General features: G+C 67.4%; 54 protein-coding genes and 1 tRNA gene (1 of these 55 cut by a window edge). 32 read left to right on the forward strand and 23 right to left on the reverse strand.

Going from position 1 to position 56,632, the window contains the following annotated elements:
- Positions 1-1,577 (reverse strand): asparagine synthase-related protein (locus LJE69_RS12145; protein ID WP_296925333.1); only part of this gene is annotated, 1,577 nt, incomplete at its 3' end.
- A gap of 410 nt (positions 1,578-1,987) precedes the next feature.
- On the opposite strand from LJE69_RS12145, the gene LJE69_RS12150 reads away from it, so the two are divergent.
- The 4 genes from LJE69_RS12150 to LJE69_RS12165 all read left to right on the forward strand — a co-directional run bounded on the left by LJE69_RS12150 (position 1,988) and on the right by LJE69_RS12165 (position 5,250).
- Complete coding sequence (locus LJE69_RS12150) at positions 1,988-2,569, forward strand: DUF3365 domain-containing protein (protein WP_296925335.1); 582 nt, start codon at positions 1,988-1,990, stop codon at positions 2,567-2,569.
- Positions 2,570-2,678: 109 nt separating this feature from the next.
- Entirely contained in the window at positions 2,679-3,206 is a 528-nt protein-coding gene (locus LJE69_RS12155; protein WP_296925337.1) for a hypothetical protein, read from the forward strand.
- 53 nt (positions 3,207-3,259) lie between these two features.
- Complete coding sequence (locus tag LJE69_RS12160; RefSeq protein ID WP_296925339.1) at positions 3,260-4,507, forward strand: NAD(P)/FAD-dependent oxidoreductase; 1,248 nt, start codon at positions 3,260-3,262, stop codon at positions 4,505-4,507.
- 206 nt (positions 4,508-4,713) lie between these two features.
- Entirely contained in the window at positions 4,714-5,250 is a 537-nt protein-coding gene (locus LJE69_RS12165) for a putative 2OG-Fe(II) oxygenase (protein WP_296925341.1), read from the forward strand.
- Between the two features lie 18 nt (positions 5,251-5,268).
- Here LJE69_RS12165 and LJE69_RS12170 read toward each other — a convergent pair whose 3' ends face one another.
- Positions 5,269-5,667, reverse strand: a complete 399-nt coding sequence (locus tag LJE69_RS12170) for a hypothetical protein (protein ID WP_296925343.1) — start codon at positions 5,665-5,667, stop codon at positions 5,269-5,271.
- A 340-nt stretch (positions 5,668-6,007) separates the two neighbouring features.
- Here LJE69_RS12170 and LJE69_RS12175 point away from each other — a divergent pair, with 340 nt between their 5' ends.
- Together LJE69_RS12175 and LJE69_RS12180 are read left to right on the forward strand one after the other, a co-directional pair.
- The gene (locus tag LJE69_RS12175; protein WP_296925345.1) at positions 6,008-6,664 is read left to right on the forward strand and encodes an ankyrin repeat domain-containing protein; all 657 of its coding nucleotides are present in this window, start codon (positions 6,008-6,010) and stop codon (positions 6,662-6,664) included.
- 117 nt (positions 6,665-6,781) lie between these two features.
- A complete protein-coding gene (locus tag LJE69_RS12180) occupies positions 6,782-8,629 on the forward strand; it encodes a sodium:proton antiporter (RefSeq protein WP_296925347.1) in 1,848 nt (615 codons plus the stop codon).
- Between the two features lie 382 nt (positions 8,630-9,011).
- On the opposite strand, the gene LJE69_RS12185 is transcribed toward LJE69_RS12180, so the two are convergent.
- Positions 9,012-9,926 carry a CPBP family intramembrane glutamic endopeptidase gene (locus LJE69_RS12185; RefSeq protein ID WP_296925349.1) on the reverse strand — a complete coding sequence of 305 codons (915 nt, stop codon included), beginning with the start codon at positions 9,924-9,926 and terminating at the stop codon, positions 9,012-9,014.
- A gap of 207 nt (positions 9,927-10,133) precedes the next feature.
- Here LJE69_RS12185 and LJE69_RS12190 point away from each other — a divergent pair, with 207 nt between their 5' ends.
- Together LJE69_RS12190 and LJE69_RS12195 are read left to right on the forward strand one after the other, a co-directional pair.
- Positions 10,134-11,024 carry a TOBE domain-containing protein gene (locus tag LJE69_RS12190; RefSeq protein WP_296925351.1) on the forward strand — a complete coding sequence of 297 codons (891 nt, stop codon included), beginning with the start codon at positions 10,134-10,136 and terminating at the stop codon, positions 11,022-11,024.
- Positions 11,025-11,433: 409 nt separating this feature from the next.
- Entirely contained in the window at positions 11,434-11,853 is a 420-nt protein-coding gene (locus tag LJE69_RS12195; RefSeq protein ID WP_296925353.1) for a hypothetical protein, read from the forward strand.
- On the opposite strand, the gene modD is transcribed toward LJE69_RS12195, so the two are convergent.
- The gene (gene modD / locus LJE69_RS12200; protein ID WP_296925355.1) at positions 11,844-12,692 is read right to left on the reverse strand and encodes a ModD protein; all 849 of its coding nucleotides are present in this window, start codon (positions 12,690-12,692) and stop codon (positions 11,844-11,846) included. The two genes, LJE69_RS12195 and modD, sit on opposite strands and share 10 nt — an antisense overlap.
- A gap of 980 nt (positions 12,693-13,672) precedes the next feature.
- Positions 13,673-14,101 carry a TOBE domain-containing protein gene (locus LJE69_RS12205; RefSeq protein WP_296925357.1) on the reverse strand — a complete coding sequence of 143 codons (429 nt, stop codon included), beginning with the start codon at positions 14,099-14,101 and terminating at the stop codon, positions 13,673-13,675.
- A 179-nt stretch (positions 14,102-14,280) separates the two neighbouring features.
- Here LJE69_RS12205 and LJE69_RS12210 point away from each other — a divergent pair, with 179 nt between their 5' ends.
- The 4 genes from LJE69_RS12210 to modC all read left to right on the forward strand — a co-directional run bounded on the left by LJE69_RS12210 (position 14,281) and on the right by modC (position 17,968).
- Positions 14,281-15,108 carry a TOBE domain-containing protein gene (locus LJE69_RS12210; protein ID WP_296925358.1) on the forward strand — a complete coding sequence of 276 codons (828 nt, stop codon included), beginning with the start codon at positions 14,281-14,283 and terminating at the stop codon, positions 15,106-15,108.
- A 75-nt stretch (positions 15,109-15,183) separates the two neighbouring features.
- A complete protein-coding gene (modA, locus tag LJE69_RS12215) occupies positions 15,184-15,939 on the forward strand; it encodes a molybdate ABC transporter substrate-binding protein (RefSeq protein ID WP_296925360.1) in 756 nt (251 codons plus the stop codon).
- A gap of 251 nt (positions 15,940-16,190) precedes the next feature.
- A complete protein-coding gene (gene modB / locus LJE69_RS12220; protein WP_296925362.1) occupies positions 16,191-16,868 on the forward strand; it encodes a molybdate ABC transporter permease subunit in 678 nt (225 codons plus the stop codon).
- On the forward strand, positions 16,865-17,968 hold the full coding sequence (modC, locus tag LJE69_RS12225) for a molybdenum ABC transporter ATP-binding protein (RefSeq protein ID WP_367114672.1): 1,104 nt from the start codon (positions 16,865-16,867) through the stop codon (positions 17,966-17,968). Before modB ends, modC begins: the two co-directional genes overlap by 4 nt.
- Positions 17,969-18,071: 103 nt before the next feature.
- Here modC and LJE69_RS12230 read toward each other — a convergent pair.
- Positions 18,072-18,148, reverse strand: a tRNA-Pro gene (locus LJE69_RS12230).
- A gap of 166 nt (positions 18,149-18,314) precedes the next feature.
- Positions 18,315-19,283 (reverse strand): polyprenyl synthetase family protein, encoded by a 969-nt coding sequence (locus LJE69_RS12235; protein WP_296925366.1) that lies wholly within the window; start codon positions 19,281-19,283, stop codon positions 18,315-18,317.
- Positions 19,284-19,690: 407 nt separating this feature from the next.
- Here LJE69_RS12235 and LJE69_RS12240 point away from each other — a divergent pair, with 407 nt between their 5' ends.
- From LJE69_RS12240 to LJE69_RS12255, 4 genes are all read left to right on the forward strand, one after another.
- On the forward strand, positions 19,691-20,818 hold the full coding sequence (locus LJE69_RS12240; RefSeq protein ID WP_296925368.1) for a histidine kinase dimerization/phospho-acceptor domain-containing protein: 1,128 nt from the start codon (positions 19,691-19,693) through the stop codon (positions 20,816-20,818).
- 148 nt (positions 20,819-20,966) lie between these two features.
- Entirely contained in the window at positions 20,967-21,629 is a 663-nt protein-coding gene (locus LJE69_RS12245) for an LON peptidase substrate-binding domain-containing protein (protein ID WP_296925370.1), read from the forward strand.
- A 337-nt stretch (positions 21,630-21,966) separates the two neighbouring features.
- A complete protein-coding gene (locus LJE69_RS12250; RefSeq protein ID WP_296925372.1) occupies positions 21,967-22,293 on the forward strand; it encodes an iron-sulfur cluster assembly accessory protein in 327 nt (108 codons plus the stop codon).
- A gap of 75 nt (positions 22,294-22,368) precedes the next feature.
- A complete protein-coding gene (locus LJE69_RS12255) occupies positions 22,369-22,788 on the forward strand; it encodes a SufE family protein (protein ID WP_296925373.1) in 420 nt (139 codons plus the stop codon).
- Between the two features lie 167 nt (positions 22,789-22,955).
- Here LJE69_RS12255 and LJE69_RS12260 read toward each other — a convergent pair whose 3' ends face one another.
- Positions 22,956-23,630, reverse strand: a complete 675-nt coding sequence (locus LJE69_RS12260; protein WP_296925375.1) for a Fe2+-dependent dioxygenase — start codon at positions 23,628-23,630, stop codon at positions 22,956-22,958.
- Positions 23,631-23,765: 135 nt separating this feature from the next.
- On the opposite strand from LJE69_RS12260, the gene LJE69_RS12265 reads away from it, so the two are divergent.
- The 5 genes from LJE69_RS12265 (at position 23,766) to mepA (ending at position 28,969) form a co-directional block, all read left to right on the forward strand.
- Complete coding sequence (locus LJE69_RS12265) at positions 23,766-24,413, forward strand: hypothetical protein (RefSeq protein WP_296925377.1); 648 nt, start codon at positions 23,766-23,768, stop codon at positions 24,411-24,413.
- A gap of 22 nt (positions 24,414-24,435) precedes the next feature.
- Entirely contained in the window at positions 24,436-24,861 is a 426-nt protein-coding gene (locus LJE69_RS12270; RefSeq protein WP_296925379.1) for a hypothetical protein, read from the forward strand.
- A 40-nt stretch (positions 24,862-24,901) separates the two neighbouring features.
- A complete protein-coding gene (locus LJE69_RS12275) occupies positions 24,902-26,716 on the forward strand; it encodes an SLC13 family permease (RefSeq protein WP_296925380.1) in 1,815 nt (604 codons plus the stop codon).
- A 341-nt stretch (positions 26,717-27,057) separates the two neighbouring features.
- Complete coding sequence (locus LJE69_RS12280; RefSeq protein WP_296925382.1) at positions 27,058-27,696, forward strand: hypothetical protein; 639 nt, start codon at positions 27,058-27,060, stop codon at positions 27,694-27,696.
- Positions 27,697-28,132: 436 nt separating this feature from the next.
- Positions 28,133-28,969, forward strand: a complete 837-nt coding sequence (mepA, locus tag LJE69_RS12285; protein ID WP_296925384.1) for a penicillin-insensitive murein endopeptidase — start codon at positions 28,133-28,135, stop codon at positions 28,967-28,969.
- 372 nt (positions 28,970-29,341) lie between these two features.
- Here mepA and LJE69_RS12290 read toward each other — a convergent pair whose 3' ends face one another.
- The 9 genes from LJE69_RS12290 to LJE69_RS12330 all read right to left on the reverse strand — a co-directional run bounded on the left by LJE69_RS12290 (position 29,342) and on the right by LJE69_RS12330 (position 37,436).
- Positions 29,342-29,782 (reverse strand): DUF29 domain-containing protein, encoded by a 441-nt coding sequence (locus LJE69_RS12290; RefSeq protein WP_296925386.1) that lies wholly within the window; start codon positions 29,780-29,782, stop codon positions 29,342-29,344.
- Between the two features lie 118 nt (positions 29,783-29,900).
- On the reverse strand, positions 29,901-30,308 hold the full coding sequence (locus LJE69_RS12295) for a hypothetical protein (protein WP_296925388.1): 408 nt from the start codon (positions 30,306-30,308) through the stop codon (positions 29,901-29,903).
- Positions 30,309-30,412: 104 nt separating this feature from the next.
- A complete protein-coding gene (locus tag LJE69_RS12300; RefSeq protein WP_296925390.1) occupies positions 30,413-31,027 on the reverse strand; it encodes a 2OG-Fe(II) oxygenase in 615 nt (204 codons plus the stop codon).
- Between the two features lie 154 nt (positions 31,028-31,181).
- Complete coding sequence (locus LJE69_RS12305) at positions 31,182-31,988, reverse strand: NRDE family protein (RefSeq protein ID WP_296925392.1); 807 nt, start codon at positions 31,986-31,988, stop codon at positions 31,182-31,184.
- A gap of 77 nt (positions 31,989-32,065) precedes the next feature.
- Positions 32,066-33,022 carry a protein translocase subunit SecF gene (gene secF / locus LJE69_RS12310; RefSeq protein WP_296925394.1) on the reverse strand — a complete coding sequence of 319 codons (957 nt, stop codon included), beginning with the start codon at positions 33,020-33,022 and terminating at the stop codon, positions 32,066-32,068.
- Between the two features lie 12 nt (positions 33,023-33,034).
- The gene (secD, locus tag LJE69_RS12315) at positions 33,035-34,891 is read right to left on the reverse strand and encodes a protein translocase subunit SecD (RefSeq protein WP_296925396.1); all 1,857 of its coding nucleotides are present in this window, start codon (positions 34,889-34,891) and stop codon (positions 33,035-33,037) included.
- Positions 34,892-35,096: 205 nt separating this feature from the next.
- A complete protein-coding gene (gene yajC, locus LJE69_RS12320) occupies positions 35,097-35,426 on the reverse strand; it encodes a preprotein translocase subunit YajC (protein ID WP_296925397.1) in 330 nt (109 codons plus the stop codon).
- A gap of 128 nt (positions 35,427-35,554) precedes the next feature.
- The gene (gene tgt, locus LJE69_RS12325; protein WP_296925399.1) at positions 35,555-36,664 is read right to left on the reverse strand and encodes a tRNA guanosine(34) transglycosylase Tgt; all 1,110 of its coding nucleotides are present in this window, start codon (positions 36,662-36,664) and stop codon (positions 35,555-35,557) included.
- Complete coding sequence (locus LJE69_RS12330) at positions 36,654-37,436, reverse strand: HAD family hydrolase (protein ID WP_296925401.1); 783 nt, start codon at positions 37,434-37,436, stop codon at positions 36,654-36,656. The genes tgt and LJE69_RS12330 overlap by 11 nt, the downstream gene beginning before the upstream one ends.
- A 137-nt stretch (positions 37,437-37,573) precedes the next feature.
- Here LJE69_RS12330 and msrA point away from each other — a divergent pair, with 137 nt between their 5' ends.
- A complete protein-coding gene (msrA, locus tag LJE69_RS12335) occupies positions 37,574-38,218 on the forward strand; it encodes a peptide-methionine (S)-S-oxide reductase MsrA (protein ID WP_296925403.1) in 645 nt (214 codons plus the stop codon).
- Positions 38,219-38,609: 391 nt separating this feature from the next.
- On the opposite strand, the gene queA is transcribed toward msrA, so the two are convergent.
- On the reverse strand, positions 38,610-39,635 hold the full coding sequence (gene queA / locus LJE69_RS12340) for a tRNA preQ1(34) S-adenosylmethionine ribosyltransferase-isomerase QueA (RefSeq protein ID WP_296925405.1): 1,026 nt from the start codon (positions 39,633-39,635) through the stop codon (positions 38,610-38,612).
- Between the two features lie 607 nt (positions 39,636-40,242).
- On the opposite strand from queA, the gene LJE69_RS12345 reads away from it, so the two are divergent.
- The 5 genes from LJE69_RS12345 to LJE69_RS12365 all read left to right on the forward strand — a co-directional run bounded on the left by LJE69_RS12345 (position 40,243) and on the right by LJE69_RS12365 (position 45,637).
- Complete coding sequence (locus LJE69_RS12345) at positions 40,243-41,478, forward strand: glycosyltransferase family 2 protein (RefSeq protein WP_296925407.1); 1,236 nt, start codon at positions 40,243-40,245, stop codon at positions 41,476-41,478.
- A gap of 30 nt (positions 41,479-41,508) precedes the next feature.
- On the forward strand, positions 41,509-42,288 hold the full coding sequence (locus LJE69_RS12350) for a polysaccharide deacetylase family protein (RefSeq protein WP_296925409.1): 780 nt from the start codon (positions 41,509-41,511) through the stop codon (positions 42,286-42,288).
- Between the two features lie 97 nt (positions 42,289-42,385).
- Entirely contained in the window at positions 42,386-42,742 is a 357-nt protein-coding gene (locus tag LJE69_RS12355; RefSeq protein WP_296925410.1) for a hypothetical protein, read from the forward strand.
- Positions 42,743-44,740: 1,998 nt separating this feature from the next.
- On the forward strand, positions 44,741-45,205 hold the full coding sequence (locus LJE69_RS12360) for a hypothetical protein (protein ID WP_296925412.1): 465 nt from the start codon (positions 44,741-44,743) through the stop codon (positions 45,203-45,205).
- Positions 45,206-45,463: 258 nt separating this feature from the next.
- Positions 45,464-45,637: a hypothetical protein gene (locus LJE69_RS12365; RefSeq protein WP_296925414.1), complete on the forward strand. Its 174-nt coding sequence runs from the start codon at positions 45,464-45,466 to the stop codon at positions 45,635-45,637.
- 271 nt (positions 45,638-45,908) lie between these two features.
- On the opposite strand, the gene LJE69_RS12370 is transcribed toward LJE69_RS12365, so the two are convergent.
- Positions 45,909-46,508: a hypothetical protein gene (locus LJE69_RS12370; RefSeq protein WP_296925415.1), complete on the reverse strand. Its 600-nt coding sequence runs from the start codon at positions 46,506-46,508 to the stop codon at positions 45,909-45,911.
- 693 nt (positions 46,509-47,201) lie between these two features.
- Positions 47,202-47,600 (reverse strand): peptide-methionine (R)-S-oxide reductase MsrB, encoded by a 399-nt coding sequence (gene msrB, locus LJE69_RS12375; protein ID WP_296925464.1) that lies wholly within the window; start codon positions 47,598-47,600, stop codon positions 47,202-47,204.
- Between the two features lie 169 nt (positions 47,601-47,769).
- Here msrB and LJE69_RS12380 point away from each other — a divergent pair, with 169 nt between their 5' ends.
- The 3 genes from LJE69_RS12380 to asd all read left to right on the forward strand — a co-directional run bounded on the left by LJE69_RS12380 (position 47,770) and on the right by asd (position 50,603).
- A complete protein-coding gene (locus tag LJE69_RS12380; RefSeq protein ID WP_296925417.1) occupies positions 47,770-48,963 on the forward strand; it encodes an alanine--glyoxylate aminotransferase family protein in 1,194 nt (397 codons plus the stop codon).
- Between the two features lie 73 nt (positions 48,964-49,036).
- Positions 49,037-49,669 carry a hypothetical protein gene (locus LJE69_RS12385; protein ID WP_296925419.1) on the forward strand — a complete coding sequence of 211 codons (633 nt, stop codon included), beginning with the start codon at positions 49,037-49,039 and terminating at the stop codon, positions 49,667-49,669.
- Positions 49,653-50,603, forward strand: a complete 951-nt coding sequence (asd, locus tag LJE69_RS12390) for an archaetidylserine decarboxylase (RefSeq protein ID WP_296925421.1) — start codon at positions 49,653-49,655, stop codon at positions 50,601-50,603. The genes LJE69_RS12385 and asd overlap by 17 nt, the downstream gene beginning before the upstream one ends.
- Positions 50,604-50,785: 182 nt before the next feature.
- On the opposite strand, the gene LJE69_RS12395 is transcribed toward asd, so the two are convergent.
- Complete coding sequence (locus LJE69_RS12395) at positions 50,786-51,451, reverse strand: hypothetical protein (RefSeq protein WP_296925423.1); 666 nt, start codon at positions 51,449-51,451, stop codon at positions 50,786-50,788.
- 427 nt (positions 51,452-51,878) lie between these two features.
- Positions 51,879-52,304 (reverse strand): hypothetical protein, encoded by a 426-nt coding sequence (locus tag LJE69_RS12400; RefSeq protein ID WP_296925425.1) that lies wholly within the window; start codon positions 52,302-52,304, stop codon positions 51,879-51,881.
- 181 nt (positions 52,305-52,485) lie between these two features.
- Between LJE69_RS12400 and LJE69_RS12405 the strand changes: the two genes are divergently transcribed.
- Entirely contained in the window at positions 52,486-54,309 is a 1,824-nt protein-coding gene (locus LJE69_RS12405) for a DegV family protein (protein WP_296925427.1), read from the forward strand.
- 94 nt (positions 54,310-54,403) lie between these two features.
- Complete coding sequence (locus tag LJE69_RS12410) at positions 54,404-55,603, forward strand: AI-2E family transporter (protein ID WP_296925429.1); 1,200 nt, start codon at positions 54,404-54,406, stop codon at positions 55,601-55,603.
- A 231-nt stretch (positions 55,604-55,834) separates the two neighbouring features.
- Here the strand turns inward: LJE69_RS12410 and LJE69_RS12415 are convergent, their stop codons facing one another.
- Positions 55,835-56,632: the 3' portion of an ABC transporter permease gene (locus LJE69_RS12415; protein ID WP_296925431.1), read on the reverse strand. 318 nt of this gene lie beyond the right edge of the window; 798 of the gene's 1,116 nt are visible here — the last part of the coding sequence; its start codon lies off the right edge, out of view; its stop codon occupies positions 55,835-55,837.

Below are 56,632 nucleotides of genomic sequence, written 5' to 3' on the forward strand. Positions count from 1 at the left end.
CGCTTGGCAATGATCTCGGCCGGCAGGAAGTCCTTGAGCGCCTGCTTGAAGAACCAGCGCAACTGCGTGCGCTTGAGCTGCATGCCGGGCGGCACGGACGCGGCGAACGCCAACATCCGATCGTCCAGCAGCGGGTAGCGCACATCGATGCCGGCGAGTTGGCAGGCCTGGTTGACCTTACGCAGGTCGTTGTCGGCGAGGGTGAGCTTGAGATCGAGGTGCATCATCCGGTTGATGGCGGAAGCGCCACGCGTGCGGCCATAGACCTCGCGCAGGTTCGCAAGCGGCGCCGCGGTGTCGACGCGGGCCAGGAAATCCGGCTCGAAGATGTCCGCGAGCGGCGAGCGGTGCAGAAAATTGTAGGTCTCGAAGCGGTCCGGCAGCGGCACCTTCGCCTGCTCGATATAGCTGCGGGCCTTGCGCAACGGCGGCACGGCGGCGAGGCCGGGAAGCGCGACGGCACCCTCCAGCAGCGCCCGCAGCGCTCCGGGCACGTTGGCGTATTGCTCGAACAGCCATTGGTTGGCATAACGCTCGTTGCCGCCGAAGATCTCGTCGCCGCCGTCGCCGGCGAGCATGACGTCGATGCCGTCCGACTTGGCGAAGCGCGCGCACAGGTAGGCCGGCACGATGGAGGCGTTGCCGAAGGGCTCGTCGCAGAAGGCGGCCACCCGCGGCACGGCCTCCACCACGTCCTGCGCGGTGACGTAATACTCGCGCGGCCGGGTGTCGAAATGCCCCGCGGCGATGCGCGCGTATTCCATCTCGTCGAAGCCCGCGGCGTCGAAGCCGATGGAGTAGGTCGGCACCGGCGCCTCCTGCAACCGCCGCCAGGTGCCGGCGACGCTGGAGCTGTCGGTGCCGCCGCTGAGGAAACAGCCGACGCTGCCGTCGCCCGCGCCCGCGTCCCCGACCACCTCCGGCAGGAGCCGGCGAAACTCGCCACGCAGGTCCGCGAAGCGCGCGCGGCCCTCCCGGTACGGCATGTGCCAGTAGAAGCGCTCGGCGGCTGGGGCCTCGACGCCGTCGAAGCGCAGCACCTGCGCCGGCAGCAGTTTGCTGACGCCGGTGTAGATGGTCCCGGGGCTGGGGACCATGTGGAAGTAGACGTACTCGAACAGCGCCTGGTCATTGACCTCGAGTGCCGGCCCCGGCAGCGCGCGCAGCGCCCCAAGCCGGGTCGCGAAGCCGATGCAGCCGCCACGGCGCACCACATAGAGCCCGCGCGCACCCGCCCGGTCCACCGCCAGCAGCAGGCGACGGCGCCTCAGGTCCAGCAGCGCCAGCGCGAAGGGGCCATGCAGCGCATCGAGCAGTTGCTCGCCGTCGCGGCGGTAGCGCTCGGCCAGCTCGGCGCCGGTGCTGCCGGCACTGTCCGACAGCATCAGCACGCAGTCGTCGTCCTGGTGGCAGATTCCGCCGGCAGCGCCGTTGATGCCGCCGTGGACGTCCGCCGCCTGCACCCGCCCCGCCCTGCCGACGGCCCCGGCGCCGTCCGCCTGGAGCATCGCCTCCAGCACCGCATCGCCCGCCGCCGGCTCCGGCAGCGCGCCGAACCATCCGCAAATCCCCTTCATGTCTTCCCCCAGCTTGAACGCGCCGCGAGTATACGCGAGCCATCCGTGCCGGCGGCCACGGAGAGCTGCAATGCACTAGCGCAACAGCGCGCAAGTCGCGAGACCTTCTCAGATCGTTGTCGTTGTCGTTGTCGTAATCGTGCTCTCAACCGTGCGGCCAGTCGATTACGACTCCGATTCCGACCACGACAACGCGGGAGCCCGGTCTCGGAATTTCCGCAGCGAAGCCCTGCCACGTCGGGCATCTCCGAGAGTTGCGGTTTGTTATGGCCCGCGGGCGGCCACCAGGCCATAGTCCGGCCTTGTCCGCGGTTGCATCGCGCGCAATGCAGTGCAAACCTGCCGCGCGCGCCTGCGACCGCGCCTGCTGCCTCATGCCCTCTCAACCACGCTTTCGGGAGACCGACACCATGCACAAGCACATCCTCGCCGGCTCCGTGCTGGCCCTGGCCGCGGCGCTCGCCGCCTCCAGCCTCAGCTTCGCCGAGACCACTGCGGACGACGCCGTTCAGGCCCGCGCGCTGATCAAGCAGTTCACCACCACGCTGCAGGGCGAGCTGAAGGCCGGGCTGCAGCAGGGCGGCCCGGTGGCGGCGGTCGAGGTCTGCAAGAAGGTCGCACCGGGCATCGCCGCCGACTTGTCCGAGCAATCCGGCTGGGACGTGGGCCGCACCAGCCTCAAGCCCCGCAACAAGGCGCTGAACACGCCGGACGCGTGGGAGCGGCAGGTGCTGGAGCAGTTCGAGTCCCGCAAGGCGCACGGCGAATCGCCCATGGGCATGAGCTACGCGTCCGTCGAGCAGACCGACGACGGCAAGGTCTATCGCTACATGCAGGCCATTCCGACGCAGGAGGTCTGCCTCGCCTGTCACGGCAAGGACATCGCCCCGGACTTGGCCGCGGCACTGGACAAAGCCTATCCTGATGACCAGGCGCGCGGCTTCGAGCTCGGCGACATCCGCGGCGCCTTCACGCTGTCGAAGCCCAGGTAGTCAGTCCGACGACGGCAATGCGGCGGCCACCCGATGGCGGCATTGGGCGGCTGCATTGGGCGGCTCGACGGCGTTATATCAACAGCGCCGCGCGGGGGACGTCCAGGACATGCCGGAGGATCGCTACAACATCGTCTTCGCCGGAAAGCTGCTGAGCGGAACCGACCCCGCCAGGACACGGGAGAAGCTGGGCAGCACCTTCCGGCTCGATGACGCCCAGCTCGACAACCTCTTCAGCGGCCGGCCCGTGGTGGTGAAGCGCGACGTGGACCTGATCACGGCGACGCGCTTCCAGCAGGCCTTCCTCGCCGCCGGGGCACGGACCGAGATCGAGACGGTGACAGCACCGGTGAAGCTGTCGGCGTCCGCGGACGCGGCGCAAGCGCCGAGCAGGGCTACCGAGACTTCAACCCGCGCCGACGGTCCCCTTGCACTGGCGCCCGTCGGTGCCCCGCTCGACGAGATCGACGACCGGGGTCCGCCACGCCATCCCGATACCAGCGCATTGAGCCTGGTCCCCGGCGACGGCTGGGATCTCGCGGACTGCGCCCCGCCCCCGGTGCCGATCCCCGAGCTCGACCTGACCGACCTGACCCTGGCGCCCCTCGACGGCCGCCGACCGGACGATGGACAATAGCCGGCTGTGTATCAGCAGCCAGCCACGCCAAGCGTCCTTTCATGAGCGAGCCCATGAGCGAGCAGTCCCCCACTCACATCGTCATCGGCGGCGGTATCAGCGGCCTCAGTGCCGCCCACTACGCCGCCCGCCATGCGCCCCACGGCGCTGCCAAGAACGGCCACGACACCCTCGTGCTCGAGGCCGACGACCGCCCCGGCGGCTGCATGCACACGCGTGCCTTCGCGAACCTCAACGGCTTCTGGGTGGAGGCCGGCAGCCACAGCTGCTTTAACAGCTACGGCAACCTGCTCGGCATCATGGAAACGCTCGGCATCCTGGACCGCGCAACGCCCAAGGCCAAGCTCAGTTACAAGCTCTGGCGCGGCGGCAAGCGCACGTCCATCCTCTCCGCGCTACACCTGTTCGAGCTGGTGGGGTCGCTGCCGAAGCTCTTCGGCGGCGACAAAGCCGGCGCCAGCGTGCGCGAGTACTACGGCCGCGGCCTCGGCCAGAAGAACTATCGGGACCTGTTCGGCCCGGCGTTCCGCTCGGTCATCTGCCAGCCGGCGGACGACTTCCCGGCCGAGGCCCTGTTCCGCAAGAAGCCCCGGCGCAAGGACGTGCTGCGCAGCTTCACCATGCCCGGCGGTCTGAACGACATTCCCGTGTCCATCGCCGAGACGCCCGGCGTCACCCTGGCCACCGGCAAGCCGGTGACGGCCGTCGAGCGCGCCGGTGAAGGCTTCGCGGTCACCTGCACCGACGGCAGCCGATATACCTGCGAGTGGCTGACGCTCGCCGTGCCGCCGGACGTGGCCGCCCGGCTCCTCGCCGACGTGGCGCCAGCTGCCGCCGCCATCGTCGGCCGCATCGGCATGGCCGAGATCGACACCCAGCTCCTGGTGCTCGACAAGGCCCATCTCGGCATCGACCCGCTGGCCGGCTTCATCAGCGTGGATGGCGCCTTTCTGTCCGCCGTGACGCGGGACTTTCTGGACGACCCGCGGCTGCGCGGCTTCGCGTTCCACTTCCCGGGCGATCTGCTGGACGAGGACGCGCGCATCGAGGCCGCCTGCCGGGCATTGGATGCCGAGCCCGGGCAGGTGCTCGCGTCGGCCAGCGTCCGCAACCGACTGCCGGCGCTGCGCAAGGGCCATGCGGAGCAGGTGGCGGCGCTGGACCATGCGCTGGCCGACGGGCGGCTCGGCCTCACCGGCAACTGGTTCCTGGGCGTGTCCATCGAGGACTGCGTCACCCGCAGCCGCAGCGAGCACGAGCGGCGCTTCGGCGCCCTGCCGGAGCCGGCCGCGGCCGCCTGAGCCAGCCCGTGGCACGTCGCGGCGGGGACGCCGCTCCCACAGCCGCGCCGCGCCCACCCGTGGGAGCGCCATCCCCGGCGCGATTCAGCGCCCGACCGTGATTCATCGCGGTGGGGACGCCGCTGCCACAGCCGCGCCGCGCCCGCCCGTGGGAGCGCCGCCCCCGGCGCGATTCGACGCCAGCCACGCACAGACAGCAGACATCGATGCCAAGCCTCCCTGCTCCGCACGACATCCCCCGCATCACCGCGCTTCGATACCCGCGGGCGAAAACCCTGAACGATCCGCTGGCGTTGGCCTTCGCCGGACTCGATGACACGGACTTCACGCACCGATCGCATTACATCGACGGCCGCTTCGAGAACCTCTATCTGGACCGCGAGCGCCTGCCCGGGCTGGACGACCTGCTGCGCTTCGCAACCGCTGCGGCCGCAGCGCGCCTGGGGCTGGAGTGCCCGCCCCTGCGCTGCGGCTTCTGGCTCAACGCCATGCCGCCCGGCAGCAGCACCAGCAGGCACAGCCACGAGGAGAACGACGAACTGCTGGCCGGTGTCTACTACGTGGCCGTGCCGGAGGCGAGCGGCGACGTCGTCTTCGCCGACGACCCCTTCGCGATCCGCGTCACGCCACGGCCGGGCCAGCTGCTGCTGTTCCCGCCGGCGCTGCCGCACTGGGTGGAGCCGCACCGCGGCGAGGGGCTCAGGCTGTCGGTGGCCCTCAACTTTGGACCGAAAAACGCCTGAGACCAGCGACAATCGGCGCTAATCCCGGACGATGATGCGCTCCACCTCCGACACCCTGATCTGCCGGCCATCGAGGGTGCGGACGCTGTGGTCACCGACGTCGGTGCGCCGCGCCTCGAAGCGCTCGATGCTGCCGGTGATGGGATTCGCGACCTCCACGGTCACGACGTCGTGGCCACGCGTCCAGCGCTGCCAGAGCGCCAGGCCGCTGCCCGCCAGCATGACCACCACCACGAGTGCGGCGGCGATCTGGATCAGGCTGCGGCGCGAGCGCGGGCCAGCCGCGCGACCGGCCGCCTGCGCCCGCCGCCCGGCCCCGTCGGACCTGAGCCCGGACCTGATCTCGGCCGCGCGCTCGCGGATCGCATAGAAGGCCAGCACGATGATGGCCACGGTGAGGAGAAGCTTACCGAGCATGGATGTGGGTTGACCGGGGTTGTCGCCGGTCGATGCCGCCGCTAGGGTGCGAAAGTGGCGCTGTTGCCAGAACCTGTGAGTGGGTGCCGCGTTGAGACTGTGAAAGTATTGCTCGCAACTCCAGAAAAGAGCGGATCGTAGGTCGGGTTAGCGATAGCGTAACCCGACTATCAACGGCGCACCGTCGCCCGTCGTCAGGTTACGCTGCGCTCTCCCCTTATCAATAGCTGACTACACCGAATACTTTGACGGTCTCGTTGCGACGCGAGCGACCGCTCGGCACGCGGGCGATGTCGCCGCCCGCCCGCAGTCACCCTGCTTGGAGTCTCCCGTGCAACTGATGCGCAACATCCGATGCCTCGGCACCATACTCGGCTGCCTCCTGCTGCTGCAAGGCTGCGACGAGCCGCCGAAGCCAAGCGGCAATTTCCATCACGCCGTGGAGACCGCGGACCTGGTGCAGATCAAGCGCCACCTGTACTGGGGGACGGACGCGAACACGCCGGGGCCGGGTGGCGAACTGCCGCTCGGCATCACCGCGCGCCATGGCGATGTCGCCGTCGCCAAAGAGCTCATCAAGCACGGTGCGAACCCGAACCGCGCCGGCCCGGACGGCCGCACGCCGCTGACGGTGGCGCTCGAGCACGGCAAGGTGCCCATGGCGGAGCTGCTGCTGCGCAATGGCGCCGACGATGACCCGCAGGCGCTGCTGCGCGAGCTGGTGCAGGAGTCGCTGCTCGACCGCGACACGCTGGCGCTGCTGCTGAGCCAGGGCGCGACGCTCGATACCGCGGGCGCGGACGGCCGGACTCCGCTGGCGATCGCCGTCGACACCGACAACATCAACATCGCCAAGCTGCTGCTGGAGCGGGGCGCACCGCTCGCGCCGGGCCAGCCGCCCAAGGACGCCGGCAGCGCCGCGCCCGTGCCCACCGCGGCCGACATCGAGGACCCGCTGATGGCGCAGTTATTGCGGCGTTACGGGGTTATTGAATAAGGGAAGGCGCGGAGCAAGAGGTACGGAGTACTTGGTGCCTAAGCCCCGGTGCGGGCTCGTTGGCACTTGGCTTCATGGCAGTAACCTCCTGAAGACCTGAGACCCCACGGAGCGCCCATGCACCACCTGACCGAGATCCTCGCCCTACTGATGGTGCTCGGCATCGGCGCGCAGTGGCTCGCGTGGCGCTTCCAGGTGCCGGCCATCGTGCTGCTGAGTGCCTTTGGCCTGCTGATCGGCCCGGTACTGGGCATCCTGCGGCCGAGCGAGGCCCTGGGGGATGCCTACCAGCCGATCATCAAGCTCGCCGTGGCCGCCATCCTGTTCGAGGGCGGGCTGTCGCTCAGGTTCGCTGAGCTGAAGCAGTCCGCCACGGTATTGCGCCGGCTCACCACCGTCGCCGTGGCGCTGTCGCTGACCCTGACCGCGTGGGCCGCGCATCGCATCGTCGGCATGGACTGGGCGGTAGCACTGGTGTTCGGCGCCATCACGGTGGTGACCGGGCCGACGGTGATCCTGCCGCTGCTGCGCCAGGCGCGCCTGAAGCGCCGCCCCGCGACCTTCCTGAAGTGGGAAGGCATCGTCAACGATCCCACCGGTGCGGTGCTGACGGTGGTGATGTTCGACTACTTCGTCGGCGCCGACGCGGGGCACCTGGGCGAGACCTTCGCGCACCTCGGCGCCGGCGTCGGCGTGGCGCTGCTGCTGGGCGGCGTCGGTGGCTGGGCGCTGGGACGCGCCTTCCTCGCCGGACTGGTGCCGGAGTACCTCAAGGGCGCCGTGGCGCTGGCGGCCGCGCTCGGCGCCTATGCGCTCTCCAACCAGGTGCTGGAGGAGGCCGGCCTCATCGCCGCGACGGTGATGGGCGTGGTCCTCGGCAACATGAGCCTGCCGAGCATCGCCGAGATCCGCCGCTTCAAGGAGTACATCGCGGTATTGCTGGTCTCCGGCATCTTTCTGCTGCTGACGGCAGACCTCGACCCGCACATCCTGGCCGCACTGGACTGGCGCAGCGCGGCGCTGATCGCCGCGGTGGTTCTCGTGGTGCGGCCGGTGGTGGTATGGACCGCCACCATCGGCGCCGGCATGAGCTGGCAGGAGCGCGCGCTGGTGGGCTGGATCGCGCCGCGCGGCGTGGTCGCCGCGGCCGTGGCCGGCGTGTTCGGCCCGCTGCTGGCCGAGCACGGCATGGACGGTGCCGAGCTGCTGCTGCCGCTGGTGTTCGTGCTGATCCTGGTGACCGTGGTGCTGCACGGCTTCAGTCTTCGCTGGCTGGCGCGCGGGCTGCACCTCAGCGCCCAGCGCCAGGGCGGTCTCATCCTCGCCGGCGCCGGCGCCTGGAGCAGCGGACTCGCGAAGAAGCTGCACGAGTTGGAGGTGCCGGTGATCGTCGCCGACAGCGCCTGGCACCGGCTGCGCGCCGCGCGCCAGGCCGGCGTGCCGGTGTACTTCGGCGAACTATTGTCCGAGCACGCCGAGCACTCGCTGGAGCTGGGCGCCTTCAGCAGCCTGCTGGCCACCACCAACAACGACGCCTACAACGCCCTGGTATGCGCCCGCTTCGCGCCGGAGCTCGGCCGGCAGAACATCTTCCAGCTCGCCACAGGCGAGGTGGCCGAGCCGCGCAAGCCCTCGCCCGAGCTGCGCGGCCGCACCGCCATGAGCGACGAGATCCTGTACGAGGACCTGCAACGGCGCTGGTACCAGGGCTGGAGCTTCCGCTGTAGCACCCTCACCGAGACCTTCGACGTGGAGATGCTCAAGACCGCGCTGCCGGACGACGCCGTGCCGGTGCTGGTGATCGGCCCAAAGCAGGAGGTGCGCATGCTGGAGGCCGGCAAGGGGCTGCGCGCCGAGCCGGGCGAAGACGTGATCTGGTTCGGGCCCAAGGCCGCCGAGGCCGAGCCGAGGGACCCCGCCGACAATGGCACCACGGCGGCGGAGAAGCCGAGGCCGTTGGTTTAGGAACAGCGGAGTGCGAGTGCGGAGTGCGGAGTGCGCCCGCGCCGGCGGCCCGCCCCTGTGGGAGCGGCCTCCCCGCCGCGATGGGCCGCTCGTCGCGCCGGGGACGGCGCTCCCACAGCGGGTGCCCGAGTCGTGATGGGAGCCGGCGGGGCTCGCCGCGGCGAATCGACCTAGCCCGCGCTGCCGCCCAGCCCCGACGCCGGCGCCTGCCCAGAGCGTGCAGGAAAAAACCCGCGTAGGTCGAGCTGAGGAATGAAGCCCGACACGGCGCTCAATACAGCCGCCTGATCGTCATAGCCGCCTGCTCGTCGGGCCTCCTGCGTCGGCCCGACCTGCAGAGGCCACGTGACACCGAGGCTCCACAGTCTTTCCGTCCCTCTTCTCAGACCCTCGGCCGCCCTTCATCCAACGCGGTGCCAACGATCCTGGGCGCCGACCGCCGTCCGGCGACGCCCCAGAAGCCCAGCGCCAGCACGCCAATCCAGGCCGCGGCAAGCAGGCCGATGACGCCGTCGTAGCGGCCGGCGAGGAAGCCGAGGGCGGCGGCGGGGTCGGAGTCCGTCAGCCGGCGGGTCATCTGGATCACGAACACCCAGCCCGCGTGCAAGCCCACGCCCCACGCGATGTGCCCGGCGCGCTCGCGCACCAGCGCCAGAAACACCCCCACCAGGAACAGCGCGAGCATGGAATCCAGATGGCGCCAGTCCGCCACGCCGGTGAACACGCCCGCGAACATGGCCCGGGTGCCGGCCCAGTCGAAGGGGACGCCCGGCGGTAGGTCGTGCGGCTTCAAGAAGTGCAGCAGCGCGTATAGGGCCGCTGACCAGACCACGGCGGCGCGCAGCCCGTTGCGCCGGCGGATGGCACCGTAGAGGGCACCGCGGAAGAAGGTCTCCTCCAGCAGGCCGATCAGTAGCCCACCCACCAGCGCACCGACGGCCTTCTCCAGCACGAGCCACACCAGGCCATGCTGCGGCAGGTCGGGCACGCGTATCTCAAGCGCCAGCAGCGCCCAGATGAGCGCCGTGAGAATCAGCACCCCAAGCGCCCAGCCCGCGGCCACGTCCAGCAGAAACCGCCGCCGCGGGAGGCCGAAGCCGAGCGCAGCGGCGTTGTCCAGCCGCAAGAGCTTCAGGAACGGCCACAGCCCGAGCAGGATATAGAGCTGCGCCAGCCGCCCCATGACGCGCCGCGGCGGCTCGTCGATGAGGCCCATGTCCAGGAGCGGATGGGCAGTGAGCGCCGCCAGCACCAGGCAGCAGAAGAGATATGCGAAGAAGATTGCTGTTGTGCGCATGGGGCTGAGGCGGAACGAGGGCAGAGTGGCGCGCAGCGAAACACGCCCGACCGGCCAGCGCAAGCACATTGGCCCCATCGCTCCAGCCCTGGCACGGAGGCTCATGCTCGCGCGTCGGTGACGCGTTGCTGGAGCCGATGCGGCGGATCTGCGATGCTGTCGCACGGCCGACCGCGGCCACCGCGCCCCCACCCGATTACCAGAACCATGCCGAAGCAGCAGAAGCCGCCCGGACCAGCCCTCCGAGCGGGCGACCACAAGGCAGCCAGTCCGTCCAGCGGGGCGGGGGCGCAGCCCGCCAAGCCCCCGCTCAACGTCGCGGGCCAGGTCTGGCTCAACGTCGACGAGGTGGCCTTCCTCGGCGAGGAGCGCATCGCGCTGCTGGAGCAGATCGACGCGCGCGGCTCCATCACCCAGGCGGCGAAGGCCGCCGGGGTCAGCTACAAAGCCGCCTGGGACGCCGTGGACGCCATCAACAACGTCGCGCCGGCCCCGGTGGTGACCACGGCCACGGGCGGGCGCGGCGGCGGCGGCGCCCGGCTCACCGACGAGGGCCGGCGGCTCATCGCCGCCTACCGCACCATCGCCGCGGAGTATCAGCGCTTCCTCGCCGGCGTCAACGCCGCCCTCGGCGACTCCGGCGCGGCGCTGGACGTGCTGCGGCGGCTGGCGCTGCGCACCAGCGCGCGCAACCACTTTATGGGCCGCGTCGCCGCGGTCACCGCGCGCCCCGTGGACGCGGAGGTGCAGATCGCACTCCCCGGCGGGCAGCGCATTGTCGCCGGCATCACCAACGAGAGCGTCGAGTGCCTGGGTCTCAAGCCCGGGCGCGACGTCTGGGCGCTGGTCAAGGCCGTGGCCATCGCCATCGCCCCGGCGCCGCAGGAGCCGGCACCCGGCACCAACACGCTCTGCGGCACGGTGCAGCGCATCACCCGCAGCGACGGCCCGGCCGAGGTGGTGATCGCCCTCGAGGGCGGCGTAACGGTGTGCGGCGTCATCGACGCGAGCCAACTCGAGCCGCTCGGTATCGAGGAGCAGGGACCGGCCTGCGCCGTCTTCTCCACCACGAGCGTCATCGTCGGCGTCGACGACTGAGTCGGTTTGACGACGTAGCGGCGCGCTTTGTCACCTTTCCGCCCGCGCATCCCGCGCCCCCTTTCCCAACCGCATCGGGTCGCCGCCGGCGCTGCGCGCCACCGCACAGGCCGCACGCAGCCCGCGCCGGCCGGCGCTTGCGCATAGGCCAGCGGCCCTTGGCGGGGCCGTGCGCCGGCATGCGCACAGGCCCCGCGGTCCTAAGCCCAACAAGGCACCAATTCTGCTTATCAAATAACGGTGCACCTCAAAATGGTGGCACAGATCTCTGACCACAAATTTTCTGACTGAGCGATCCGATGCGAAATACATCAATGTATACAGCGCTCATCCATCCATCGGCCGGCATCAGGCCGATAGGGCGGCAAGCCGCCGTCGCGCCTTACCACGGCGGGCGAGGGAGGATCGCATGGTGACGAGCCCATCCTGCATCTATGGGGAGTCAAAGCGTGACGGCACCGGTCAACGAGACTGCTCGCCGCGCTGGCGCGAGCGGCTGCCGCCCTTGTGGCACGGCCGGGTGGTGGAGCCGCGCCGGTTTCGCGTTCACCGCGAGCACGAAATGCCGGCGCGGCAGGCGTTCGGGTACGACGACGCCGGCAGGCGCTGCTTCCACGCCTACGACTATCGCCTGATCGAGCCGCGCCTGGACGACGACGCCGGCCTCTGCGCCGCCCTGGTCTACGCCGAGTCGCTGCGCGCCTGGCGCCTGCACGACGGCCGCTGGCTGGTGAGCCTGCGGCAATGGCCCGACGGCGACGAGGGCGAGCTCATCGAGATCATGACGCTGATGAATCACATGCCGGGTCAAGGCATCGGTCAGGGGTAGAATCGCACCTGCACGTCCCGCGGCGGCGCCAGGTGCGGCGCCGTCGTTACCAGCAGCCGGGCGCCGGCGCGGGCATAGTCCTCGGCGTTCTTGGCATTGACACCGCCAGCGGCGCCGACGACGGCACCGGAGCCGCACGCGGCAAGCGCAGCGGCGGTCTCGGCCACCTGCCCCGGCGTGAACTTCTCCAGTTGCAGCACATCCGCGTCGGCCCAAGTCAGCGCTTCCTCGGGGTTTGCCACCTCGACGACAACGCACTTCTCCGGGCACAGCCGGCGCAGTCGCGCAAGGCTTGCAGCCGGCGGCTCGCCGCCCAAGAACTGGCGGTGCTCGGCGAAGACCAGCAGCGTTTCGGACAGGCCGTTGCGGTGCATCACGGCGCCACCGGCCTTGAATGCCTTCACCGCCAGCTTGCGGTTGCCGGGCACGTTCTTGCGCGTACCGGCGACCATGGCGTCCGGGTGTCCGCGACGGGCAGCGGCGACGATGGCCGCGGCGCTGCTGGCGATACCGCCGCACCACTCCATCAGCGTCTGCGCCGTCTTCCAGCCGCGGTGCAGGGCGCCGGCGCTGCCACGCGCCTCGAGCAGCAGGGTCTCCGGCGCCGCGTCCGCGCCGGAGGCGACCGTCGGCGCGGCCTCGGCGCCGCAGAGCTGGAACAGCCGCACCGCCTCCTCGACGCCGCAGACGGTCATCGGGTCGCGGGCGAAGAAGCGGATCGTGCCGGGCGCGGCCGCGATGCCGAGCGACTCCGTGGTGAGGTCGCCGAAGGGCACGTCCTCGGCGAGGAGGGCATGCAGCTCGTGGTCGCCGAGAACGGGTGGAGGGGTTGCGATCATGGATACCTCTTGACTCGCATTGAGCTCCGCGCAGCATGGACAGGCGCGGACACGGGGGTAACGACGGTGCGCAAGCAAATGCCGCGCCGAGTCGTCCCGGGCGACACTGATTGTTGACGGCGCCGAAGATCGCTCAGCGGCGCCAAATGGTTGTCGTGGAGTCACGTTTTTCGTTGTCGTTGCAGTTGTCGTCGTCGCTATCGCTATCGCTATCGTTGTCGTTGTCGTTGCTGTAATCGGCTACCCCACCACGACCACGACCACGATCGCTGTTCGGCTTGCGAAAGCGATGATCATCACCCGTCGGTCTGAGGCGAAGCCTCGGCAGAGATCCGGCAAGTATTCGGTGTACGCCGGCTTATCGCAGCGTAACCCGACGATGAACCTCGGTAACCCATTGATTGTCGGGTTACGCTCTCGCTAACCCGACGATGCTAGTCCGGCGACGTGAGGGCTCCGCTACCGGTCGTTGCCCGTGTCGCCCTGGAGAACGACACGCGCTGGCGGCGGGCGGAGACTGTCGACCGGAGTGTCGCCCTCCAGGGCGACACAACCGCCGCTAGCGCCGACATCTCGAGCAGTCTCGGTAAGGCGACGATTGTCGCGAAGTCTACGCAACGTGATTACTTTTGTATATTACGCGACACGCTGTACGCTCCACTTCCATGCGCTTCGAGACGGTCAGGGAAGGCTGATGGCGGGTCAAGGGTTGCAGCGGGCGGCGCGCTCGCGGCGCAAGCGCGTTCGCGGCGATGTCGAGGCGGTCATCCGGGCCCAATGCTCCAGAGGCCGCGAGCCGTCTCATGCCAGCCATGCGCCTTTGGCGCCGAACGCGCGCGGGGTTGGAGCAACCGATTGCAGGATTGGCCGATTGCAGGATTGGCCGAAGCGTTGGCCGAGCGCCGACCACATCGCACCATTTCGGTGCAGCAACCACCGCGCTCGGCCAGCTTCGCTATAGACTAGTGCATATTGCGTGTTCAGGCGGGAACGCCGAGAATAACCAACGGCGCCTTGATCACGGCCGTAGCCGCAACACCTTCCTTGAGGCCCAGTTCATCGCTCGCCTTGTGCGTGATGGTGGCATGCACCTCGTCGCCGGAGGGCAGCGCGATGGTGACCTCGGCATTGATGGGGCCGATATCGAGGGCCTTGACGGTGCCCGGGAGACTGTTGCGGGCCGACAGACGCACGCCGGAAGCGTCGGTCATGACCAGCACGGACGATGCCTTGAACAGCGCGACAGCCTCCGCGCCAGGCTTTAGATTCAAAGACTTGACGCTCGCGTTCGTGACGACGGCAACGATTTCCTGACCGCCCGGCAGCGCCAACGTCACCTCGGCGTTGATGGCGCCCGGGGTGACGGAGACGACCTTGCCGTGGAATTGGTTGCGCGCGCTGATCTTCATGCAAATGGCCTCGTTGTCATTGGTTGGTATGGCGCCGCAGCGGACGGAGCCGGCGCGACGAGCACCGAGGCTAAGGTAACCCGCTCGGCAGATACAAGCTTAGCGCCGGAGGGGGTTGGCCCCTGGTTTGCAGTGCCTTGCGGGCCATGTCGTTATATCGTTCGAAATATAGAGCCTCCATGACAACTCCACGCGCGCGCTCCCCCCGCCTGGTCGGCCGACTCTCGCTGGCCACCGAGCTCGGCGATCTGCTGGGCGACACGCGCATCCGGCTGCTGGAGGCCATCGGCCGCCACGGCTCCATCGCCCGGGCAGCCAAGGCCGTGCCCATGTCCTACAGGGCGGCCTGGGATGCGCTGGATGCGATGAACAACCTGACCGCACAACCGCTGGTGGAGAGCTCGATCGGCGGGCGCGACGGTGGCGGCACCCGGCTGACGGCGCACGGCCGCAGGCTGGTGGCCCTCTACCGGGCCGTCGAGCACGAGTACCAGGAGGCGCTCGATCGCCTGGGCGCACAACTGGATCTGGTGAGCGACGGCGACGAGCACGCCTTCCGGGCACTGCTCAGTCGCATGTCGCTGCACACCAGCGCCCGCAACCGCTTTGCCGGCACGCTCGTCCAGCTCAGCACCGACCAGGTTGGCGCGCACGCGACGGTGCGGCTCGGCGCCGACACACAGGTCACCGCGCTGCTGACGCGCGAGAGCGCCGAGGCGTTCGCGCTCAAGCCGGGCGCCGAGGTGCAGGCCCTGGTCAAGGCCACGGCCGTGATGCTGGGCACGGGCCGGGGGCTGCGCACGTCGGCGGCAAACCAGCTCTGGGGCGAGGTCAGCCGTATCCGGGAAGGCCCACTGGAGGCCGACGTGACGCTGCGGCTGCCCGGGGACTTGCGCCTCGCCGCCCTGATCACCCGCGCCGAACTGGAGCAGCTCGACCTGCGGCCCGGCCGCGAGGCATGCGCCGTATTTCAAGCGTCCAGCGTCATTCTGGCGAGCTGCGCGTAGCGGCCCGCATCAGCAACCGGGCGGCCGCGTCGAGTCGGCCGCCTTCAACTCACTCCGACAAGGAGCAACCGACCCATGAAACAATTCGTACCCGTGTCCGCCGTCCTGGCCCTCGCGCTCGCCGCCGGGACCGCCGCCGCCGATGAAGCGCAGATCGCCGTCGCCGCCAACTTCACGGCGCCCATGAAGACCATCATCCAGATGTTCGAGGAAGACACCGAGCACACCGTCAAGGCATCCTACGGCTCCACCGGCAAGCTCTACGCCCAGATCGAGAACGGCGCGCCGTTCGAGGCGCTGCTCGCCGCCGACCAGAAGCGCCCGGAGCTGCTGGAAAAAGAAGGCGTCGCCGTGCCCGGCACGCGCTTCACCTATGCCGTCGGCACCCTGGTGCTGTGGTCCGCCGAGCCCGACGTCGTCGAGGACGGCGAAGCGCTGCTGAAATCGGGCGACTTCAACAAGCTCGCCATCGCCAACCCCAAGCTCGCACCCTACGGCGAGGCGGCGATGCAGACCATGGACGCCCTCGGCGTCAAGGCGGCCCTGGAGCCGAAGCTGGTGAGGGGTGAGAACATTGCCCAGACCTACCAGTTCGTCGACACCGGCAATGCCGAAGTGGGCTTCGTCGCCCTGTCGCAGGTGATGCAGGATGGCCAGATTACCAAGGGCTCCGGCTGGATCGTGCCCGGCGACCTGCACGAGCCCATCCGCCAGGATGCCGTGATTCTCGACAAAGGCAAAGACAGCGCCGCGGTGACGGCCCTGTTCGCATATCTGAAGGGAGAGAAGGCGCAGGCCGTGATTCACGACTTCGGCTACGAGACGGAATGATACGGAGGACTGGCGCAGCAGTGCACTGAGTGCTCAAAGTGCAGGAGCGGAAAGAGTGCATGAAGTGCAAGAGTGCACGCACGGCCCTGCACTCCTGCACTCCTGCACGCCTGCACTCCTGCACTCCTGCACTCCTGCACGCCTGCACTCCTGCACGCCTGCACTCCTGCACGCCTGTAACCTTGATCGCGGCGGAGACGCCGCTCCCACATCGGCCCCGGCACTCTGCACTCTGCACTCTGAACTTCGAAATGCCCCTATCCGAAACCGACCTCGAAGCCATCGTCCTGACTCTGGAACTGGCGACGGTCACGACCCTGATCCTGTTCCTCGTCGGCACACCCATCGCCTGGTGGCTGTCGCGCACCCGCTCGCGCTGGAAGGGACCCATCGGCGCCGTGGTGGCGCTGCCGCTGGTGCTGCCGCCGTCGGTGCTGGGCTTCTATCTCCTGGTGACACTGGGGCCGAACGGCCCCGTGGGCTGGCTCACCCAAACCCTCGGCATCGGCCTCCTGCCCTTCACCTTCTGGGGGCTGGTGGTGGGCTCGGTGCTCTATTCCCTTCCCTTCATGGTGCAGCCGGTGCAGAACGCCTTCGAGGCCATCGGCGAGCGGCCGCTGGAGGCGGCCGCGACCCTGCGCGCGTCGCCACTGGACCGCTTCTTCACCGTGGCGCTGCCGCTGTCGCTGCCGGGCTTCGTCACCGCCGGTATCCTCACCTTCGCGCACACCGTTGGCGAGTTCGGTGTAGTGCTGATGATCGGCGGCAACATCCCGGGCGTGACTCGGGTCGCGTCGGTGCAGATCTACGACTATGTGGAGGCGCTGGAGTACGGCGAGGCGCACCGCCTGGCAGCGGTGCTACTGGTGTTCTCGTTCCTGGTGCTGCTGGCGCTCTACTCCTGGCGGCCGGACCACACACGGAAATGACCATGGCCAAGCCCGGCATCCAAGCCCGCGTCCGCGTCCAGTGGCCCGGCTTCGCGCTGGACGTGGACGAGCGCCTGCCCGGCCTGGGCGTTACGGCGCTGTTCGGCCACTCCGGCTCCGGCAAGACCACGCTGCTGCGCTGCATCGCCGGGCTGGAGCACGCGGCCGCGGGCGAGATCCGGTTCAACGGCGAGACCTGGCAGGACGCCAGCACCTGGGTGCCCACGCACCGCCGCCCCATCGGCTACGTGTTCCAGGAAGCGAGCCTGTTCCCCCACCTGACGGTGCTGAGCAACCTGCGCTATGGACAGAAACGCAGCCAGGCCAAGGGCCAAGGCCAAGATGCAAGGGAAGCCAGGTTCAGCCTGGAGCACGCCATCGAGCTGCTTGGCATCGGCCACCTGCTAAAGCGCCGACCGGCGTCGCTCTCCGGCGGCGAGCGCCAGCGCGTCGGCATCGCCCGCGCGCTGGCGGTGAGCCCGCGGCTGCTGCTTATGGACGAGCCGCTGGCGGCGCTGGACCTGGCGCGCAAGCAGGAGATCCTGCCGTACCTGGAGCGTCTGCACGACGATCTGGAAATCCCGGTGCTCTACGTGAGCCACGCCCCGGACGAGGTCGCGCGGCTCGCCGACCACTTGGTGGTAATGGACGCGGGCCGGGTGCTGGCGAGCGGCCCGCTGAACCAGATCCTGTCGCGGCTGGACCTGCCGATTCGCCTGGGCGAGGACGCGGGCGTGGTGCTCGACGGCCGGGTGGCCGAGCGCGACGAGCGCTGGCACCTGCTGCGGGTCGCCTGCTGCAGCGCGAGCCTCTGGGTGCGCGACAGCGGTGCCGCCATTGGCGACCACGCGCGCATCCGCATCCTGGCGCGCGACGTCAGCATCGCCCACGAACCCAAGACCGGCACCAGCATCCTCAACACCCTGCCCGCCCGCGTGCTATCGCTCGGCAACGACGCCCATCCGGCGCTGTCGCTGGTGAAGCTGGACGTGGCCGGCTCCCCGGTGCTCGCCCGCGTCACCCACCGCTCCGCCGAGCAGTTGGGCCTCGCGCCCGGCATGACCGTCTGGATTCAGATCAAGGCTGTGGCTTTGTTGTGAGCTCAGCGGATCCCGGCACCGAGCCTGCCGCTCCCATATAACGCCACGACAAACGAAAAGGGCCAGCCCGAAGGTCGAGCTGGCCCTTTGCGTTGGCTTGAATTGGTCGGGGTGAAAGGATTCGAACCTTCGACCCCTGCCTCCCGAAGACAGTGCTCTACCAGGCTGAGCTACACCCCGATTGTGTCGTGCGATTGTCTAGCGCGCGTGCCGGCCGCCATGGAGCCGAACGCGTTTTCTTGCCGCTCCGCGGCGTCTTCAGTTCCGTTGTGATCGAAGGCGGCCGGGAACCGCTTTCAATCTTATCGCCTGCACCCGCTCCAGAGTGAAGAGGGGCGGCGTCCGGTCAGTAACGCCTAGCCACCGCGAAGTCCGCCGTGGCCAGCAGTGCGCGCTTCGCGTCCGAGTCCGGCAGGACGTCGAGGGCCTCGTGGGCGAGCTGCGCATGCCGCTTGGCAAGCTGCGCAGTGTATGACAAAGCGTCGGTTTCGACAATGGCTGAAACGACATCGCCGATGCGCTCGCGCCCGCCTTCCTCGATGACTTTGCGCAGCATGTTCCGCTGCGCCTCGCTGCCGACGGCCATGGCGCGGATCAGCGGCAGGGTTGGCTTGCCCTCTTCGAGGTCGTCGCCGATGTGCTTGCCGATGGTCTCGCTGTCTGAGTCGTAGTCCAGCGCGTCGTCCACCAGTTGGAAGGCGACGCCCAAGTGCATGCCGTAGGCGGCGAGCCGGTCCTCCACGTCCTGCGGGGCCTCCGACAGCACGGCGCCAAGCCGGGTGCCGGCCTCGAACAGGGTCGCGGTCTTGCGCTCGATGACCTCCATGTAGCGCGCCTCGTCGGTGTCCGGGTCGTGGGTGTTCAGCAGTTGCAGCACCTCGCCCTCGGCGATGCGGTTGGTGGCGTGCGAGAGCACGTCCATGACCCGCATGATGCCGACGTCCACCATCATCTCGAAGGCGCGCGAGTACAGGAAATCGCCCACCAGCACACTCGCCTCGTTGCCCCAGACGGCGTTGGCGGTGTCGCGATTGCGGCGCAGCTCGGAGCCGTCGACCACATCGTCGTGCAACAGCGTCGCGGTGTGGATGAACTCGATGATGGCGGCCATGTCGATGTGGCGCGCGCCGCCGTAGCCGCAGGCGCGCGCCGCCAGCAGCACCAGCAGCGGGCGCAGCCGCTTGCCGCCACTACCCACGATGTAGTGGCCGATCTGGTTTATAAGCACCACGTTGGACTGCAGGCGCTGAAGGATCAGCTCGTCGACTGCCTGGAGATCGTCGGTAACAGGTGCCCGAATTGCGGAGAGATCCATGGGCGACTTTGTGCGGTAAAGAGCCGGCGATGGTATGTGCCGGGCGCCGACACAGTCAAGTTGATGGCGCAATGGGGGGTGCCCGCATGCACCGGGCGGCCGCCCGCTGAGGCGACTTGGCAAGGCCCGGCCCGGGGAGCATGCCAGCGGTGCGGCGCCAGCCGGGCGCCGGCTTTGGCTTGCCGGCCGGGGGCTTAGCCCGTCGGGCGAGGCCATCGCCATCGCCGGCGTGCCGTCTGGTTCGCAGCCCGCGACTCGGTACGGGCCGGCCCGGGCCGTTGTCCAACCTGCATCACAGTCTCCGCACGACCGCTTCCGCTAGCTTGTGATCGAAGACTGGCCGCGCACCTTCTGCGCCTGCCGCCGACCCGCAGGGCCGGCCTCGCTTCAACGACGGAATCTCCCCCGTGACCGACTCGCTGCTGCGCCTGCTGCTTCTCCTGCCTGTCGTGGCGGGTGTGCCGCTGCTCGCATGGTCGGGCGTGCTGGGGTCCGCCTTCGGTGTGATCTGGGGCACCGCCGCAATGGCCGGCGCGGTCTACCTGGCCGGATCGTGGCTGCTGCGCCCGCGGCGGGCACTGGCCCGCCGCGCCCGGCAACTCGCGCCGGGCGGATCGCATGGGGGCGACGACTGGGCACAGCTCGACGCCTGCCTGGACGCGCTGGGCCGTCAGCGCGAGCAGGACCGCACCCGCATCCGCGAGCTGGAGGCACGTCTGCACCGCGCGCAGGCGGCCGCCGACAGCGCCGACACGGCCAAGCGCGCCTTCCTGGCCAACGTCGGCCACGAGATCCGCACCCCCATGAACGTGGTCGTCGGCATGACGCGTCTGGCACTCAAGCAGGCCGTCACCGCGCAGCAGCGCGATCACCTGCTGCGCGCCGACCGGGCCGCGCATGGAGTACTGAATCAGATCAACAACCTCCTGGACGTCGCGAAGCTGGAAGCGGGCGAGCTGCGGCTGGAACGGTCCGCCTTCGCGCCGGGCGAAATGCTGTCCCAGCTCGTCGCCGGCTATGCGGAGCAGGCGCGGCGCAAGTGCCTCGCGCTGCGCGCCGAGCTGGACCCGCACGTGCCGGCGGCGGTCGTGGGCGACCCGGCCCGCCTGCAACAGGTGCTCGCTGGCCCGACGGACAACGCGCTCAAGTTCACCGACTCGGGCGAGATCGTGCTGGCCTGCAATCTCAGCGAACGAGCGGGCGGCCAGGCGCGGCTCGGCTTCGAGGTGCGCGACACCGCCGCGGACGACGCGCGCTCGGCGCCGCCGGATGAGCAACTGGACGCCCTGGCGGCACAGCGGAAGCTCGGCGTGCTGGGCGCACAGGTGCGCGCCATGGCGGTGCTGCTGGCGGATGTCGACGCCGCCGCCATCAACGCCTTCGAGCCGCTGCGCGGGCGCTTGGCTGGCGTGGTGCCGGGCGAGACCATCGACGCGCTGCAAAATGCCATCAACGGCTTCGACTTCAGCACCGCCGGCGAGCTCCTCCAGGATGTGGCCGAAGCGCTCGGAGTGGTGCTGGCCGAGGGCCACTGAGCAAGCTCCCACGACCCGGACGAGGCAATGCCCCCCTGGCAGCGATGCCCATCGGCCCCCAATGTCTGAATCTCGACGCGATGTCGCGGTCCCACAGGACATTCGACCTCCGCACCCGGGACGACACCGCCAACGCGAGGACTCAGCCGTGAAAAGCCCTTTTCTGCAAGCCTTCGCCGATCTGCCGCAAGCGCTGCCCATCTTCCCGCTCAGCGGCGCCGTGGTGTTGCCGGGCGTGCAGTTGCCGCTCAACATCTTCGAGCCGCGCTATCTGAACATGGTGGCCGCGGCCCTGGCACGGGACCATCTGATCGGCATGGTGCAACCGCGCGCCGATGCCCAGGAACCAGACCCGCCGGCGGTGTACCGCATCGGCTGCGCCGGGCGCATCACCTCCTACAGCGAGACCAACGACGGCCGCATCGTGCTGGTGTTGACCGGACTCTGCCGCTTCGAGATCGCCGAGGAGCTGCCGGAGCTTGACGGCTACCGGCGCGTACGCCCGGACTGGAGCCGCTTCGCCGCCGACTATGACCTCGAAGCCGGCGCCATCAGTAACCGCGAGCGCTTCATGGGCTCGCTGCGCGCCTTCTGCGACCACCGCCGGGTGGAGGTGCCATGGGACGACATCGGCAAAATGGAAGACTTCGATCTGGTCAACCTGCTCTGCGCCCACCTGCCGCTCGGCGCCGATGACAAGCAGGCCCTGCTGGAGACCGACGGCATCGACGCCCGCGCCGACCTGATGCGGGGGCTGATGGAAATGTCACTGTTCGGCGGCCACGCCTCTGGCGGTGAGCAGCGGCACTAGTACCGCGTTTGCGCCAATTTTGCAGGGCACCAACTCGGGTGGGGCCGGAGCCGAGGAACCTGATCGAAGTCTCTGCTCGTGGTCGTGGTCGGATACTCGACAACGACAACGAGGCTAGGACAAACGCTGCACTGGTCCAACCACACCGACATGCGGCTAAGCACTGGTGGCCGAGGCGAAGTCGAAATCGGCACCGGGATCGGTATCGATTTCGATGCCAAGGCGTCGGTGGGCAGTGGCAGCAGAAATCGGGTGCAGGCGTACTCGGACTTGAAATCCTGACGGGTAAGGTTTACTACCTTGTGCGATCGATTCTTACCGACACCGGAGCAGCACCATGGCAGTCACCCTCACCGATGCCGCCGCGCGGCACATCAGCAACATGATCGAGAAGCGCGGGCACGGCCTTGGGCTTCGCATTGGCACCAAGAAGAGCGGGTGCACCGGCTTCGCCTATGTCGTCGACTACGCCGACGAGGTCGCGGCAGGCGATCAGGTCTTCGAGAGTCACGGCGTGAAGGTGGTCGTTGACGACCAGAGCCTGCCGCGCCTGGACGGCATGGAGGTCGACTTCGTCAAGACCAGCCTGCTTAACGAGGGCTTCGAGTTCCGCAACCCGAACATAAAGGACCAGTGTGGCTGCGGCGAGTCCTTCAGCGTCTGAGCACCAGGCATTGCACCGAGCCTCAGACCAAGCCCAAGCCGAAAGCCACCGCCGACAAGCCCCCCCCCCGCGCCTATGACCACCGACCCCGAGATCCAGGACATCGTCGAGACCTTCGAGCTGCTCGGCGATTGGGACCAGCGCTACGAATATCTGGTTGAGCTCGGCGAGCAGCTGCCGCCCATGGACCCCGCGCTCAAAGTGGATGCCAACCGCGTCATGGAATGCATGAGCACCGTGCACGTCATGCCCGAGCCGCTGAACGGTGGCCCGCGGCTCAGATTCCAGGGCGACTGCGACACCGCCATCATCAAGGGCGTCGTGGCGCTGCTGGTGCAGGTGTTCTCCGGCAAGACGCCGGCGGAGATCGAGGCCACCGACGTGGACGACCTGTTCACGGGCCTCCAACTCGAAGAGCACCTGAGCCCGAATCGCCACGTCGGCGTCTACGCCATCGTCAACAAGATGAAGGGCCAGGCGAAACAGAGGGGCTAGGATCGTAGGTCCGGTTAGCGATAGCGTAACCCGACCTACACGGAATGCTTTCACAGTCTCCGCGCTCGGCCACCCTGCGCGCCTGCGCTACGCGTGATCGGCCCACACTGCCAAGCAGCCGGACCGAGTGGCGAGCATCGGCCGCACTTCGCACTTCGCACTTTTCTTCAGATTTCCCCCCACATCCGCACCAGGTTGCTGTAGCTGCGGTCCACCAGCCCCGTGTGCTCGGCTTCGGGCGCGGTCTTCAGCAGGTGCTCCCGGGCGAGGTTCAGCTCGTACAGCAGCTCGCGCCGCGCCGGGTCCCGCACGTAGCTCTGTATCCAGGTGAGCGCCACCAGCCGCTCGCCGCGGCTGACCTCGGCCACACGATGCAGGCTGGAGGACGGGTAGACCACCGCATCACCGGCCGGCAGCTTGACTCGGCGCTCGCCGAAGCTGGTGCGGATGACCAGCTCGCCGCCGTCGTATTCCTCGGGCGCGTTCAGGAAGACGGTCATGGACACGTCGGTGCGAAAGCGCGGCCCGCTCGCGCCCATGATCGGGTCGTCCACGTGGTCGCCGTAGGCCATGCCGGGGCGGTAACGGGCGAAGATCGGGTCCGCCACCCGGTGCGGCAGCACACCGAAGCGAAAGGTTTCGTTGTAGCCGAGGCTCGCCATCAGGATCCGAATCAGGCGCTGGATGCGCTCCGGCTCCTGCCCGAGCTCCTCGTTGTGCTTGACCCGCGCCGCCGCAAAGCCGGCCGTGAGCTTGCCGTCGACGAAGTCGCCGCCACGGATGATCTCGCGCATCCTGTCGAGCTGGGCGGCATTGAGCAGGTTCGGGATGGTCAGCAGCATGGTGGGCTCGGGGTCGCGGGTGACTTGGACGGACGCGGCACGGCCAGGGCCTGTTGGCAGGAGCCGATCGCGGCGGCGGGCGCGTTTGATACCATACCGCGACAACGCGCACCGCAGCTCATTGGAGGTCGACGTATGCTCCTCAAGGCCATCATCGAGGACCAGGAATACACTCTGAACGTTCCGGAAAATGTGCTCGCCGGTAGCGCGGACTTCTGCGCGAAGCTGGACGCGGACATGGACGGCGGCTGGCAGATGAGCCGCGAGTGGGTGCAGTCGCCGAACCTCGAGCAACGCTGCCAGATCGTCGCCGACAAGCTGCTCTCGGCGCTGGAGAAGGAGAACCACAAGGTCGGCATGCTGATGGCCGCCTACATCCTGAAGCGGCTGCCGAACGTCGAGGCGGTGGAGCTCGACGTGCGAGGCGAGATCCAAAACAACACCTTCCGCTTTCGCGAGGCCCCGCCAGCCCGTCCGGCCGCAACGCCCGCTGCAACTCCGGCCGCGGTGGCACCGGCGAGCGAGCCGGCGGCAACACCGGCCACGGGCGCCGGCATGCCGGCAGGCCTGAATCGCATGCAGGCCATGGCCCAGGCGGGTAGTGATGTCACCAAGGTCTTCAAGGTGGGCAAGGCGTGGCGGTTCTCGGTCTACGACCATGGCAGCGGTACCTGGCAGGAGTCCCCGCTCATCGCCACCGAGCAGGAGGCGGAGCGGCTGCGCCAGGCGGCCTTCAAGGAGCGTTATGAAGCGCTCATCGGCACGGGTGCGGGCAACGGTTGACACGGCCACTCTCAGACGAGCAATGACCGTCGCCGGCCCCAAGCCCTATGACGTGACAGCCCCGCTGGCGCTGCGCTGGCGCGCGCCGGGCCGGCGCCCGGACGGAAGGCCAACAGCGAGCCCAGATGGAAACCCAGAGGGGATTGGGGCCAAGGTCATCGCCGCCTGCTTCCCGCATTCCGAGGGGCTCCTGTACCTGGACCTGTTCTGGCACCAGAGCGCGCCGCAGCAGGCCGCACACCTGCTCCGCGGTGAGCTCACCGGCAACGGCCCCTGGCGCATCGGCGACTGGGTCATCAGCGTGCTCGGCTGCCACAATACGGACGCGGACCTGGCCGACGACTTCGCCCGCTGGCGCGACTACCTGGCCAGCAACGCGGCCGCCGCCGAGTACCCGCCGCCGGCGCAGATTCGCGACATCGCGCGCCGGCTCGGCGCGTCGGTCTGATCAACCCATCCCACTGCGCAGCACAGACGACAGCACCGCCTTGGACGGCCCCTCCATCACGGAAACCCTCGGCAGCGTTAGCGCCCTCGGCTGGCAGGGCTGGCTCAGCATTGCGCTGGTGGTGTTCTGCTTCGTGCTGTTCGCCCGCACGCGCATCGCGCCGGACATCGTCACCTCCGGCGCCCTGACCCTGCTGCTGGTGACCGGCGTGCTGAGCGTGGACGAAGCGCTGGCGGGCTTCGCGAATCCCGGCGTCATTACCGTCGCCGTGCTCTACGTGGTGGTCACCGGGCTTACCGAGACGGGCGCGGTGGGCTGGATCGGTCAGTCCCTGCTGGGGCACCCGCGCAACGAGACCAACGCCAGGCTGCGGCTGATGCTGCCGGTGGCGGGCATCAGCGCCTTTCTCAACAACACGCCGGTGGTGGCGATCTTCATCCCGGCAGTGCTGGACTGGGCCAAGCGCCATCGGCTGTCGCTGTCCGGCCTGCTCATCCCGCTCAGCTACGCGAGCATCGCCGGCGGCACCTGCACCCTCATCGGCACCAGCACCAACCTGGTGGTGGATGGCATGTACACCGCGCGCACCGGACGTGATGGCCTGGCACTGCTGGAGCTGGCCTGGATCGGCGTGCCCGTGGTGCTGACGGTCATCGTCTACCTGACGCTCTTCGGCCGGCGGCTGCTGCCGGCGCGCATGCCCGCCACCGAGAGCTTCGCGGACGTGCGCAGTTACACGGTTGAGATGCTGGTGCCGGCCGGCAGCCCGCTCGCGGGCAAGAGCATCGAGGCGGCCGGCCTGCGCCAGTTGCCCGGCCTCTACCTGGTAGAGATCGAGCGCAACGGCCAGATCATGCCGGCGGTGTCGTCGCAGGCGGAGCTGCGCGGCGGCGACCGGCTGGTGTTCGCGGGCATGCTGGATTCGGTGATGGACCTGCAGCGCATGCGCGGACTGCGCCCGGCGACAGACCAAGTGTTCAAGCTCAGCGGCAGGCGGCAGGACCGCTGCTTCGTGGAGGCGGTGCTGTCCAACAAGAGCCCGCTGGTGGGCCGCTCGGTGCGCGCGGGCCGCTTCCGCGCCCATTACAACGCCGCCATCATCGCGTTGTCCCGCAACGGCGAGCGGGTGCAGCGCAAGATCGGCGACATCGTGCTGGCGGCCGGCGACACCCTGCTGCTGGAGACGCATCCGGAGTTCGTGCTGCAACAGCGCAACGCGCGGGACTTCTTGGTGGTGGCGCAGCTCGGCAACGACCATCCGCCGGCCCACGAGCGCGCACCGGTGGCCCTGGCCATCGTCACCGCCATGGTGGTGAGTGTCGCCACCGGGCTGCTCAGCATGCTGGAGGCGGCACTGCTCGCCGCGGGCGGCATGGTGCTGACCCGCTGCACCGCCGGCCGCGTCGCGCGGCGGGCACCGGACTGGCAGGTGCTCGTCGTCATCGCCACGTCGCTGGGTATCGGCACCGCGCTCGAGAAGACCGGCGCCGCGAGCATGCTCGCCGGCTCTGTCATCGGCCTGGCGCATGGCCTGCCCTGGCTGTCGCTGGCGCTGGTATTCCTGGCGACGGCACTGCTGACGGCACTGGCCACCAACAACGTCGCCGCCGTGCTGGTGTTCCCCATGGCGATGGACGCCGCCCGGCTCATGGGCGTCAGCCCGGTGCCGTTCATGGTCGCGGTGATGGTCGCCGCCTCCGCAGCCTTCGCCACCCCCATCGGCTACCAGACCAACCTGATGGTGTACAGCGTCGGCGGCTACCGCTTCGGCGACTTCCTGCGCGCCGGTATCCCGCTGACGCTGCTGGTCGGCATCGTCACCGTCGGCCTAGTTCCGCTCATCTGGCCATTCTGACGCCAACCACTCGCGTCTCGTGGCCGGACTTACCTGCGCAGGCGGCAGATCAGGCCCCGGCGAGCGCTGACCGCACGACCACAAGCCCATGTCCGATAAAGACTTTTTTGAATCTTGGCGCCACGGGACTGACGCGAATGTCATCTTTGATTGACACTCGCCGCCCGTTTTTTGTGTCAATCATTCTTCACACAAGGACAAAATGGTTTAGACTCTAGCGTGGCTGTCCCGCCGACGGCCCACCTGCCCCCGTGCCCGGACCCACCGCTGCGGCAGGCTTGCCCGACGCGAAGGGCTCAGCGGCTGTCGGCCCCTTCCCATGCTCAGTTGGAGGATTCGACGTGTCCGCTGCCGCAACCACAAACGCCAAGAAGCACAACGACAACGGGATGACCCCGCTGCCGATGGCGCTACTACCCCTGCTCATCCTGTTCGTAGCCACCTTGGTCCTCTTCTGGCTCACCCAGAAGGGCGTCGGCGCCACCACCACCTATTGGGAGTTCTTCCTGCCGGTGGTGGCGGTGGTGTCGCTGATATCGGGCTGGTCGCAGTCGTACGTCAGCAACAATAACCGCGTCTGGTATCTGGTGCGGCAAATCGTCAACTGGGGCGCCATCATCGGCCTGCTCTACATCCTGAACACGCAGGGCTATCGTGAGCTGATGAACGACCAGCAGTACACCGGCCTCGTGATCTACCTGCTGGCCCTCGGCACCGTGCTCGCAGCCATCCAGATGGACATCAAGATGGTCTTCTTCGCGGTATTCCTGGTGTACTGTGCCTTCCTGGTCGCCGTGCCCACCAACAACCCCACGCTCGCGGGTGTCGGCAACTTCATGAATATCTCCGACCCGCAGAACAAGCCCATGCTGGTCAGCAGCCTCTTGGCGCTCGCCGGCTTCGCGGCCAGCCTGTTCGTGGTGCTGATGATGCGCGGGGCGGTCATCGCCAAGCGCGCCAGCAAGAAGCGCCGCAAGTAGCACACCGCTTGCCCGACGACCCAGGGGCCGGACGCCGCCCCTCGAGGTGCCGCCTCGCCGCGGCGCCGCACGCCAGGGACGGCGCCCCCCCACCCCCCGGCGACACCCCCGCCCTCTCCGCCGCATCGGCAACAGCAGCCGCCCCCCTGTGCCAGGCTCCAGCCACGCCGACCGCGACGCCGTGCCCGCGAACAGCCGCTGCCGCCAGTGCGATGCAGACCGGCCTGTCGACCGGCACACCGGCCCATTGCCGGTGACAGCAGGCGCCGGCGCCCGGATTTCCGCTAACATCCCGGCATGGCTGCGCAAAGCGGCCTCCGACAACAGCAGCAAAGCGCCCAACGAAGCGCACAAGCGGGGGAATCGAATGATGACGTTACGGCAGGCGCGACAGACATCCCGACGGCCGCGAGCACAACAGCTCGGCAGGATCGCGGTGAGGCTGGGTCCCAGCTTGATCGTCGGCCTCATCGTCGCGGGCCCGGCACCGCTGGCAGGCGCCGCGGAGACACCCTGGTCACGCGTCGAGCACGCGTCCCTGGGCAAGCCGACGGCCATCGGCGGGCCGTCCAACGGTTGCATCGCGGGCGCACAGAGCCTGCCGGCCACCGGCACCGGCTTCGTCAGCATCCGCCGCCACCGCAACCGCTTCTACGGCCACCCGGAGACCATCCGCCTGGTCAAGGATCTCGGCAAGGCCATGGACACCCACAACGGCCGGCTCATCATGATCGGCGACCTCTCCCAGCCCCGCGGCGGGCGCATGAATTCATCCCACGTGAGCCACCAGAACGGCCTTGATGTCGACGTTTGGCTGACCCTCGTGGACAGCCCCGCCGGGGCGGTGCGCGCGGCACCGGAGGGCCAGGACCCACCCAGCATGGTCACCCCGGACGGGCTCGAGCTCAGCTCGCGCTTCGGCCCGGACCAGCTCTTCCTCATCCGGACCGCCGCCGCCGAGCCCACCGTGGACCGCATCCTGGTCAACCCGGGCATCAAGCGCGCCCTGTGCAGGATGGAGCACAACGCCGCCTGGCTGCGCAAGCTCCGCCCCTGGTGGGGCCACGACGCCCACATGCATGTGCGCCTCAAGTGCCCGCCCGGCAGCCCGCATTGCCAACAACAGGCCCCCGTGCCGGCGGGCAGCGGCTGCGGCGCCGAGCTCGCCTGGTGGTTCAGCCCCGAGGCCCGCACCCCCACGGCATCATCCAGCAAGCCTCGGGCCCGGCCGCGGCCGCCTGCGCAGTGCCAGGTGTTGTTGCGAGGCTCCTAGTACCCCGTTTCAGCCAACTTTGCAGGGCGCCAACCCAGGTGGGGCCGGAGCTGAGGAACCTGGTCGAAGTCTCTGGTCTTGGTCGTGGTCGTAATCGGATACTCGACAACGACAACGACAACGACAGCAAAGTAAGGACAAGCGCTGCACTAGGACGATTGCGCCGAACCGCGACTGACCGCTGCTGGCCGGCGCGACATCGAAATCGGGATCGGCTCCGCACCGGCCACAACACGGGCGGAAGCCGGTGCGGCCAGCCGCGGTCACCGCGACGTCAACAGCCTGTTTTCGCAAGGCTGTCCCAGTCGCGAAGCGCATTCATCACAAGCCGGGACGGCGGATGCGCTTCCCCTATGAACGCTTGCGCGCGTCTCAATCCGGCCAGAATCCGTCTTCCAGCAGATCGTCGGCTCTGTATGGGCAATCGGCGGGGAAGGTGGACGGATCAAGTCCGGTCTCTTGCGTCGCGATGCGCAACGCATCGGGGTAGGCTTGGGATACCGCTTCCGGGAGAAATGGCTTGAGGCTCGGACTCAGCCGGAGCTCCCGATCGATCTGGACGCGCTGTTCCACGATGGAGCCGCGCCAACTGGAGGAACGATGGGCAGGCTGATACTGCCACTTCAGCAAATGGGCGATTAGGATGATGAGCCGGCTGACCAGTTCGTTGCGCTCGCGACGACTCATAGCTTCCAGTTCCTCTGCGAGCTGCTCGGCGTCGAGCTCTTGCAAGCGCCCCGTGCGGAGGAGGACAGCCTGGGCGTTGATCCAGGCGTCATAGTCGGCTGCGTAGGGATCGGCGTTGGCGTGCATGTCAGTGCCCGTTGCAGATTCGTGCTTATCTACCCGAGTGTAGGCCCGCACAAGGTGCCTTGAAAGACCTGGCAGCATGGCAGCGGCGGCAAGCCGGGCCTCGGCCGCCAGCCTCGCCCTACACTTCAGCCGCCAGGCCGATCGCCCGGCGCAGCGCCGCCTCCATCGCCGCCTCGCTCACCGGCAGCGGCAGCGCCGCGAACACGGGGAAGCGCGCGCGCAGAATGTCCAGCTTGGGCTGGTGCTCGGGCTGGTAGATGCAGATGACGCGGACTTCCGGGTGCTTCTGGAGCCGGGCCATCAGGGTCTCGAGGTTACTGGTGCGGTCGCGGAAGTCGGACTGGAAGTTGTACTCCGCGACAATGACGTTCGGGATGCGGCGCTTGAGGGCCGCTTGCGCCTTGCGCTGGGAATTGACCAGCTCGGCGTCGAAGCCGAGACGCTGGTAGAGGGGAGTGAAGTTGGGGTAGCCGCCGAGCTCGATGATGGCCAGCAGATGTGGTGAGTTTGGGATGGCCGTGGTCATGGCGATGCCGGGTGGGGCTTCGGGGTGGGAGTATGAGTGCGAAGTGCGGAGTGCTGCGCGGCAGGCTTACGCCCCGTACGTCATGCTCCGTACTCCGTGCTCTCTCACGCAAAAACCACCCAGGTCGTCGCGATGTACTTGACGCCGTCTTCGACGCGGTTCGCACGATGCTCATGCGTCCAGAAGGGCGGGAAGAGGACGAGCTTGCCGCGCTCGGGACGTACGCTCAAGCCTTGGTAGAGAAACTGGGTCTCGCCACCGGGACCGGGTACGTCGTTGAGGTACCACAGCGCCACGAGTTGGCGCTGGCTCAGCTCATGGCTGCCGCCGTCTACATGCCACTGGTAGAACTGGCCTGGCAGGTAGCGCTGCACCTGGTAGCCCAGGTCCTTGAACGGCCCCTTGAAGTAAGGGTAAGTCTCGCGAAACTCGCGCATCGCAGCGGCAAGCGACTGGAAGAACATCTGGTCGACATCGCGCCAGTCTTCCTTGTTGCTGACGACGAGATCCATGGTCTGCTTGACGGAGCTGTCCTCCTCGCGGAGCTGGCCGACGCGGCCGGCGTACTGCTGCTCGGGATTGGCCTCGAAGCGCTCAACGACCTCATCGCAGAAACTGGGCGGCAGCGCGCCGCGGCGCTCGAAGATGAAGCTGCCGGGCTTGACCTCACGCAGGGTCGGCAACGGCGCGAAAGGACGTTCGGGATCGAGCTGGATCATGGATGCTGTGCCGTGTTGCTAGTGCGGATTGGCGGACGCGCTTTGAGACCGTGAAAGCATTGGATGTATGAGAGGTCAGGTTAGCGCAGCGTAGCTCGACGCTGGGCGCCAGTAAGAGCGCGAGTGAGCCATTGATTGTCGGGTTACGCTATCGTTACTCATCTTCCGTTTCGGCTGCGTCGCCGGCGGCGACGGCAATGCGCTCAAAGGGCACGCGGTCCGGCGGTCCATCGGCATGCAGGAATACGGGCAGGGCGTCGAAGCCAGGATAGGCGGGGATCGCCACAAGGCTGCTGGCGACGGTGCCGTACGGCTCGCCCTGGACCTCGATGCCGTCCAGGTTCATGGCGTTCTGCCGCTCGGCGGCGGACATATCGTCGGCGGCGCGCTGTCCGAGCAAGGCGATCCAGTCCTGCCAGTCGCCGCCGTCCGCGCTGGGTTGGGGCTCGGCCGCGGCGCGGAAGGCCGGCAGGAAGCGGGCGATACGCGGCTGCGTCACGTCATCCAGCTCGGTGGCGGTGAGCATGTGCAGGCCGTCGGGCACGGGGTGGACGCGGATCTCGCCGTCACCGCCGTGGCGCAACCAGTAGCAGTCGCGGGGGTCTGCGACGAGCAGGTTGAAGGGGCGATAGGCGTCCGGATGCAGATCGGCCAAGGCACCGGCAGCCGCGCTGGCCTCGGCGTGGTCCAGCGCCTCCAGCACCAGTTCGCCACGGCTGCGGCGCCCGGGCTGCGGCCCGAGCGTGCCGGTGCGGTTCAGCACGCAGGCGACGAGGCCGTGGTCGTTGATGCCGAGCCAGCTGCCCTCGGCCTCCAGGTCTAATCCGGCGACGACCTCCGGCCGGTCCGGCCAGTGCCTGGCGGGCGGCCGCGACGGGCGCGAGCGCAATTCGTCGCGGTTCGCTGCCAGCAGCAGCGGCCAGTCATGTCCGGGGCGGCGAAGGACGACGACGGTGCACATGCACAAGAGAGGGCCAAGGGCCAAGCGCCGTGGGCCTTGCGGGGCCGGCACTTTGCACTCGGCCCTCGGCCCTTCCTTTATGGACGATCATCCACTACCTGCCCTTCCTTCGCGACCGGCGAAGGCACCAGGTCCGCCTTGCTGATGCCGAGCCAGACGGCGATGGCGGTGGCGATGTAGATGGTCGAGTAGGTGCCGACGACGATGCCGATGATGAGCGCCAGTGAGAAGCCGGCGATGGCCTCGCCGCCCAGGAAGTACAGCGCCAGCAGCACCATGAGCGTGGTGCCGGAGGTGATGATGGTGCGCGAGAGCGTCTGGTTGATGGAGCGGTTGCTGATCTCCAGCACCGTGCCCTTGCGGATCTTGCGGAAGTTCTCGCGGATACGGTCGAAGATGACGATGGTGTCGTTCAGCGAGTAGCCGATGACCGCCAGCACGGCCGCGAGCACGGTGAGGTCGAACTCGATCTGGAAGATGGAGAACATGCCCACCGTGAAGATGACGTCGTGCACCAGGGCCGCGACAGCACCCACCGCAAAGCGCCACTCGAAACGGAAGGCGACGTAGATCAGGATGCCGATCAGCGCGAACAGCACCGCCAGCCCGCCCTGCTCGCGCAACTGCTCGCCCACCTGCGGGCCGACGAACTCCACGCGCCGGACCTGCACGTCATGCCCTGCGGACTGGCCCAGGATGCGCACCAGCCGATCGCTGAGCTGGGAGCTGCTGCCCTCACCCTCGGGCCGCGGCGGCAGCCGGATCAGGATGTCGGTACGCGAGCCGAAGTACTGGACAATGGCGTCCGGAAAGCCATTGTCGGCGAGGGTGCCGGTGACATCGGCGATCTCGACAGGGTTCTGGTAGCCGAGCTCGATGACGGTGCCGCCGGTGAAGTCGAGCCCGAACTCGAACCCGCGAAATAACATCGACAGCAGGCAAATGATCAACGCCACGCCGGAGGCGATGGCGGCGATGTACCGCTTGCCCATGAAGTCGATGTTGAGCTCCTTGCGCGTCTGTGCTTTGGCCATGGCTTGATGTCCTCAGATGGCGAGCTTCGCCACCCGGCGGCCGCCGTAGATCAGGTTGATCAGCGCGCGGGAGCCGAGGATGGCCGTGAACATGGAGGTCAGGATGCCGATGAACAGCGTCACCGCGAAGCCCTTGATCGGGCCGGTGCCGAAGCTGAACAGCACGATGGCGGCGATGAGCGTCGTGACATTGGCATCGACGATGGTGGACAGCGCCTTGTCGTAGCCGGCGTGGATGCTTGCCTGGGGGCTGGAGCCGTTGCGGATTTCCTCGCGGATGCGCTCGAAGATGAGCACGTTGGCGTCCACGGCCATGCCGACGGTGAGCACGATGCCGGCGATGCCGGGCATGGTGAGCGTCGCCTGAAGCATCGACAGGACGGCGACGATGAGCACCAGATTCATCACCAGCACCACGTCCGCCACCAGGCCGAAGACCCGGTAGTACAGCCCCATGAAGACCACCACCAGCGCGAGACCGATGAGCACGGACTCGAAGCCCTGGTCGATGTTGTCCTGGCCCAGGCTCGGGCCGATGGTGCGCTCCTCGACGATCTCGATGGGCGCGGCCAGCGCGCCGGCACGCAGCAGGAGCGCCAGGTTGTGCGCCTCATCGGAGCTGTCCAGGCCCGTGGTCTGGAAGCGCCGACCGAAGGGCTCGAGGATGTTGGCGACGCTGATGACCTCCTCGGTGCGCACGCGGTCCTTGACGGGCTTGCCGTCCACCATGCGCGTCACGGTCCGGCTCTCGATGAAGACCACGGCCATCGGCTTGCCGACGTTTTCCGTGGTGACGTTGCGCATGCGCCGGGCGCCCTGACCGTCGAGGTTCACGAACACCGCCGGGGAGCCGGAGCGCTGGTCGAAGCCGGCGGAGGCGTCGGTGATCTGGTCACCGGTGACGATGACGCGGCGGTTCAGCAGGATCGGCTTGCCGTCGCGCTCCTTGTACAGCGCCGAGCCCACCGGCACGCGTCCGTCCAGGGCGTCCTGCACGTCGTGCTCGGTGTCCACCAGCCGGTATTCGAGGGTCGCCGTGGCGCCCAGCAGCTCCTTCAGCCGCGCCGGGTCCTGCGCGCCCGGCAACTGCACGACGATGCGCCGGTCTCCCTGGCGCTGGATGATGGGCTCGGCCACGCCGAGGGCGTTGACGCGGTTGCGCAGCGTGGTGATGTTCTGCTCCAGCGCGAAATCCTTTACCTGCTGCTGCGCCTGCGGCGGCAGGGAGGCGTAGACGAAGTAGTTGCCCTTGTCCTCACCGTCTTCGAGCGTCAGGTCGCGGAACTCGCGGTGGATGACCTTGCGCGCCTCGTCGCGTGAGGCCTCGTCCTTGAAGCGCACCGCGATGCGGCCCGCATCGCGGGTGATGGTGAGATAGCGCACCTTCTGCTTGCGCAGCTCCGTGCGCATGTCGCCGGTGTAGCGCTCCAGGGCCTGGTCGACCGCGGCGTCCATGTCCACATCGATGAGCACGTAGATGCCACCGCGCAGATCAAGCCCCAGGAACATGGGCTCGGCACCGAGCGCCTTGAGCCAGCCCGGCAGATCGGGCGACGTGGTGAGCGCGCTGTTATAGCGGTCGGACAGCGTCTGCTCCAGCACCTCGCTGCCGCGGAGCTGCTCGCTCGGCCGCCGGAAGCGCACCAGGAGCTTGTCGCCCTCCATCGGCTCGATCGCCTTCACCGGAACCTGGGCGTTCTCCAGGGCGGCGGAGATCTCCGCCGCGCTCGCCTCGGTGACGGGGTTCTCGCGGGTGCCCTTGATCTGGATGGACGGGTCCTGCGGAAACAGGTTGGGCAGGGCATAAAGCAGCCCCACCAGCACCACGGCGAGGATCAGCAGATTCTTCCAGAGTGGATAGCGGTTCATGATGGGGACATCTCGGGAACTGCCGCGGAACAAGCTAGGGATGGTGCCGGAAACGCGGGCCGCGACAGCGGCACGCCGCGCATGGCAGCGGTTGGCGGCGGCCCATGGCGGCCGCAGCGGTGAACAGGCGCATGCTGCCGCCCGGTTGGCGGCGGCGCAGAGGGCGGCGCGGCGGACGGCGCGACGGATGACAGGGCGCCAGCCCTCAGAGCTCCTTCAGCTGCCCCTTGGGCAGCAGCACTTCCACCGCGGAGCGGCGGATCTTGATGCGCACGTTGTCGGCGACCTCCACCTGGATGAAGTTATCGCCGAGGTCGACGATGCGCCCGGCAAGCCCGCCCATGGTGACGACCTCGTCGCCCTTGCTCAGCCCCTCGACGAGCTTCTTGTGCTCCTTCTGGCGCTTCATCTGCGGGCGGATCATCAGGAAATACAGGATGATGATGAGCCCGAGCGGGAACAGCATGCCGATCCAGCCACCGCTTGGGGGCGCACCCGGGGCTTGGGCCATGGCGTCGGAGATGAAAAAGCTCATTGGAGGACCTCTAAAGCCAGCACCGACGCGGCTGCGCCGGCGTGGTGCGTGGAATGGGGCACGCGCGCGGGGTCGCCACGTGCGGCCGGGTGAGAAAAATCAGCCGCCGATTATGACACAGGCCGCGGCTAGACAGCGCCACCCTCTGCGGTCCGGGCGATGAAGTCCGCCGCAAAGGCGTCGAGCCCGCCCGCGGCGATGGCCTCACGCAGCGCGCGCATGAGGGCCTGGTAGAAGGCCAGGTTGTGAATGGTGTTGAGCCGGCTGCCGAGGATCTCGTTGCACTTGTCGAGATGATGCAGGTACGCGCGGCTGTAGTTGCGGCAGGTGTAGCAGCCGCAGTCCGGGTCCAGCGGACCGGTGGCGGTCCTGTGCACGGCGTTGCGGATGCGCACCGTGCCCTGGCTGGTGAAGAGGTAGCCGTTGCGCGCGTGGCGCGTCGGCATCACGCAGTCGAACATGTCGATGCCCCGCAGGACGGCCGCGATGATGTCACACGGCGTGCCGACGCCCATCAGGTAGCGCGGATGCGCGCCCGGCAGGCGCTCGGCGAGATGGTCCAGCACCATGAGCCGCTCCGCCTCCGGCTCACCGACGGAGAGCCCGCCAACGGCATAGCCGTCGAAGCCGATCTCCATCAGCCCGTCCAGCGAGCGGCTGCGCAGCTCTGGATACATGCCGCCCTGCACGATGCCGAACAGCGCCGACGGATTGTCGCCGTGCGCCGCCTTGCTGCGCGCCGCCCAGCGCAACGACAGCTCCATGGAATCGCGCGCGTCATCGGCGTCGGCGGGGTACGGCGTGCACTCGTCGAAGATCATGACGATGTCCGAGCCGAGCGAGCGCTGCACGGCCATGGACTCCTCCGGTCCCATGAACACGGGGCTGCCGTCCACCGGCGAGCGGAAGTGCACGCCCTGCTCGGTGATCTTGCGCAGCTCACCGAGGCTATAGACCTGGAAGCCGCCGGAGTCGGTCAGGATCGGCCGCTGCCAATGCATGAAGTCGTGCAGGCCACCGTGCGCCTCGATGACGGCCACGCCGGGCCGGCCCAGCAGGTGAAAGGTGTTGCCGAGGACGATGTCGGCGCCGACCTCGACGAGTTCCTCCGGCGTCATCGCCTTGACGGTGCCGTAGGTGCCCACCGGCATGAAGGCCGGCGTCTCGACGCGACCGCGGGGAAAGCTCAGCCGGCCGCGGCGGGCGTGACCGTCGGTTGCCAGCAATTCAAAGTGCATTGGTCGCTCCGGGTTTGGCGCCGGGCGCGGCACCACCGGCAGATGAGTCGATTTGCGCGGTGCCGAGCCACGCCTCCAGCTCGTGCAAGTCACGCACCGCCAGCAGCGGCGGCGGCAACTCGCCGGGCCACGGCTGGCCGGTGCGGTTCACCCAGACGGCGCCTATGCCGAGGCGTCGTGCCGCCTCGACGTCGCGCAGCGGGTCATCACCAACGTGCAGGGTCTCGGCGGGCGCCGCGCCGGCCCAGCGCATGGCGAGCTCGAAGACAGCGGGGTCGGGCTTGGCGGCGCCCGCCTCGGCGGCCGTGACCGTCCGGTGAAAGGCATCGCGCAGCGGCGTCTCCCGCACGTCGGCATTGCCATTGGTGACGGCCACCAGACAGACGGACTCGCGCAGGCGTGCCAGCACGGGGACCACATCGGCGAAGGGCTCCACGCGGTTGCGGTGCCGGCGGAACAGCTCTACGGCCAGGTCGGCCAGCCCAACGTCGTAGTCCAGCTCCGCGAGCAACGCGCGCAGCGACAGGCGCCGCACGGCGGTCAGGTCGTGGGCGATCTCGGGTTGGGCGAGCATCAGCGCCCGACGATGGGCGCGCAGTCCTTCCGGGTCGAAGCGCTCGGTGAGCCGAGGCACCTGCTCGCCGAGCCAGGCATAGAGGGCCTGCTCGGCGGCCTGGATCACCGGCGCACAGGGCCAGACGGTGTCATCGAGGTCGACGGTGATGAGCCGCACCGAACCGCGGCGGGCACCGGTCGGGGTCGGGAATGGCATCGCGGGCCCTGGGTTGGGTAAGCAGGAGACGGCGCCCAATTCTGCACGCGTGCGCAGGCGGGCGAAAGCGAGACCCGCCGCCGGACCCGCCGGAGCCAGCCCAACAGCGCCCGGCAACCGACCCTTGGAGGCAATTGATGTTCGTGTTCCGCAAGAAGACCGAGATGCCCAGCGCCGAGCAGGCCCTGCCCGGCCGCGACAGGCCCATGCCGGTCATCAACCGCCACTACGTGAGCGGCAACCCGATCCAGCCCCCCTTCCCGGCCGGCCTGGCGCTGGCCCTGTTCGGTATGGGCTGCTTCTGGGGTGCCGAGCGGCTCTTCTGGCAACTGCCCGGAGTGTTCAGCACCGCCGTCGGGTACGCTGGCGGCTATACGCCGAACCCCACCTACGAGGAAGTCTGCTCGGGACTCACCGGCCACAACGAGGTGGTGCGGGTGATCTACGACCCCGCGCAGATCGACTATGAGCAACTGCTCGCGGCCTTCTGGGAAGGGCACGACCCCACCCAGGGCATGCGCCAGGGCAACGACGTCGGCACCCAATACCGCTCCGGTATCTATTGCACCGAGGCAGCCCAGCTCGCCGCGGCCGAGGCGAGCCGGGATCGCTATCAACAGGCACTGTCCGCCGCCGGGCGCGGCACCGCCATCACCACGGAGATCCTGCCGGCACCCGCGTTCTACTATGCCGAGGACTACCACCAGCAATATCTGGCCAAGAATCCGGGTGGCTATTGCGGCCACGGAGGCTGCGGCGTGCGCTATCCCGTCGCGGCATGAGTCAGACCAGGCGGCGGCGCGGACTTGCGGTTTCGCAACCGAACCAGGTCAAGGCGTGGACAGGTAAGTTTTGCGGGTCGTCATTTTCTGGACATACATCAAGAAACGTCGGTTTCAGGCCGACACCTACCCGGCCCAACGGGTTGGATGGGCTTGACAGTTTGATCGGTATATCAGAAACTGTTGATGTACTGAAGATTCGCAGTTCTTCAGTGCACTCCTCCATCCTCCTTTGGTGGTAACTTTGAAGCGCGGCATCCGCCGCGCTTTTTTTTGCCTTCCGTTCAGAGCCTTAGCTGACGCTCGCCGACACATCCGGTGCTGTGACCGCGGCCATCGCGGCGCGGACGCCGCTCCCTCGGCACGACCGCGCGCCCTCCGCCGTGGCGCTCTACCCGCGCCGGCTCAGGAACATCGCATCACCATAGGAGAAGAAGCGGTAGCGCTCCGCTACCGCGTGCCGGTAGGCCGCCATAACGGGCTCGTAGCCGGCGAAGGCGCAGACCAGCATCAGCAGCGTCGACTCCGGCAAGTGGAAGTTGGTCAGCAGCGCGTCGACGACCCGGAAGCGATAACCCGGGCGGATGAAAAGCCGGCTGTCGCCGCGGAACGGCCGCAGCTCGCCGGACGACGCCGCGGTCTCGAGGCTGCGCACCGTGGTGGTGCCAACCGCCACGACGCGCCCGCCGCGGGCACGCGCGGCCGCCACCTGCTCGCACACGCGCTCGTCCACGGCCAGCCATTCCGCATGCATGCGGTGCATGTCGAGGTCGTCCTCGCGCACCGGCTGGAAGGTGCCGGCACCCACGTGCAGGGTGACATGGGCGATGTCCACGCCCATCGCGCGCAGCCGCGACAAAATTGCGTCGTCGAAGTGGAGTCCGGCGGTGGGTGCCGCAACGGCGCCGGCGCTGCGCCCGTAGACGGTCTGGTAGCGCTCGCGGTCGCTGGCGTCGTCGGCGCGCTCGATGTATGGCGGCAACGGCATGTGCCCGTGGCGCTCCAGCAGGGTGGCGAAGTCCACCCCCTCGCTCTCCAATACGAAAAGCGCCTCGTCGCGACCCATCACCCGGACACGCTCCCCCCCCGGCAACAGCAGTGGATTATCCGGCTTCGGCTTGCGGCTGGCACGAAGATGTGCCAGGACACGTCGGGGCGCGAGCACACGCTCCACCAGGACTTCCACCCGCCCCCCGGACGCCTTGCGGGCATGCAGCCGCGCGGGAAGGACACGGGTGTCGTTGAACACCACGAGATCCTTCGGTTCCAGCAGCGCCGGCAAGTCCCGGAACAGACGATCGGCGCACACGCCCGGCGGCCCGTCCAGCACCAGCAGGCGGCTCGCGGAACGCTCAGGCAAAGGGTGCTGCGCGATCAACTGAGGCGGGAGATCGAAACGGAAATCGCTGCGCTGCATGGGCGGTGGCATCGGCGGGCTGCTGCTGCCGGCCCTGCTGCCGGCCCTGCTGCCGAGAGCGATCGTCGGCGCGTGTTTCGTTGCGGGCGCTTCGCGACGGAGGAACGTCCGAACATTATGCCAGCAACTCGACCCCAAGGGCGCAACCGGTCCGAACTCCCGTCGAGCACTTCGCCAATCACCAACGCGGCTCCTTTCCACCACTCGGCGCACGGCCAGCCAGGCAAGCTCCGCCGACCCCCGGCGCCGATCGCTCCGCCAAGTCGCGCCAGACGCGGTGCAACTTTCATGGACCATGGCCTAATCGATATCACGATAACAATGCGAGGCAATCCACCTACCACCACGGCGGCCTCTCCCCTTGGCCGCATCCGCCATCTTCTCAAGCAAGCATAAGACATCCTGAATTCATCGAAGCCGGCCTCCTGTATATCGCATAGGCCCATCAGGAGTATTCCCCTCACACGCGCCGCCGCGATCGACCCAGGACCGAATCTACTGCCGTCCAAAGCGATCCTAAACCGCGTTCCATTGGCCAGACATCAGGGATTTCATAATCTAGACGCGGTAGTCACCCAAGTCCCTCGCCGCAACGGAGAGCAGGTCATTGATCAGTCTCGGCTTGACGCATTCCCTCGCGCAACTAAGCGCCGCCAACCGCCTGCAAACGACGGCGCTACTGAGCGATGTGGAAATCGACCGCGCGCCCGGCCACCGCGGCACGCATTTGCGCGCCGGCACAACCGGCGATCGCCCACCGCGCTATCGCTGGACCAATTGGCGCTGGTGGCTTGGACTCAACCCCAGTTTTCCAACCACGACCGCACCACGCACGGTCGCCGTGATCATTCCGGCACATAACGAAGAAGCGTGCATAGCAGAAACAATCAAGAGCGTACTCGCACAAACCGCAGCTATCGAGCAGGTCATCGTCGTCGATGATGCGTCCACCGACAGGACCGGGGAAATTGCCTCGCAATTTCCAGAGGTAGAGCTGGTTCGACCCACCGTGAACCAAGGATCGAAGCCGCGCGCCCAGAACTACGCGCTGAAGTTCGTTCGCGCCGACTTGTTCGTGACCATCGATGCAGACACCCTCCTTGCGCCCGATGCGATCGAACAGCTACTTCCCTACTTCTCCGACCCGAAGACGGGGGCGGTCTGCGGCTTCGTCATTCCCCAGCGAGTCAATACACTGTTTGAGAGGGGCCGCTTCATCGAGTATCTCTTTGGCTGCACCCTATCTAAAGGAGCGCAGAACCAGGTGGGCGCTGTCGTCGTAGCCTCTGGATGCTTCGCCGCCTACCCCACCGAACTCGTGCTCGGCCAAGGAGGGTTTCCGCCAGGAACGATGGCAGAGGATATGGATCTGACGTGGCGCCTGGCGAAGAAAGGATACGAAGTCTACTTCCACGACACCGCGTATTGCTATCCGATCGATCCACCGAACCTGAAGATATTTGTCGCACAGGTTGACCGCTGGTACCGAGGTGTGCTGCAAAACCTGAGCACGCACAGCTTCCGCGGCCGACTGCGGCTCGGCCTATTTGTCTATTGGTACATGTTCGACGCGTTGCTGACGCCGCTGATCCTGTTCTTTGCGGTCTACGCCTACACCGGCGATGTCGCTCTGCCCTTGGCGGTCATGCTGCTTCACGACTTGGCCATCGTTGCCCCGCCGGCGTTCTTCAAGGCGGCCTCCATCGGGCGATTCTGGCAGGCAGTCGTCTCGTTTCCCGCCTTTCTTGTCCTCAGGCCCATCAACAAGTTCATCCTATGGCGCGCAATGTGGCGCGAATGGATCAAGCGAGACAAGCTCAAGCACTGGGTCAAAGGGCATTAACCAAATCCGCAAACCCCAACAGGTAAAAACATGAAGAAGTCACTTAAGCATGCTCTGGCGGCTCTTGCCGCTTCGGCAAGCCTTCTTGCGGCACCACTCGCCTGGAGCCAAGCGCCGACAGGGGGCAAGGCATACATAACGTTCACTTTTGACGATGCGCCGGTGAGTGTCTACACCAACGCTGGCCCCCTCTTCGCAAAGTACGGCTTTCCCGCGACTTTGTTCGTCATCACGAACGCGGTGGCTGGACCGGCGGAACAATCCTGGCACATGGACTGGAACCAGATTCACGACCTGTACCAACAGGGATGGGAGATCGGCTCCCATTCCCATACGCATCCTTATCTGACGCAAATTTCCGACGCGGACCTCTCAAAAGAGGTGGAGCAATCATTCAGTGCGTTGGCGCAGGAGCAACTGCATCCCGAAGTGTTTGCCTCGCCTTACGGAGACTATAACGCGAAGGTCGTCAAGGCCATAGCCAAACGCTTTACCATGCACCGACGGACATTCGGCGCCGATCCTGAACTGAATGGATTCAACGATACGAGCTCCCTCGATTGGATGGACATTTCGGCGCATGTCGTCACGGCCGGCGAATCCGCCGGCGACCTCTCCGCACTGATCGACCAGGCCATCCAGGAAAACCAATGGCTGGTACTCTGTTTCCACGGGATCGTCAAGGGGACGCCTGCCACAGAGTATGAATATGGCTATGCCGACCTCGACGCAATACTCCAGTACGCATACTCCGCGGGCATCTCCGTCGTCAACTTCGAACAAATGCGAGGCATTGTGGGTGACAAATAAGACACTGTGCCTGTGCGCATCGCTTCTCGCGCTGTCGCTGCCCTCTCTGGCGCCGAAGGCAGAGCCCGTTGGCTACCCATACTCGGGGTATGCCGCGTTGAGCAACACCTGGGGATCGGAAGATGAGGATGGCTACAAGCTCGACGGCTACGGAGAGCAAGGCATTGATTGGGTGCGTCTCGGATCGTCGCGCTGGCTGTTCAACACCTTTGTTGGCGTGGCAGGAACGGTGAGCGACCAAAAGGAGCGCTACTGGGACAACAAGGCCGGTCCCCGTGCCGGCCTGAAGCTCCGGTGGGAAGGACCTGCACCGGGTAGCGGGTGGTCCAACATGGCCATCGGCGTACGCGCTGAGAACTATCAGTATTTTGGCGATAACCAACCGTACGACAGCGACACTAGATTCGTGCTGTTTCTAGAGGCGGCGGTCGGCGGTGACTGGAAGAAACGGTAGGGGGTCAAACATGGTCATGTGTGGTGGTTACTCCAGTATCATCCATCTGTTTTTGCGCTTTCCGATACTCGCTCCGGCTCTGGCGATGACGTCGGTCGGGTATATGGTCGCGCCCATTCTGGTCAACGAAGTGCCCGATCATCCCGGGATGATAGGACCACAGCCACGGCAAGTCCTTGTGGCAGGACGGAGAGCAACTCCGGAACAGACGCCCATGGGTTGGCCGCTGAACCGGGAGCGGGTCATTCGCCGGGGAGCGATCGAGCCGAGAACCGGGGAGTCGCTTCTCGCGGAAACGGAGGACTCGTCGAAGCGTACGCCTATGGGGTGGCCCACGGCTGACGGCACTCGGATGCCTTACAACTCGGTTCCGCTGGATAGGTCTCTGGCCCTGAATCCGTGACGTGATGGCGACGTCGAGCCCTCGGTGGGCGTGGATCGACCGGGCAACCGGGTGCATCGCCGCCTGCACGCCGGCGCGCATACGCCGGCGCGCGGCCTTGCGGCCCCGCGAAATATGGGAGCCGACAAGTGCCACTTGGACGATCCGGCGCAGTTGGCTCTAGGAAGACGCCGAGGATTGGCCTTGCCGGCCAGAGTCGGCGCGGGACTCGAACACTCGGCCTCCGAACCCGGTCATGCCCTTGCCGCAGCACACTTGAGGGTGGCGGAATGGCCTGCCCGCCCGGAGACCTTGATTTGTCGGCGCGTCCTCGGCGGTACTGGGCACAGGTGACGAGCGAGGCAAATAATGTCGGCGTATGACCGACACTCACCGAGGTGATTGCCAGTAGCGCTTCGCTCAACCGAGCAGGTCGGCGGGTTGCACGCTGACGGACTCGTCTCTTGATTCGGCAGCAACTGACCGGCCACCAGCGCACGGCGCTTAGCCCCATGCGCTGTCAGACGCAGGCGCTCCATCTCGAAACCACCCGGGCGGGCCGGTTGGCGCCCACATCACTTGGACTCCTGCCCCGGCGCACCATGCGCCGCCACCAGCCTGCGCTACCAACTTGCACTACTGGCCGAACGGCGGGGCGCACAAGCGTACAAGCAATTGCACCGCAGCCAAGCGCCACCCTCAGGGCACGGCACCGCCTGAGCTGCAAGCAGTTGGACGATGCTCGTCGGCTGCAGACGGCATTCGCCAGGTCCGACGCTAGAGCGTCGGCTCGGACAGCGATGCCGTCGTCTCGCTCATCCTTGCCGTCACCCGGACGCCCAAGGGATTCGTTGTATAAGACTACGGAAAGCGACTGTCGGGCCTGAGGTTGACACGTAGGGCGTCATCAGGTACCTCTTGAGGCGGACCCTGATGAAATGAGGACCGAACAACGTGAGCGCTCCCATGCAGCCTCCGGGCGCTCCGCCAGGCATCTGTCGGGCTGCCGCAGGTCCCGTGGAGCGCGGGCGGGCAAATCCGTTTGCGTTAGATGCCACGCGATAAGCGCATGCACGGAGTTGGCATGGCGGCCGGTTGGAATAGGGGATATGGCGATCGCCGGGCGTCGCGCAGCGTTCCAGGATCTCTGCGAGGTGCTCGCCGAGCGAATGTCGATCACGGCCGGGTCTGCGCTGAGACGCCCGTCGGGTCGCCTACGGCGTACGAGCGTGCGTCTGCGCGCTCGCTCAGGCGGACGTCGATGGCCGGCTCGCCGCAGAATCGGCGGACGTGCTGGCTGCTGATGGACCTTGTCTCAGAGGGCATACGACAGCGGAGCTTTTTCCATGAATCATCCCCGACTCAACGCCTACCCCACCGCGCACGCGCCAGCCGAGCACTCAACTTGGCCGAGACGATGGTGCATCGCCGCCGGCTGCCAAGACAATCCATGAGCACACGTGGTTCGTCAGTTCGCACTCCGCTGGCGCGGAATCATCACGGGCACATCTGGAGGGATTACAAGCACAACGATGCCAACCTCGACGCCATCCCCCAATCTGCACACTCTGCAGGTGATCCCGCAGACATCTATTGACAAGTGAGAGGAATTTCTGGTGATAAAAAAGACAATGGTCCTGTGCGCGTCGTTTCTCACGCTGTCGTTGCCCCCTCTGCTATCGCGGGCAGAGCCGATTGGATATCCATACTCGGCGTATGCCACGTTGAGCAACACTTGGGGGTCCGAGGATGAGGATGGCTACAAGTTCGATGGCTACGGAGAGCAAGGCATAGATTGGTTGCGTCTCGGAGCGTCGCGCTGGCTGTTCAACACCTTTGTTGGCGTGGCCGGAACGGTGAGCGACCAAAAGGAACGTTACTGGGACAACAAGGCCGGCCCCCGCGCCGGCCTGAAGCTCCGGTGGGAAGGGCCGGCGCCGGGTAGCGGATGGTCCAACATGGCCGTCGGCGTACGCGCCGAGAACTATCAGTATTACGGCGACAATCAACCGTACGACAGCGACACGAGATTCGTGCTGTTTCTAGAGGCAGCCATCGGCGGTGACTGGAAGAAAAAATAGGACGTCGGGCATGGTCATCGGTATTAAAGACCATCCCCTTTGCCCATTGTTCTGGACCTGCCGCACTCGTTGCGGTGCGGCCGCCGCGGTGAGCCCCTGCTTCTTGCGAAAAGCCGCTCTCTGCCTTATTGGCTAAGAGACGGCACGATACTCGCAAACGCGGCCGCCAAGATCGCTCATGTTCAGCGCCTTATCGGCGCTGAACATCGCGAAATCGAATGCCCGCTACCTTCGCCGTCGCGACGAGCTGGCACAGAGATGGGCAATCTGCGCCGCACTTTCTCAAGAGAGACGCCGATGGGCCTGGAGCGTAATTGGGGTCACCGCCTTTCTCCCGCGGAAGCGCCGTACTCGCCGCAACTGGACGACCGTCGCGCCGAGGGCGGCGCCGCCACATGGTTGGACGGGGTGATGATCGACGCCCGCCGATAATTGCCCTTCCCAGGCAAAATCGACCCGAGCTCCGAACCTTTGCAGGAATAGGGGCATTCTGGGTCCATTCATTCTCGGCGCTTTAGGGCGCCGAAAATGACGGAACACTCTGCCCGCACTCGAAGCACCGATAAACCGGCGTCTTCCAAGGCCCTCGACAGCCTGCCATTTCCGGCTGGAAAGCACCCTGATCTCGATTGAGATAAAGTGCACTGCCCACCCGTGGCGCGCCGCGGGAGATGGAGCGACCAGCGTTGAGCCTGGCCTCCACCTACCAGCTAACGCCGCGTGTCGTAATCACCTTCGTCCAAGGGCCGTCTGGCACATCTTCGTCGTCGACGAACCGCCAATCCACTGTGTCGACGTTATCAATTTTCAGGTAATCGCGAACAGCCGGGGAGACGTCGAGGCCGGCTCCGACACCGATCTTGTTCTTGGGACGGGCGCTACCGAAAACATAGTTGACGTCGTGGCTCAAGTATGGGCCTACGTCTTGCCATTGGGCGTAGGCGACCCGGCCGCCTTTCTTGATCTGTATCCAGCGGTTCTTCAACATGCTCCCGCGTTCGCTCCAATCTTCATCCTCAGCCCAGTACACCTCATCGTAAGCGGATTGTCGGGGCCGTCCGTCTTCGAGCAGGTCATCGTATGGCAGCGCGAAGTAAAACGGATTTTCCTTCGGCGTGAATTTCTTTGGACGGTAGCCGCTTCGGCTATTCGGATCATCATAGCCGCCATAGTGCATCTTCCAGTTCCGGTCCCACGAACTTGCCGAGTTGGGAATGTGGCTGTTGTCGTTCGTAGCCTTTTCTCCCACCCAAAAGACAGTGGTTTTGATGTTGCGATGGACTGGGTAATCTGAAGCGGCCATGCATTGCGCCAGGGTGAGGAAACTGAGGAGAAAGACTACGGTTGCGAGGGCTCTGCGGCTTGTCATTTTACGCTCGATTGAGACAGCGCGTGAGGCGACGAAACCTCATGCCATGGAAGACGCGAAAGTGTACCGTCGCCCCATCTCCTTTCGCAACGTCGGCTCGATAAATACGCGAATCCACCACCCACAATAGGAACAGCCGACCTAAGCATATTCCCGCAGGAGGCCGGGTGATACCCGACGACGCGTCCCGGCCGTGAGGCCGCGCCCAATCGCCTTGGCCAAGCAAGCGGCTGATTTTTCGGCTGCATTGTCGGACGGACTGCGCCGCCAAGCTCGACGCCGCAAGAAAGCCGCGGCGAAAGCACTTTCGCGACATTGCGTGTCGTCGGCGCCGACAGCTGGCATGATCGCGGCGCAAGCCCGTGGCAACGCCGAAGGACTACGCGTTTCCCCCATGCGGGGCACCCGGACAGTACGTCTGGACATTTTCGGCGCCGTTTAGGCAAAGAGAATGGCGGCATCCGAGAACCGCCTTTTCGAATACCGTCCTGATTGCCGACGAAAATGGCCAATAATGCGCATCTACGAAGCCATTTAAGGCGAAACAGAACCGGAGCCCTGTTGTCGCCTCACTGACCGAGCCTGGCCAAGCAGAACCGATGAGCAGCGTCTCCCGCTTGCCCGCGGCTACTCCTCGGGCTCGAACTCGAGCGATACCGAGTTGATGCAGAACCGCTGCCCGGTCGGCTTCGGCCCGTCCAGGAACACGTGCCCCAAGTGCGAGCCACAACGGGCGCAGTGCACCTCGGTGCGGAGCATGCCGTGGCTCATGTCCTGCTCGGTTTCGACGGCGTCTTCGGCCATTGGCTGCGAGAAGCTCGGCCAGCCGGTGCCGGAGTCGAACTTGTGCTGGGCGCCGAACAACTCCGCGCCGCAACCGGCGCATAGGTAGCGGCCGGGGTCCTTATTGGACCAATAGGCACCGGTGAATGCCGGCTCGGTGCCCTGCCGACGCAACACGCGGTATTGCTCCGGCGTCAATGCGTCCCGCCATTCGGCATCGGACTTTTCGATCTTGTCGGTCATGTTGGTCATGTCGATCTCACTAGAGGCTCGCCGTCGTTGCCGCAGGAGCCCTGCCGGACGACATATCCCGCGACGGTTGTGGGGTCGGCGGCGGCGCGGCTATACTCAAAGGTCCACTAGGGCACTCCAGCCCAACACGCCAATCGGCTGAATCAAAAAGGAAAATGCCATGCATGCCAGCTCCTTCCAGCCGCCCCCCCGCACCCTTATGGGGCCCGGTCCCGCCGATGTCCACCCGCGCGTGCTCGCCGCGCTGGCGCGTCCCACCATCGGCCATCTGGACCCGGCCTTCAGCGCCATGATGGAGGAGCTGAAGGGGCTGTTACGCTATGCCTTTCGCACCGACAATACGCTGACGATGCCGGTCTCGGCGCCAGGCTCGGCGGGCATGGAGACCTGTTTCGTCAACCTGGTGGAGCCGGGCGACAAGGTCATCGTCTGCGTCAATGGCGTCTTCGGCGCTCGTATGCGCGAGAACGTGCTGCGCGCCGGCGGCACGCCGGTGGTCGTCGAGGACCCATGGGGCCGGGCGGTGAACCCGAGCATGCTGGAGGACACCCTGCAACGCCACCCGGACGCCCGGCTGGTGGCTTTCGTGCACGCGGAAACCTCCACCGGGGCCTGCTCGGACGCAAAGACCCTGGCGGAGCTGGCACGCACATACGACTGCCTCACCATCGTCGACGCGGTAACCAGTCTCGGCGGCTCTCCGCTGGAGGTGGACGCCTGGGGCATCGACGCGGTCTACGCCGGCAGCCAGAAGTGCCTGTCCTGTACACCCGGGCTCGCGCCCGTCAGTTTCAGCGAGCGCGCGCTGGCCAAGGTGAAGGCACGCCAGACACCGGTGCGGAGCTGGTTCATGGACCTGAACCTGGTACTGGGATACTGGCAGGCGAGCGATTGCGGCGGCGGGCGGCGCTCCTACCATCACACTGCCCCGGTGAACGCCCTCTACGCCCTGCACGAGGCCCTGGTGATGCTCGCCGAAGAGGGCATCGAGAACGCTTGGGAGCGCCATCGGAACAACCACTTGGCGCTGCGCGCCGGTCTGGAAGCCCTGGGCCTGGAAATGGTTGTGCCGGAGCCGGAGCGGTTGCCGCAGCTCAACGCCGTCGCCGTGCCCGGGGGCATCGACGAGGCCGCGGTGCGCAGCCGGCTGCTCGCGACCTACAACCTGGAGATCGGCGCCGGGCTCGGCGCACTGGCCGGCAAGGTCTGGCGCATCGGTCTCATGGGCTGGTCCAGCCGGGCCGAGAACATCCTGCTCTGCCTCGGCGCGCTGGGCAGCGTGCTGAACGACATGGGCCACTCCGCCGACACCGGCGTGGCCCTCAGCGCGGCCCAGGCCGCCCTCGGGCGCTGAAGCCGCCGCCTTGGCCAGGCAAAGCGACCGCCCCTCAAGCGACCGCCCCCGGCGGCGCAGGCGCGGCCAGCCGTTGCTGGCACGGCTGGTGATGGCCGTCGCCGCGGTTGGCCTGTTCCTGGTGGCCTACCAGTGGGGCAACCAGTTGCGCTTCGGCAGCGGCGAGCCCCCCACCATCGGTGGCGTGCTGCTGCGCCCGGCGCCGTCGCTGCCGGATTTCGTGCTGACGGACACCCTGGGCGAGCCCTTCGGCCGCGGCGACCTGCTCGACCACTGGAGCCTGCTCGGCATCGCCAATCTCGCTGGCGCGAGCGGCCATCGGGGTATGGTGCGGCTGGTGGAGGTCTACAACCGCCTCGCCGACCGCCCGCAGATCCACGACAGCCTCCGCCTGCTGCTGGTGACCGCCGATGCGGCCCCCAAGCTGGCACGAGACTTCGAGGGCCTGTCGACCGCCATCGCCGTCCTCAGCGGCGATCGCACCGCCGTGGCGGACCTGGCGACGGCGCTGGGCGCCGACCCGGACACGGCACTGAACGGGCACGACACCGAGCCACCGGCCCTGTTTCTGCTGGACCCGGACGCCCGGCTCGTGGCCGTCTTCCCGAGCGCAGAGACACCCGCGACCATCGCCGACGACCTGGCGGCCCTGGCGCAATTCCGCAAGCAGCGCCCACACCAAGGCAACGATGACGCACCGCACTGAGTCACCAGCACCAGCACCAGCACCAGCACGGGCACCCGCACGCACCCGTGATCCAGTTACGGCACCCGCCGCCGCCGGGGAGTGGCTGTTCGCCACCCTTCAGCGAGCATTGCCGCAGCACCGCCTGTCGCGGGTCGTACACCGGCTCACCCGCCTGCGCGCCGGACCGCTGACGCGTGCTGCGATCCACACCTTCGTTCGCGCCTTTGACGTGGACCTCCGCGACGCGGCGGAGCCCGGCCCGGGCCAATACGACAGCTTCAACACCTTCTTCACCCGCGCGCTGCGCCCGGACGCACGCCCGCTGGACGCGCGCGCGAACGCCCTGCTCTGCCCCGTGGACGGGGCCGTCAGCCGGCTCGGTCGGCTCGACGAGGGGCGTTTGGTGCAGGCCAAGGGGCACGCATACGACGTCGCCGCGCTGCTGGGCGGCGACACCGAGCTGGCCGCGCGCTTCAAGGATGGCGCGTTCGCGACCCTGTACCTGTCGCCACGGGACTATCACCGGGTGCACATGCCCATCGACGGTACGCTCACACAGACCATCCACGTCCCGGGGCGGCTCTTCAGCGTCAACGCCGCCACCACGGCACAGATCGCACGGCTCTATGCCCGCAACGAGCGCGTCATCTGTCTCTTCGACACAGCGCTGGGGCCATTCGCGGTGGTGCTGGTGGGCGCCATCTTCGTCGGCAGCATCGAGACGATCTGGCACGGCGAGCTGACACCGCCGCGCGGGCATCGCGTGCGACGACTGCCGCCGCCAATGCCGGCACCGACGCTGGCACGCGGCGCCGAGCTTGGACGCTTCAACATGGGCTCCACCGTGATCCTGCTGCTACCAGCGGGCGCTGCCCGCTGGCGGCAGGACCTCGGCACGGGCAGCCGGATACGCGTCGGCGAGGCGCTGGGCTGGCTCGAGGTGAACGCCTGACGCGGTCCTCATCGACGGCAGCCATCCGGCTTGCGCACGCTGCGCGCCCCAAGGCCCCAAGAATGTAGAGACGGCCTCGCAGCCGTGCAGCGACCACGATCCCGGAAGTCGTTGGCCGGGGCGCCGGTCGGGAATGTAGGCGGGCCGGCGCCGAACGGGTCGTCCGGCGCGGAGATAGCGACTCAGCGACGCTCCGGCAGCGGCGGCATGGGCGAGAACTGCGGCGCCCAGCGCGGTGCACCATGGCTCGGCGCCAAATGCCTGGGAGCCACCGGCACCGTGTAGGTGTTGCCGGGGCCGCCGGACGGCGCTGTCGTGGCCGGCTGGGCCGGCACGGCTGGGGCCTGCGCGCTCTGCGGTTCGGCGGCTGCTGGCGCAGCCGCCCCCGCCTCGGCTGGGGCAGACTCGGCAGGCGCGGACTCTGCGGCGGGCGCGTCGGCTGCACCAGGCTCCGCGGCGGCAGCCGGCTCGGACGCGGCGGGCTCGGACGCAGCGGGCGGGGCGGCCTCTGCCGGAGCAGATTCTGTCTGGGCAGATTCTGTCTGGGCAGGCTTCGCCGGGGCAGGTTTTGCTTCAGCGGCAGGCGCAGGCGCGGCCGCCGGAGCAGCAGGCTTGGCCGCGGGCTCAGCCGCTGGCGGAGCGGCAACGGAAACGCTACCGATGGGCTCCAGATTCGTCGCCACCTGCTCCGGCGAGAGTACCACGGGGGACTGCGTCGTCTGACCGAACACCAAGTAGACAAGCCCGGCCACCAGCAAGGCGGCGGTCACCTTCACAATGATGGTGCCGGGGTCGTCCTTGGTGATCGTGGAGATTTGCTCGGCCAGCCAGGACAGTGCGTTGTTCAAGGTCGTATTCCTCTATTGCGGCAAAAGGGATTTTTTTGGCTGTGCATCCGCCGCGACTTCAGGCCGCAGCGGCGCACGGGAAACCGATGGGCGGTGGTGAATGTTACCGTCACCAGGGAGGGCGGACGCGGACACCCCGCGGGCGGCGTACGCTGCCTGAACGCGGGCGCTGATGCAAGGCCCGGCGGCAAACTCACTGCCCGATGCAGGCCGCGCCGCCCCTGCTGCAAAGCGTGGCCCGGGCCACCGACAGCGGTGCGCTCGGCGCTACCGCACGGAAGAGCGCCCGCAGCATGTGCGGGCGGGAACGCGCCAATCCACCCACACGAGCGGGGATTTTAGTGGCAAACAAGCCGAGATGCATGCGCGGCCGGCCAGAACAGGGCCCGCGGCAGCCTCCGCCGCAGCAACATCCGGCCCGGCGCCGTCAATGGGACGGCACCTGCACCCCGTGGTCGGCGAGCCAGCGCACGTCGAGGCGCCAGTCCACGCGTTCTACGTCCGGTTGGCCCAGCATCAGGGTTTGGGCGCGCTTCTGGTGCTTTATCAGATCCTGCTGGGCGGCGATCATCGCCGGATCGTCCTGGGCCTTGCCGGCGAGCTCGGGCCTGACGATCTCCAGATAGCGCATGGCGGGCACGTCGAAGGAGCGCGGCGTGGAGATCACCGCGACGCCGTTGTCGTAGTCTACGACGCGGAACTTGTAAACGTAGCTGGCGAGGTCGGGGTCGGCCTCGAGGACCTTGTTCAGCTCGCTGACGCGCGGGTTCCAGTTGGCGGAGAACAACCAGAAGCCGAGCCCCACGAGGATGACGACCAGCGCGATGCTGTAGTTGCGGGTGAATTTATCCATCTTGCTGTCCTAACGTGAATAATCAGGATGACAGTCGGCCGAGGCCGAGCACTTGCTTCTGCGCAAGCATGCCTGCGACAGCCTTGGCAGCACTATGAAAATGCGCAAGCTAATGTAAACGCCGAGACGTCGGCGCTTCCCTGGGGCCGGGACTCGACGCACAGCGCAAAGGAGGCATCCCATGAGCGACTCCCTCGAAACCGCGGGCGGCGTAGCCACACCGCCCACCATCCTGGACGGCTATTGGCTGCGCCACTGCTGGCACGGTGCCGCAACCGCGCTGCTCGACGCCCGCGCACGCCTGGACGACGCCAACGTCTTCCCGGTGGCGGACGGCGACACCGGCACCAACATGGCCGCGACCCTGGCCGAGGCCGTCGCCGACTGCGGCCCGGAACCCCACGCCGGGCGTCTGCTGGCCAGCCTCGCGACCGCCGCGCTGGCCGAGTCACGCGGGAATTCGGGCATTATCCTCGCGCAGTTCCTGGACGGCTTCGCGGCACCCCTCACGGACGACGCGGCGATGGACACCCGAGCGCTTGCAGCCGCCGCCCGGCGCGGGGCACAGAGCGCGCGCAGTGCCGTCGCCGCACCCGTGGAAGGCACCGTGCTGACGGTGATGGATACCTGGGCAGCGGCGCTGGCGTCCACGGCACCGGACACGCCGGTGCCGACGGCACTGGCCGCCGCCTTGGGCATCGCCGAGGCGGCGCTGGCGGCCACACCGGCCAAGCTCAAGGTTCTCGCCGATGCCGGCGTCGTCGATGCCGGGGCGGACGGCTTCGTCTGCCTGCTGCGAGGCTTCTCGGCGGCACTCGCAATGCCGCCGCGCGCGAACCCGCGGCTTGCGGCCGCGGACGCCCTGGCAGCGCCGCCCGACGCCGGGCATCACCCGGCGCATGCGCCAACGCAGCCGAACTTCCGCTGGTGCACCGAGATCGTGCTGGAAGATGCAACCGCGTCCTCGGAACAGCTGCGGACCGCGCTTGCCGACCTGGGTGATTCGCTCATCACCGCCGGCCGCCCGCCACGCCTGAAGGTGCACCTGCACACCAATGAGCCCCACCGCGCCGCCGCCCGGCTGCGTGCCCACGGCCGGCTCGGGCGACAGAAAGTGGAGGACATGCGCCTGCAATACGCCGCCCATCACAGCCCGGCGGCTCCCGTCGGACTAGTAACGGACAGCGGCTGCGACCTGCCGGAGCCGTTGCGGGAGCGCTTCCAGATTCACGAGGTGCCACTGACCATTCAATGGGGGCCGCACCAGTACATCGACGGCCGCACGCTGACCGCGGCGGATTTCTATCGGCTGCAGGGCGAACTGCCGGAACATCCCACCACCTCCCAACCGCCGCCGGGACGCTTCGAGCGCCTTTATGCCGACCTGCTGGGCAGCCACGAGTCGGTGCTGTCGCTGCACCTGTCCGGGCGGCTCTCCGGCACGCTGGGCGCCGCGCGGCTGGCCGCCGAGCGCACCGGGCAGGGCCGCGTGCACTGCGTGGATAGCCACCAGCTTTCGGCCGGACTCGGGCTCATCGTGCTGGGCACGGCGGAGGCTCTCGCCGCGGGCGCCGATGCCCTGGCCGCGACCGCGGCGGCGCGCCGACTGGCCGAGCGCACGCGGATCTTCGTGGCGGTGCCGCACGTGGCGTTGCTGGTGCGCGGCGGGCGCGTGCGCCCCGGCATCGCCCGGCTCGCCCGCTGGAGCGGTTTGAAGCCGCTCGTGTCCGTCGGCGGCTCGGGGAAGTCGGGTCTGAGCGGTGCGGCCTTCTCGGCGGCCGGGCTGGAGCGGCAATTGCTGGCCCGCCTGCGGCGGGAGGCGCGCCGGCGCCCGGCATTGCGCTGGGCCGTGGTGCATGCAGGGGCGGCGCAGGCGGCGGCGCGCCTGGCAGACAACGCGACAGTGGCGCTCGGCCGCGCGCCCGCGTACGTCATGGAGACGTCACCGCTGCTGGGCATACACGCCGGCATCGGGTCGGTGGCACTCGCGGTGACCTGGCAGTAGTGCAACGCCGATAAGACAGCGTTTCCCCGGGGCCGGATAATGCAGTGGTTCCTGCTGCCCTCTCCTGCTGCCCTCTCACGACCCGGACCTCGACATGACCAAGACCAACCTCAACAAGCTCGTCCTGCTGGGCCTGGTGGCGGCCATCTCGCTGCTGTTCCTCGGCATGATCGCGCAGTTCCTGATGGCCATCCTGATGGCCGGGCTGTTCGCCGCGCTGACCCAGCCGGTGTTCCACTGGCTCACCCGGCTCTTCGGCGGCAGGCGCTATCTGGCGGCCTCGGTCAATCTGATCCTGCTGGTGCTGGTGGTGCTGCTGCCGCTGACGGTGCTGGCCGGCGTCGTCATCGCGCAGGCGGTGGAAGTGGGCAAGTCGGTCACCCCCGTTGCCGTGCAGTTCGTGCGCGAGCCGGAGACGGTCTTCACCTGGCTGCACAAGCTGCCCTTCTACCACGACCTGATGACCTACGAGGACACGCTCAGAGACAAGCTCGCCGCCTCCATCGAGGCCGCCGGCACCTTCCTGGTGAACGGCATTTCCGTGGTGGCCATCGGCACCGCGAACCTGCTGTTCATGTCGGTCGTGTTCCTGTACACGTTTTTCTTCTTCCAGCTCGACGGGCACAAGGTGGTGCACGCCATCCTCTACTACCTGCCACTGGAGGATCGCGTCGAGCGGCGCCTGCTCACCAAGTTCACGCTGGTGACCCAGGCCATGATCAAGGGCACGCTCCTGATCGGCCTGCTGCAAGGGGCGCTGGCGGGCATCGCCTTCGGCGTCGCCGGTGTCCCGCATGCGGTGTTCTGGGGCACCGTCATGGCGGTGCTGTCCATCGTGCCCGGCATCGGCTCGGCGGTGGTCTGGGTGCCGGCATCCATCATCCTGATGGTGCAGGGGCACGCGGTCGCCGGCATTGGTCTGTTCGTCTTCTGTGCCCTGGTGGTCGGCAGCATCGACAACGTGCTCCGGCCCATCCTCGTCGGCAAGGACACCAACATGCACGAGCTGATGATCTTCTTCGGCACCCTGGGCGGGCTCGTCACCTTCGGCATGTCGGGGCTGCTCATCGGGCCAGTCATCGCGTCGCTGTTCCTGACCGTCTGGGAGATCTACGGCGAGGCCTTCCGCGACGTGCTGCCGCAGGTGGGTGAGGAAACCATGGAGGCGCCCGTCCGCGCCATCGCCGAGGACGGCCTCTACGACGATGAGACCGCCGCGGCCATGGCCGCTGATCTGGCGGTGCCGGACGGCGGCACCAGCGCCGGCGAGGACGATGGCAAGTGTTCCGGGTGAGGTGAGCTTGCAGTTGAGTCAAGCTTGTCGTTGTCGTATTCGTAGTCGGGTAGTCGATTGCGACAACGACAACGACAACGACAACGACAACGACCGCAGTATCGCTTGCGAGAGGATCTTAGGTCGGGTTAGCGATAGCGTAACGCGGCAATCAACGACTTACCGCCCCTCTCTCGTCGGGTTACGCTGCGCCAACCCGACCTACACGGAATACGTTCGCAGTCGCTCCGCTCAAGCCATCCGATGCCGAAACATCCATGCCGCGATCAGCGCGCTGATCAGCGCGATCAGCGCCATTGGCCAGTAGGTATTCGCGAGCGAGGCATAGCCGTCGCCTTCGAGCAGCACGCCGCGGGCGACGATGAGGAACCAGCGCAATGGATTGATCACGGTCAGGTGCTGGACGGCCTCGGGCATGTTCTCGATCGGCGTCGCGAAGCCGGACAGAATGACTGCCGGGACCAGGAACAGGAAGGCGCCGAGGATGCCTTGCTGCTGGGTAGTCGCAAGGGAGGAGATCATCAGCCCGATGCCGACGGCCGAGAAGATGAAGAGCAGCATCCCGAGCAGCAGCGCACCCAGTTCGCCCCGCAGTGGGACCTCGAACCAGAACAGGGTGGCGAGCAGGATGAAGCCGCCCTCGATCAGGCCGATCAGCACCGAGGGCAGGGCCTTGCCCAGCAGAATTTCCGCGGGGGTCAACGGCGTCACCAGGAGCTGGTCGAAGGTACCGAGCTCGCGCTCGCGGGCGACCGACAGGGCCGTGACGATGGTGGTTACCACGAGGGTCAGGATGCCGATGATGCCAGGCACGATGAACCATTGCGATCGCAGGTCCTGGTTGTAGAGGGCATGCACCTTCAGCACCGCGGGCGGCGGGGCCTGGCCGTGCGCGCTGCGCCAGTCGGTGCCGAAGGTCGTGACGATCTCGCGCACATAGCCGAGCAAGACCAGCGCCGTGTTGGAGTTGCGCCCGTCGATCAGCAATTGCACCGGCGCCGGCTCGCCGTGCAGCAGGTGCTGGCTGAA

Source organism: Thiohalocapsa sp. (assembly GCF_022340605.1).
In the GTDB taxonomy this organism is placed as follows: domain Bacteria; phylum Pseudomonadota; class Gammaproteobacteria; order Chromatiales; family Chromatiaceae; genus Thiohalocapsa.

Coding starts and splice junctions, on each gene's coding strand:
- LJE69_RS12205 (WP_296925357.1), bottom strand. CDS start 14,101: ATGAAGATCAGCGCGCGCAACCAATTCCACGGCAAGGTCGTCTCCGTC.
- LJE69_RS12250 (WP_296925372.1), top strand. CDS start 21,967: ATGGCAGTCACCCTCACCGATGCCGCCGCGCGGCACATCAGCAACATG.
- tgt (WP_296925399.1), bottom strand. CDS start 36,664: ATGCACTTTGAATTGCTGGCAACCGACGGTCACGCCCGCCGCGGCCGG.
- yajC (WP_296925397.1), bottom strand. CDS start 35,426: ATGAGCTTTTTCATCTCCGACGCCATGGCCCAAGCCCCGGGTGCGCCC.
- LJE69_RS12180 (WP_296925347.1), top strand. CDS start 6,782: ATGCACCACCTGACCGAGATCCTCGCCCTACTGATGGTGCTCGGCATC.
- LJE69_RS12295 (WP_296925388.1), bottom strand. CDS start 30,308: ATGACCACGGCCATCCCAAACTCACCACATCTGCTGGCCATCATCGAG.
- LJE69_RS12170 (WP_296925343.1), bottom strand. CDS start 5,667: ATGCTCGGTAAGCTTCTCCTCACCGTGGCCATCATCGTGCTGGCCTTC.
- LJE69_RS12365 (WP_296925414.1), top strand. CDS start 45,464: ATGGGCAATCTGCGCCGCACTTTCTCAAGAGAGACGCCGATGGGCCTG.
- LJE69_RS12155 (WP_296925337.1), top strand. CDS start 2,679: ATGCCGGAGGATCGCTACAACATCGTCTTCGCCGGAAAGCTGCTGAGC.
- LJE69_RS12150 (WP_296925335.1), top strand. CDS start 1,988: ATGCACAAGCACATCCTCGCCGGCTCCGTGCTGGCCCTGGCCGCGGCG.
- LJE69_RS12265 (WP_296925377.1), top strand. CDS start 23,766: ATGCTCCTCAAGGCCATCATCGAGGACCAGGAATACACTCTGAACGTT.
- LJE69_RS12400 (WP_296925425.1), bottom strand. CDS start 52,304: ATGGATAAATTCACCCGCAACTACAGCATCGCGCTGGTCGTCATCCTC.
- LJE69_RS12195 (WP_296925353.1), top strand. CDS start 11,434: ATGGTGACGAGCCCATCCTGCATCTATGGGGAGTCAAAGCGTGACGGC.
- secD (WP_296925396.1), bottom strand. CDS start 34,891: ATGAACCGCTATCCACTCTGGAAGAATCTGCTGATCCTCGCCGTGGTG.
- queA (WP_296925405.1), bottom strand. CDS start 39,635: ATGCAGCGCAGCGATTTCCGTTTCGATCTCCCGCCTCAGTTGATCGCG.
- LJE69_RS12185 (WP_296925349.1), bottom strand. CDS start 9,926: ATGCGCACAACAGCAATCTTCTTCGCATATCTCTTCTGCTGCCTGGTG.
- LJE69_RS12270 (WP_296925379.1), top strand. CDS start 24,436: ATGACCGTCGCCGGCCCCAAGCCCTATGACGTGACAGCCCCGCTGGCG.
- LJE69_RS12305 (WP_296925392.1), bottom strand. CDS start 31,988: ATGTGCACCGTCGTCGTCCTTCGCCGCCCCGGACATGACTGGCCGCTG.
- asd (WP_296925421.1), top strand. CDS start 49,653: ATGACGCACCGCACTGAGTCACCAGCACCAGCACCAGCACCAGCACGG.
- LJE69_RS12260 (WP_296925375.1), bottom strand. CDS start 23,630: ATGCTGCTGACCATCCCGAACCTGCTCAATGCCGCCCAGCTCGACAGG.
- LJE69_RS12175 (WP_296925345.1), top strand. CDS start 6,008: ATGCGCAACATCCGATGCCTCGGCACCATACTCGGCTGCCTCCTGCTG.
- LJE69_RS12350 (WP_296925409.1), top strand. CDS start 41,509: ATGAAGAAGTCACTTAAGCATGCTCTGGCGGCTCTTGCCGCTTCGGCA.
- LJE69_RS12380 (WP_296925417.1), top strand. CDS start 47,770: ATGCATGCCAGCTCCTTCCAGCCGCCCCCCCGCACCCTTATGGGGCCC.
- LJE69_RS12300 (WP_296925390.1), bottom strand. CDS start 31,027: ATGATCCAGCTCGATCCCGAACGTCCTTTCGCGCCGTTGCCGACCCTG.
- LJE69_RS12405 (WP_296925427.1), top strand. CDS start 52,486: ATGAGCGACTCCCTCGAAACCGCGGGCGGCGTAGCCACACCGCCCACC.
- secF (WP_296925394.1), bottom strand. CDS start 33,022: ATGGCCAAAGCACAGACGCGCAAGGAGCTCAACATCGACTTCATGGGC.
- LJE69_RS12160 (WP_296925339.1), top strand. CDS start 3,260: ATGAGCGAGCAGTCCCCCACTCACATCGTCATCGGCGGCGGTATCAGC.
- modB (WP_296925362.1), top strand. CDS start 16,191: ATGCCCCTATCCGAAACCGACCTCGAAGCCATCGTCCTGACTCTGGAA.
- LJE69_RS12235 (WP_296925366.1), bottom strand. CDS start 19,283: ATGGATCTCTCCGCAATTCGGGCACCTGTTACCGACGATCTCCAGGCA.
- LJE69_RS12190 (WP_296925351.1), top strand. CDS start 10,134: ATGCCGAAGCAGCAGAAGCCGCCCGGACCAGCCCTCCGAGCGGGCGAC.
- LJE69_RS12165 (WP_296925341.1), top strand. CDS start 4,714: ATGCCAAGCCTCCCTGCTCCGCACGACATCCCCCGCATCACCGCGCTT.
- modD (WP_296925355.1), bottom strand. CDS start 12,692: ATGATCGCAACCCCTCCACCCGTTCTCGGCGACCACGAGCTGCATGCC.
- modC (WP_367114672.1), top strand. CDS start 16,865: ATGACCATGGCCAAGCCCGGCATCCAAGCCCGCGTCCGCGTCCAGTGG.
- LJE69_RS12255 (WP_296925373.1), top strand. CDS start 22,369: ATGACCACCGACCCCGAGATCCAGGACATCGTCGAGACCTTCGAGCTG.
- LJE69_RS12290 (WP_296925386.1), bottom strand. CDS start 29,782: ATGCACGCCAACGCCGATCCCTACGCAGCCGACTATGACGCCTGGATC.
- msrB (WP_296925464.1), bottom strand. CDS start 47,600: ATGACCGACAAGATCGAAAAGTCCGATGCCGAATGGCGGGACGCATTG.
- modA (WP_296925360.1), top strand. CDS start 15,184: ATGAAACAATTCGTACCCGTGTCCGCCGTCCTGGCCCTCGCGCTCGCC.
- msrA (WP_296925403.1), top strand. CDS start 37,574: ATGTTCGTGTTCCGCAAGAAGACCGAGATGCCCAGCGCCGAGCAGGCC.
- LJE69_RS12410 (WP_296925429.1), top strand. CDS start 54,404: ATGACCAAGACCAACCTCAACAAGCTCGTCCTGCTGGGCCTGGTGGCG.
- LJE69_RS12370 (WP_296925415.1), bottom strand. CDS start 46,508: ATGGCCGCTTCAGATTACCCAGTCCATCGCAACATCAAAACCACTGTC.
- LJE69_RS12330 (WP_296925401.1), bottom strand. CDS start 37,436: ATGCCATTCCCGACCCCGACCGGTGCCCGCCGCGGTTCGGTGCGGCTC.
- LJE69_RS12210 (WP_296925358.1), top strand. CDS start 14,281: ATGACAACTCCACGCGCGCGCTCCCCCCGCCTGGTCGGCCGACTCTCG.